Here is a 56,174-nt window from a genome sequence, read left to right on the forward strand (position 1 = left end):
TACCGTATCAACGGGGATTCTGTCTCTTTTTTATTGATAATGGAAATAATTGTTAATAAACCCGCAACATAAAAGTACATATAATACAAAAATCCCCCTATATACTTTTTATACAGGAGGAATTTCTTTTTATTATTCAGTTATTCCGCGAGAACGTCCTTCACTGGCTCCAGTGCGGCGAGAAGCTCTTCATCAACCTCCGGAAACGCTCTGGTCCAGTGCAGAAAACCGTGGATCATACCTTCTGCCCGGCGCAGGCTTACCTGCCCGCCAGCCTGGTCAATAGCTTTGGCGAATGCCTCTCCTTCATCACGAAGCACATCGTTTTCGGCAGTAACGATATGAGTAGGCGGAAGCTCCCCAAGTCGTTCAAAAACGAGCGGAGCGAGGTATGGATCCTCTTCATCTTCTCCGTCAGCATACTGTTCCATAAACCATTCCAGATCCCGGAGCGGCAGACCATATCCTCCGGCAAACATATCCACCGAAGGGAAATCATGCTCCCCGCTGACGCTTGGGTAAAAAAGAAGCAGTGAAGCCACCTTCGGGCCGTTTTCTTCCAGCGCGCGTATAGCAGTCACAGCTGCCAGGTTGCCACCCGCGCTGTCGCCGGCCAGAGCTGTCCTTTCCGCGTCCAGCTGGTGCGGCTCCGCATTTTCCATCAGCCATAGCAGCGCATTGTATGCATCCTCCGGCGCTGCCGGAAAAGGATGCTCGGGCGCAAGCCGGTAATCCACGCTCACGACTGCACAATCCGACTCTTTGGCGATGGCACGGCAAATGTGGTCGTGTGTCCCAATATTCCCAATCACAAATCCGCCGCCGTGATAGTAAACAATGGTCGGGTAGCGGTCCATCTCGGTATCAGGGTAATAAATCCGGAGCGGTATTTCCCCGTATTCTCCGGTAGTCATTATATCCCGGATACCTCCGGCTTCATCGACGTTAACGTGGGACGTAATAACGTCGATGCTGTCATTGAACTGGCCCCGGGCTTCTACCGGCGTCAGCTCGTGCATCTGCATCATGCTTTCCTGTTCTTCTAAAATTGCCTGCAGTTCTTCGTGCACAGCCATATTATCTGCCCCGCTTACTCGTCTGCTGCATGGATGGCGTGCTTTTCATTCAGTTCGTTGTAATCGAGCTGAAGCAGCTGCAGCCAATCCTGCACGTATTTTTTGGCATTATCCCGTTCGAACTGCTCCCATTCATTTTCGAGCCCGAATTCTTCCACCTGTTTTTCGAAAGATAAAAAACGGTCCTCTTGTTCCAGTGCTTTTTTCAGGGATTCCTCTTTATCATCCGGCTGCTTCGAGGCAAAGTCCTGCATCAGCCGTGTACTTTCTGCTTTCGTAATCGTCGGGATAGCTACAAGATTCGCGCTTTCCTCCGAACTCCAGGAAAGCGGCGTATCCTCTGATACTGTTTCGACAAATACCAGTCCGAGCTTTTTATCCAAAACGAACATAAACTCATCAAACTGCTGCAGGTATGCTTCTACTAAATCATCCATCAATGCCATATTATTCGTGCCCCTTTTTCTTGATTTCAATTCTTTCCGTTAATTTCGCTTTTACCTCCGGCCATTCCTCTTTTATAATGCTGTAAACAGCCGCATTGCGCACACGCCCATCCGGGAGCTTGCGCTCATTACGCAGAATGCCTTCTTCAAAAGCTCCCAGCTTCTGAATTGCTTTCCTGGCAGCTTTGTTCTGTTCATCTGTTTTAAACTGTACACGAACAACCCCCAGGGTTTCAAACGCATATGTGAGAAGTAAATATTTGCACTCCGTATTTACGCCGGTGGAACGGACCCTTTCACTGTAATACGTAGATCCAATCTCTGCTGTTTTCCGCTGCGGGGAAATATCGTAAAGCCTGGTCGATCCCACAATGGCGCCGTCTTTTTTCCGCTTCACAACAAACGGCACCGTATCTCCCTGCTGATACAGCTTCAAAGCTTCCTCGACGATCATTTTCATATCGTGTTTATTATGCATCTTTCTCGTCATGTATGTCCAATTGGAAGGCTCTGAGGCGATTTCAAACAATGAGTCTGCATGTTTTTCCTCCAGCAATTCCAAATCAAACTGCTCTCCTGTTAACCGCAATGTATTAGCTCCATTTCCTTTAATCGGATGTACTTATCATATCACTCCAGGCCTTAAGCCAAAAGTAAAAAGCAGCACCTCCCGGGATGCTGCTTACTGTGTTACTGCCCGGACAGCACTCTGCTTTTCAAAGCCCCGGTTCCGGAATGCTTTTTTCTCTTTCGGGGTAAAAGCATTGTATTCTTTAAGGAAAGCTTCATATTGTTTTAAAATTTCGGAGGCTTCTCCTTCAGCTTTCACTTCTCCAAATTCAAGCCATAGTATTTTGTTGCAGAATTCTTTCATCTGCGTCAGCGAATGGCTGACAAAAAACATCGTTTTCCCCCGCTGCTTAAATTCGTGCATTTTATCCAGGCATTTTTGCGCAAAGGCTTTATCCCCTACAGATAAAGCTTCATCTACAATAAAAATATCCGGATTTACAGTGATCGATATGGCAAAGCCAAGCCTTGACTTCATACCGCTCGAATACGACTTTACCGGCTGGTCAATGAACTGCTCAAGCTCGGAAAACTCGATAATATCCGGCTCCATTTCCCGGATTTTCCGTTTGGAAAACCCGAGCATCAAGCATTTCAGCTCGATATTTTCCCGTCCGGAAAGCTTTCCGTTCAGCCCCGTGGAAACAGAGATCATCGCAGCTTCCCCATTCGTCTTTACCGAGCCCTTCGTTGGCGGAATGGTGCCGGAAATAATATTGGAAAGAGTTGATTTCCCGGAACCATTGACTCCTACGAGTCCAATGATATCCCCTTTGTCTGCTTTAAACGAAACATTGTGCAGAGCGTAAAACTCTTCCCCGTAGCTTTTTGGCAGAAGCAGATCCTTCAGCCGTTCAGCATGCGTATCATACAGCTTATATTTTTTTGAAACATTTTTGACTACGACGGATTTTTTCATTTTTTCTCCCCCGTCTCTATCCTCATTGTGTGATTTATAAAACTATCCGCACTGCCGGTTTACAGAAAATCCACAAAATGCCGGCGGAAGCGCACATGCAATACAGCTCCAATACTGAAAAGCACAAAAACCAACGCCCAGAAATAAAGGGTGTAGCTGGCATTTGTAATGAAGTACCATTCCCCGTAAAAAAAGCTTGCCCGATACCCTTCCACCAGGTAGTACATCGGGTTGATTTTCATTACAGGAATCAGCCAGTCAGGCAGCCGGTTGTCCATCGGCCACAGTATCGGAGTTAAATACAAAAACACCCGGATGGAAGATTGAATAAATACTTGAAAATCCCGGACAATTACCGTAAGCGTAGAGGTGATCATGACCACGCTGAGCACAAGCAGAATAGCTGCCAGCAGAAAATACGGAATTTGAAGATAATACACGCTGATCGGATGCCCGGCAAACTGCATGTAAACAATCGTAATCGCAAGCAGCGCCAAATGTGGAAAGAGCCTTGAGATCACCACGTAGGCTGGAATAATGCTCGTCGGAAAGTTCATTTTGGAGATCATTTTTATCTTTGAAAAAATAGCTTTTGACCCGTTGGTTACCCCGGGCTGGATAAAAAACCACAGGATAATGCCCGCAAGCATCCAGGTCAGAAACGAAATGCCATCTACGTCGCTCCGCTGGCGGATCCCATAGCCAAAAGCAAACCAATAAATGGCAATAAACAGAAGCGGACTGATGATTTCCCAGAAGGAACCAAGGTAATTGCTTTTGTTTTTAATTTTTGTTTCATATACCGCCAGCCGGTTGATCAGCGGAATGCTCGTCCATAATTCTTTCGCTACGGTTCGTACTGCATTCATATTGTTTCCCTCTTTTATCCTCTGCCCAACTAATTAATTTGCGTTGAACACTTTTTCCACCACACGCTTGGCCGCATAGCCGTCTTCCCACTGATTGAACTGTTCTTCGAAATCGGCAACCTCTTTATGGTAACGTTCCCGAATCGTGTCGCTGTTTTTCACTTCTTCGATGATTTCTTCAGTGTTCATCACAAGCGGCCCCGGGGCTTCCTGCTCAAAGTCAAAATAGAACCCGCGCAGCTTATCCCGGTAGCTGTCGATGTCATACGTATAAAATATCATCGGGCGCTTTAAAATGCCATAATCAAACATCACAGAAGAATAATCTGTAATCAGCACATCGCTGACCACGTAAAGGTCCCGGATGTCCTCATACGCAGAAGCATCAATCGCAAAATCCTCGTACCCGGTAACATCCAGATGATCAGACACCAGGTAGTGCAGACGCAGAAGCAGTACGTATTCATCTCCGAGTTGTCTGCGCATTTCCTCTAGATCCATCGAAAGGGTAAATTTGTATTTCCCAATAAAATAGTATTCATTGTCCCGCCACGTTGGAGCATAAAGGATAACCTTTTTGTCTTCCGGAATACCAAGATTTTCTTTGACCTGCTCGACGTCTGAATGTGAATAATGATGAAGGTAGTCGTTTCTGGGGTAACCCGTTTCAAGCAGATTATGTCTGAATTCAAACGCCCTCCGGAAAATCTGGGCGGAATAAGGATTCGGGGCTACAAGATAGTCCCAGCGCCCGGCTTCATACAGGAAATTCCTTTTGTATTTTTCCGTCGTCGTGCCCGGCATCGTCACTTCATTCATATCTTTGGCGAGTTTTTTGAGAGGTGTGCCGTGCCACGTTTGAATGTACACCGTTTTGTCCGGCTTCGGAATCCATTTTGGCAGCCGGCTGTTAAATACCCAGTACCTGGCGCGCATTAAAACAATAAACCAGCGGAAAGAGAAGCGTTTGATTGTCTTCAGGCCCCGTTCATCAAAAAGCTCCTTATACCGGTGGTCAATGCTCCAGTAAAACCTCAGCTTGGGGTAATCCTGCTGCATTTGTTCATAAATCGCACGCGGGTTACAGCTGTACTGTTTGCCGAAAAAGCTTTCAAAAACAATAATGTTTTCATTTTTTGGAAGCTTCCCGAGCACCGATAGGACCGCTTTGTAGAAGTTTTTGCCGTTACGCAGCCTTTTAATTTTTTTCCATCGTTTCGTTACCCGCTTTTTCACATTTTTCCATGAGCGTTTAAATTTCTTTTTGTATTTTTTCGTCCATTTCTTTTTTGCCATTATCGTCCCTCAATTTTTTAAAAGTTCGTATTTTGGATGCTTTGCAGCGCATCTTGTTCCATTCTATCAAAAAAGAGCTTAACAAAAACGACAAACTTACAAAACAGGTTTAAGTTTTTGTAAATCATTGTTAATTTTGATGGCAACAAAAAAAGGGAGAGAACATCTCTCCCTCCCCGGCTGCTCAGGTTCTCCGCTTAGGCAGGCGAAGCCTCTTTGAGTGAAGATTAATAATTTACGAGCAGTAATTCTTTTTTGATTTTCGTCGTCGAGATGTCAGCAGTGCGCGGCAGATAAACTACTTCACAGTATGGGCGGAGGAAATCGAATTTTCCGTGCCAGTCATCACCCATCACAAAGGTCGTAATATCGTGATCGAGTACGTCGTCGATTTTCTGCTCCCAGTTTTCTTCCGGGATGACTTCATCTACATAGCGAACCGCTTCCAAAATCAGCTTACGCTGCTCATACGTGTAATATGCTTTTTTGGATTTCAAGTCATTGAATTCGTCTGTCGATATTGCTACCACCAAATAATCTCCAAGTTCTTTAGCTCTGCGAAGAAGATTAATGTGCCCCCAATGCAGCAAGTCGAACGTGCCGTAAGTCAATACTTTTTTCATAGTAATGCCCCCCTATATTCCGTTAATTTTACTCTGTATTTTATTCTTCTACACAAATAATTTTCTCAACAAATTCTTCATTAAAAATTTACATTTATCAACTTGACGCGTTAATTGTAACACATATACCCTGTCAAATATGTCGTCTAATCGTGGGAAGTGGGATGAACTTTCTATAAAACTATGTGACAACCGCGACAACCTTCACATCTTTTCACACATTTAAAGATATTTTAATATAGTTTATGGGCTGCTGCACGCCACAAAAAACGGAGCAGAATGGTTCTGCTCCGTCATCTGTTTTCTTCTTCAAGCTCTGCTGCAGCCTGGAAAATGCGCGCAGCATTCTGCTTATCTGAATGACTGAAAATCATTTCCCTGTTCTCGCTTACTGCTTTTTTTTCGATCCAGCCGCGCTTCAAATGACGCCGCAGGCTTTTCAGCAGTTCTTCCTCCGAATGCACAACATCTCCAAGAAAAGTCTCTTCAAGCGGACGGAGACTGCCTCCCTGGAAAAACCGTTTCGTATCGAAATGATAATAGATAACCGGCTTCTGCATATACGTAAAATCAAATGAGACGCTTGAGTAGTCTGTGATCATCAGCATACTTTCCTTTAACAGCTGCTGGACCGTTTTTTTACCCAGTTTGACTACTTCGATTTTATCACTGTTAATTTTATCGAAAGCGTCTGTGTACTGCTGCATCCGGTAGTGCGGATAAAACTGCAGCACCACGTCATTTTTCTCTAAAAACCGGTGCAGCCTCGGATTTTCCAGAAAGCTTTTGTACCGGCGGTAATATTCCGATTCCAAAAAGGTTTCCTTGGAATGCAGCCACTCCCGCCAGGTCGGAATAAAAATAATTTTCCGCTCCGCCGCCGGGCCCTCCAGGAGATTATCAAACCGTGAAAGTCCCGTCACCTGAACAGTCTCTTCATCATAGTGCATCTTTTTCATAACCATTTTCTTTTCACTTTTCGAGCTGACGCAAAACAAATGAAACGGATATTTATAGTATTCCCGGTTATATTCCACACGCTTTCGCCCAAGCACGCCGTGCTGCAGAAAGACCCGCAGGCCGTTCCGGTAGGATTCCATTAACGAGCCTTTAAACGGAAGAAAATATTCAATGTCATGCGAACCGAAAAAGGCTGTCGCCCGCAGACAAACGTCCACGTGCTCATCGCTTCCGATAATCAGAACGTTCCCAAGCTTTTCTACAGCTTCACGGTCCATGGAGTCTTTCTCAATCGCATAGTACACGTCCATTTCCGGGTGTACGGTCCGGCAGTACTTGAAAAAATGATACCCTGTATCCTGCGCCGTATCCGGACGTTCCCCGACAACCCACACTGCAGGCTTTTTCCCAGCCCTCTGCATTCTGGCATTTTCTTCCCGGAGCTTCAGGAAATGCTTACGTGGATACGTTGTCGTCTCTATTTTCACATTCCCGCGCGGCGTATAGGTTACATACCAGGAAACCGCCTGATCCCCCTCTTCAAGCACCCAGGAATGCAGGATTTCATCTTTATAATAGATAAAATCTTTTTTCCCAAGCTTTCGTTCGTGCATGAATTCTCCGGCATGCAGACGGATATGCATATCCAGCACAGCCCTATCACCGTGAAGCGAGCGGAAATCCTCGAAGGCCGCTTCTGCTTCAAATTGCACCCAGTTATCTTTCAGGTACTGGTTTTTGATGGCAAAGTGATGCTCGTCTTCCGTTTCCCGGTTTTTTATCACTACAGTAACCCGCTGTCTCGGCCGCAGGTTACGTGTCAGTGTTGTAAAACGGGCCTGCCCTTCAATAATAAATTTCCCGTTTTTCACCTTCATCGATGTAATATCCTTGGCAATGTCGATTTCATCTATGGAGAAGGCTACACGTTTACTTGTCGTCCGGTAAAACTGGTGGCGGTAAATTTTGTCCTGGTGGTACCATTCAAGCTTTGTATTTTTCACGAGGTTGCCGCTGTTGGAACGCAGCCGGTAATCAATCTCCTCTTCGTTTCTGGTAACACGCAGGTAAAGATCCGACCGCCCGAGCCGGTAGGGATGCTTTCCTCTCCCGGCTTCATTTTTAAATAAATCCGTCACTTCTCCGTGAAAAACGTATTGCGCCTGTTTGGAATGCAGCTTATACACATGCACCGGCACAGATGCTTCTTCATTAGTGTCTCTGTTTTTCCATACGAGCTCCCAGGCGTCCGGAGTGTAGCGGTTCCAGTAAATCGTGCCCCGGAAATGAATAGTTCCCTGTTCATAGCTTGCCCGGACCGTATACAGTTTGACGTTTTCTGTCTGAATCATAACCGAAGCCGAATAATTCTGGGTGCGGTACAGCCGGAAGCTGACCGCCCCTTTTTCATAATGAGGAGCATACCACTTGGATGCTTTCACCATATCCTTGGCCGGCATATGAAGACGATGCCGCCATAACGGCTTCTCACTGGCATCTGCGATATAAAAATCCCATACTCCTGTAAAATGACTTGAAGCCTCAAGCTTTACAGTCGACGACCACCATTTATCATTCTTCCATTCCACAGGGTAATAATATTTTTTCGGTTCTCCGCGCTTTTTCAGAATCAGTTGAAGCTTTGACGGCCAGCCGTTTGCTTCAAGCAGATGCTTTGAAGCTGTGCCGAGCAATACCCATCCTTGATCTACTGCTTCTACATCCATCAAATATGCAGGGAAGAGCTTCACTTTTTTTCCCGACGGCCTGGTAACTTTTAGTTCCAGGTTGTTAAATTTATTGATTACCGGTCTGAATAAACATCCTTTTTCGTTTACACTAATTGTCCCCTTCTGCAGCCAGGTCGTCCCGCTCCTTCCAGTTTTCAAACGATAACGAATTCCTTCCCGCCGGTTCGAAAGCACCGCATAGCCGACCGCTTTAAAAGGAATATCAGCCGCCAGTTTTTCAAGCAGTACGTAGGGCACATAGCCTTCAAACGTTGAAAAGCTCCGTCCGTTTCTCGTGTCAGACGTAAAAAAACGGAGCGGCACCCTGATCCGGTTTTCCCATTCCGCTCCTCCTGCCCATTCGATAAAAGAATATTCCTCTTCAATTCGCTTTGGCAGCCGGTCATCTCCAATTTCAATGCGGATTGTTATACCATGGTCGTCTCCAAGCCATTCCTTCGTCCGGCAGCTGTACTGTTTTTCCTTCCACGGGGACTCTCTTTTCTTCAGCTGCTGCACCGGTGTCCGGTAATGCGTTTTTATTGCTGGTGCCTTCATCTCGACGCTCTCCTCTGTTGTCAAACTCTTTTCACTATGTAAAATGCGGACGCTCTGAAGGGTCCGCATTACGTTTCATATTAGTATAGCATATGCGTATTAGTAGCTTCTATACGCGAATGGGCGCGTGTACGTTTCGGTCAGACGGGCTCTCCAGGCAAAATCATCCTCCGCATGATCATGGCGCCTTGGGATCCATTTTTTCCCGATAATCATCGTTTCCGGCCGGTCCTTTGTATACTGCTTCCATTCCGGTATATCTTCATGCCCGGGATCTCCTTCCCTGGCGAACCGAACCCAGGCGTCCTGCATCCTGCGGGTGAGCCCCGGGCTTTCATTTATGCCCAAAAGCATCCGGTTCCGGAGGGAAAACGCTGTTTTAACCGTATTAAACAAATACCCGAGCTCGAGTCCATGGCAGGCTTTCAGCCAGCGTGCTTCCATATTGAATCGGTATTGATACACTTTCCCTCCTGCCCGGGAATAAAGCTCGCTGAGTTCTGTGTGATATAAACGAAACGCCCGGTCTGTAAACATTTGCATAAAAATCTGCGAGCGGCTCCATTTAGGATATCTTTTCTTATAGTCATGATAAACAGCCATCGTTGTCTCTTCCGACATATGTTCGTATTTCCGAAGATAAAATAATACATACGTATCCACTGATTTTTTCTGGCGCAGCTCTGGAATCAGCAGCTTGAAAAAATGCATCTCATTGGCAGTGGAGCCGTGAAGGAGCTGCACCTCTCCTGCATTTTCCTGAATTGCCCGTTCTACATCAAATGGAATAATTTCTCCATCTGGTGTGGGGGCAAATATTCTGGAGCCGTTATACGGTCCGTTGGAGGTGAAGTTTTTGTTCACGAACGACACCGTAGTTTTTACAAGGCTTTCTGCCGGGATCGTGCAGATGTCATTCATGGAATGCAGGCCGAGCTTGTAAATAAGCTGATCCGAAATGTTCACCGCATCCTCCACCGAACGTGCAAGCCCGGTAATCACTCCGCTCTGGGCGATGACCTTCTGAAAAAGCCCACGGGCAGCAGGAGCAGCGAGCAGGGCCGTTACACTGATGCTGCCGGCTGACTCTCCAAAGATGGTGACGTTCTCCGGGTCTCCGCCAAAGCTTTCAATATTTTTCCGGACCCAGCGGAGTGCTTCCATCTGGTCGAGCAGGCCGAGGTTTTTCATATAGGCCTGTTCCGGTCCGCAAATGTTCTCTGCATCCAAAAAACCAAACATCCCCAGCCGGTAATTAATACTCACCACCACCACTTCTCCCCGGGAAGCCAACGATTTCCCGTCATACAACGCCTCCCGGTTCGATCCGCTGTTAAAGCCGCCGCCGTGAATAAACACCATCACCGGCCGGCGGTGCACTGGTTCTTCGTCCGGTCTCCAGATGTTTACATTCAGGCAGTCCTCCGATTCGGTACCCTTTCGGAGGCCTTCCACGGTCTGCGGGCAGGAGGGGCCATAATCCAGAGCACTGTACACTTCTGTGGATTCGCCCAAACGCTGCGGCTTTTTAAACCGCTCCGCCTCTGCGTATTTTATTCCGAGATACTCCTGAACATATTTGTATAAACGGCCTTCGTATATTCCTCCGGGTGCATGCAGCCGGACAGTACCTTTTGATTTTTTCATTTTATCCTCCATATATACAAAGCGTTATATTTATTTTTTAGTAAGAAAATATGTATATTTTAATTCTTCGTGATATTAGTCGACGGAACAATGGCCAGGTTACGTATAAGCAGCTACATATTTTTACAAATTTTTACTTATCGTTATGATATTCGTATTTGCAGCTACTCTTTTTACTATACAAATAATAAAAAAAACTGCAATACCCCAAAGTCGGGGACTGCAGTTTTCAGTTATCAGTTTTTAACATCGGGATTGCTGACTTCTGTATCACGTTTATTCATTACGTAAAGAACGCCGAAGACGATGAGGACCACAACACTGAATAACGCAAGCACCCCGTAGCCTTCCCCTAAAAATCCAGCCCTGTATACGAGAGAGCCAAAAACGCCGCCGAGCGCCGGCGCCGCTACCGGAATCCAGGCATACGGCCAGTTGGAATCCCGTTTCCCGGCGATCGGCAGCAGGGCGTGGGCAATACGCGGTCCCAGGTCCCTGGCCGGGTTGATGGCGTAGCCTGTGGTACCGCCGAGCGACAGCCCGATCGCCCCAACAAGAAAACCGACAATAAGCGGGTTCAGGCCTTCCGTGAACTCGTTTGCACCTATACTGTTTAATACGAGTAAAAATACAGCGGTCGCGATAAACTCACTCAAAAAGTTCGCAAACCGGTTCGGAATCGCCGGATCAGTTGAAAACGCCGCCAGCTTTACATCAGCATTCTCCGTTTCCTTCCAGTGCCCGAGAAAGTGCCAGTACACAACAGCTCCGCCGAGCCCTGCTCCTATAATTTGAGAAACGATATATCCGGGTACATCCGCCCACGGGAACGCTCCAATAGAAGCGAAGCCGAGAGTAACGGCTGGGTTTAAATGCGCACCGGAAAACTGCCCGACGGCGTAGACCCCCATCGCCACGGCGAACGCCCACCCGAGCGCTATAACAATCCATCCTCCTCCCTCTGCTTTCGATTTGTTTAAGTTGACGTTTGCGACCACACCGCCGCCAAAAATAATAAGTATCATCGTGCCAATGATTTCCGCCAAATATATCGACATTTTTCCAGCTCCCTTGTAAGCGTTTGTAATTGCAGACATAAGTATCGACAGCCGTTCCATTTTCTGGAAACGACTAAAAAACCGCACACTCCGCTCCATCTTGAGCATTTAGTGTGCGGCTTTCATTCGACTCAGCCCGATATATTAACTTAGAAAAACTGTAGCATGAAAAGAAAACGCTGTCAATTTGATTTGGAATACAGAGTTTCATTTAGCCTCTTTTTACTGGCTGGCTTCTTCCATAAATAAAGCGGCCGACCGAGCAATTAACGGTCAGCCGAATACGCCTTATTTATTTTTTATCCTTCGAATTATTTTTTCCGCCATTTGCCTGTTCGGCAGAATTTCTGCTTCCCTGCCATTGTTCCTTTTGGTCGGCTGTATTTCCGGTATCTTCACCTTCCATATCAGCGATGGAGGCGTCTTCTACTTTTTCCACCCGTCCTTCCTTTTCTTCCTCTTCTTCCTGATCACTTGTGTAGCCGGTCATTTCCGGATCATCGGATGGCGTCTGGGAAGTACTGTGTTCACTTACCGCTTCCCACGTATCTTCTTTATCAAAAGCGACATTTTCTTCCGTTTTTTCCTGCTCCGGTCCGGGGTTAACCACGTCTTCTTCCACGGGATGGTCCTGGGCAGGCTTATCGCTGCCGGCATGGTCTACACAGCGTGTCGTTTCCGGCACAATTTCAAGGCGTTCATACGGAATTTCTCTGCCGCAGACTTCGCACTTACCGTAATTTCCGTTTTCCATTGCCTCAAGGGCATGATCGATGTTTTCAAGCTGTTCCCGGGCCTGATTATTTAATGCTGCGTCTTTCTCCATTTCATGCAGCTCCGTACCCTGGTCGCCCGGGTGATTGCTGTATTCGGAAAGTTCACCGATGGTTTCTGTATTGTTATTAGCATTTCCTGTTTCTTCTGCTTCAATTTTTTCTTTATTTTCTTCTTTCATTTCCAAAAGCTGATTTTTTAATGTTTTTTCCTGTTCTGCCGTAATCATTTGTATCCCTCCAGTTTTGTCTACTACCTCTTTACCCATTTATCCTCTATATTGAAAATGCTTTTTTTCAAAAACGTTCATAATAAAATAAACCGTGATTGCTTAGCTTCTTTTCCCACGGTTCACTGATATATAAACACGGGCCCCCATAAAATATGTCAGCTGCTCCCATCTTCTGTTTTGACCATTCCGTAGACTGCCTGATTGACATAACCACCGGCAAGGCGCTCTGACTCCTTTAATGTCCCTTCCAGTTGAAATCCCAGCTTCTCCGGCACCGCCCTGCTTTTTATATTTCCTTCAGCGCAGCGGATTTCCACCCGGTGCAAATCCATTTCGTCGAAGGCATAGTTCGTAAAAGCTTCTACTGCCTGAGTCATGATGCCTTTTCCTTCGTATTCCTTCCCAAGCCAGTAGCCGAGGCCCGTTTTTTTATTTCCCCAGTCCACTTCGTGGTAGTTAATAACGCCGGCAAGGCTCCCCTCAACCCTTATACCTGCTCGAAAACCGCCTCCGGCTGCCGCCTGCTGGAGCATCCTATCAATGTTTTCAGCAGTATCCTGAACCGATTCGACATTGTCCACCCAGTTCATCCATTCTTTTAAGTGTTCACGATTTTCATCAATGAGAGCAAACAGTTCCCCTGCGTGCTCTTTTTGAAGCAGCAGCAGCTCCAGGCGCTCGTTAATTTTATACGCAAACATAGAATGTCTCCTTTTATTTCATTATCAGCATGTCCTGCTCGTCGAATTCCCAAAATTCTGCGTATGCCGCTTCCCAGAGGTGGCCATCCGGATCTTTAAAATACCCGCTGTAGCCTCCCCAAAAAACCCATTCCGGTGCTTTTACGATCCTGCCCCCGGCACCGGCTGCCAGTTTCATGACGCTATCCACTTCTTCGGCAGACTTCGCATTGTACGCAAGTGTGATCCCCGAAAAACTCTGGGCCGCTCCCTCCATTTCTTCTCCGGTTTCTTTTGCCAGTTCCTTTAATGAATACAGAGCAAGTTTAGTGCCTTTGTTATTAAAAAATACAATACCCGGGCCGTCTTCAGTCGAAGCAGCCTCAAAACCGAGTCCATCCCGGTAAAATTTTCTGGAAACAGCAATGTCCCTGACACCAAGTGTAATAAGGTTAATTCTATTCATAGCTTCGTCCTTCCTTATTGAGGTTCCACATTCAAAACTTCTTTAATTGTTATTTCGCCGGGTCTCCTCATTTTCCTTTTTCATTTCCCTCGAACCGCTGGGCAGGTCATTTCGGCGATGCGGCGCGTTTCGCCCTTCATTCAAAGGGGAACGGTCCATTACAACCAGACCTACTATAAGGAGGAAGAAAAATTATGAGTAAGACAATATTTATTACCGGTGCTGGCACCGGCCTTGGAAAAGGAACAGCGATTGGCCTGGCGAAAAAAGGCCACCGCGTGATTGCTGCAGTGGAGATAATGGCGCAGATTACAAGTCTCCGGGAGGAAGCAGAGGCAGCGGGTGCGGATCTCGAAGTGATTAAGCTCGACATTACCAACAAGCGGGATCAGCAGTTGATTGCGGACTATGACTATGATATTTTCGTTGCCAACGCAGCCATCGGTGAAGGCGGCCCAATAGCTGAAATACCGGTCGACCGCGTTCGCGAAATTTATGAAACCAATGTGTTCAGCACACTTGAGAATGCACAGATTGCTGCTAAAAAATTCGTAGAGAAAGGCGGCGGCAAAATAATCTTTCTCAGCTCTATCGTCGGTGTTGTGGCTATGCCATATTTGGCCCCATACGGTTCCACTAAACACGCCATCGAGTCCATCGCGAAATCTATGAAGGCAGAGCTTGAAGAATTCAATGTCCAGGTGGCCACCATTAACCCCGGCCCGTACGAAACTGGCTTTAATGACCGGATGTTTGAAGAAAAGTGGAAATGGTATGATCCGGAAAAAAACTTTACACCGGAAAAATCAATCAGCAGCATGGAGCAGATGCTCGACAGCCAGTTTGACCCTGACGATATGATTAACAAAATGGTAGAAGTCATCGAAGCAGACCATCACGCCTTCCGGACGGCTCATCCGCAGGATACGGAGGATCAGATGAAGCAGGAGGAAAAGCAGAACTGGGATGCCCGTATATAAAAAATAAACCGGCCGCGTGCCGGTTTATTTTACGTTCTGATCCATATGAAGAAATTTCATATCGGTGTCTATCTGCCCATACAAATACTGTTCGGAAAGGTCTTCCCCTTTCAGCCAGCAGGAGAAGTCAATTTCGTAGGGATCGCGGCTGCCTCCAAGCGCGAACCACGCTTTTTGCTCCTGCAGGAGGTAGCCGGCGGTATGAATCGTGCCAGCCCAGCTGTGATAATTATCCGAAAACACTCCGCCGCTGGTATTATTTAACAGCCGGTACGCCTCTTCTGCTGAAGGGCGTACCTGTTTTTTCTTTTCCATAACCTCCTGACGGGCTTTCGAATCCACTAAATAATGCCGGTTTTCTTTCGGCATTTTTTCAAAGTGATTCGTACAAGTTTGATCCTCCCTGGCGATAACTCCGCGCGGTGACGCTTCCACTACTTTGGAAACACCTTTCGTGTCCTGAATCACGTAGCTGAACGAGTGGCGGTGCGGAATTTCTTTCAGCATATCGACCGCCTCCTCTACCGATGCACACACCTCCAGGATTAAGCGGCCAATCATGGAGCAGATAAATCCGTCTCCCGGCTTTTTCCGGTGCATAAAATTATAGCCCATCGCAAGCTGTTTTTCGTTCATGCCGTCCATCCGGCCGGTTACCCGCTGCGAGGGGCCAATCATCGCATAGCCCTGATCCGCCGGCTGAAACAATGTGTACCTGCCCTCGTAGGTTTTTGGGTGATAGTCGTAATTGCGCACCAGGTAATCGTCTCCGGTCATAATAGAGCAGCCCGATTTAGGTATCTCAAGACGATAGCCGGAAAAATGCATAATGATTTTTTCCATGCTCCATTTCAAACCGTCCTGCAGCCCTTCAAGCTCCTCCCAGATACCCGGGGCCACTTTCATAAGCGCCTCTTTCGTTTCCGCTATATCCACCTGAAACCGCGGCTTTCGTATTTTCCATTGCTTATCCCGGTTTTCAACGGATAATGACCCGGCAAGAAGTTTTCCCTGGTATTTGCCAAATTCGTAATGAGTGCCGCGAAACTGTACCACGCTGCTGTATATCTCTTTCACATTGTCACCTTCATTAAAAGAAGCAGATTTATTCTTACAGTTGAAAACTTACATTTAAATATTCTTTAGTCAATAAAGATCTTCGCGTTTATTTTGCAAATAATTCAGTTCTCCCCGGGCTGTTTTTGTTTCATTTAAATTAATTTCTATAATCCCTAACTCTTCATTATGACCTGCCTTATACAATGATATCCCTTCCGGGCTTACGACCTGACTTTCGCCGAAAAAAATATTATCCACGTGCAGGCCTACTTTATTAGCTGCTGCCATAAATACATGGTTTTCCATCGCCCGAGCATGCAGATATGTATGCTGATACCGCTGATAAGGTGACATATTTGCTGCCAGTACAAATATGACCTCTGCGCCCTGTGAAGCTAAAAGCCTCGGCATTTCAGGGAACTCCATATCAAAGGTAATCAGCACTCCCGCTTTCCCTTCCGGCAATTTTATGATATCTGCTTTACTTCCTGGAGAAAAATAGACAGCTTCGTTCCGAAATAGATGTGTTTTTCTATAAACGTCCTCTATGGAACCTTCTTTATTTATAAAAACTGCCGAATTATACAATTTGTCATTCTTTTTTTCTGGAAAACCAGCCAATATTCCTATGGATGAGGAGAAAGCAGCTTCTCGTAGTTTCTTTATGCTTTCACCATCGGTCGTCTCAGCGAGGTCAAAAAGCTGGTCATCCATTACATAACCACTGAGAAATAATTCAGGAAAAATGAGATAGTCTACTGCCTTTTCTTCTGCTTCTTTAACCGTACTTAACATTCTTTTAAGGTTTATTTCTTTATTTAATAATTCGCATTTCAGTTGAGCCAGCCCTATGGTAATTGAACTTTTTCCCAACACCACACCTCCACCATCGCTTTTATTCTTTTTTGTATTTTTTGATTTTCTTCGAGACAGTAGACTGGTCTACTTCCAGAACTTCTGCTGTCTGGTATGTATTTTGAAATGTTTCATATACTTCCATAATTAATTTCTTTTCCGCCTTCTCTCTCACTTCTTTCAACGTCGGATACTTCTTTTTGGTCATGTCTTCTGTTTTTGTTTCAAATTCATTACTGGAGGGCTTCTCCCATTCTCCCGTATACATATCATTTGTAACAACAATACGTTCTATATAATTAGAAAGTTCTCTAATATTCCCCTGCCACTTATTTGAATATAAATCAGCCTGCATTTCTTCTGAAAAAATTACTTCGCGGCCGTATTTATGGTTAAACTTTGCTAAAAGCTGCACGGCTAAATCAAATATGTCTTCCTTCCTTTCCCTTAAAGGAGGAATGGTTATAGGCACCACATTAAGCCTGTAATATAAATCCTCACGAAACTCTTTACGCTCTACTAATTCTGCCAAAAGCTTATTCGTTGCTGCCATTACTCTCACATTAATTTTCTGTTCGCTTCTTCCGCCTAATCTTCTTATTTTATTTTCTTGAATAACTTCCAGTAATTTAGACTGCATACTATATGGAAGTTCAGCAATTTCATCCAAGAAAATAGTTCCATTATGAGCAGCTTCAAACAAACCTATTTTTCCATTTTTATCTCCACCTGTAAAAGCTCCTGCTTCATATCCAAATAATTCCGCTTCAATTAAACTCTCCGGAAGCGCTCCACAGTTAATTGTAACGAAGGGCTGGTCTTCCCTTTTGCTTTTCTCATGTATCAATTTAGCGACCGCACTTTTTCCAACACCTGACTCTCCCAGCAAAAGCACCGTAGAATCCACTTCCGATATATTATTAATAATGGTTAATATCCTTTTCATTGGCAGTGAATTAAAAATTAAAGATGAATTTTCTTCTCCTGCCGGAGAGGAGAAATTAGTAAAAATATATATATAATTTTTTTCAAATAACGTGCATTTGCGCACATATATTATTTCATTATTCACAGATTCCATCGTTTGATAAAGCTTTTTTCTCTGTAAGGATTGTCTGAAAAAGCTCCGCCACTCCAGAGAAAATAAATCACTGCCTTCTTTAAAATGGATAGGCAGTGAAGAATAAAGCATCGTTTCTTTTCCATGTATTTCAATAATGTTTTCATTTTCATCTGTCACTATAACTAACTGCTGGGGAAAGTTCACCGCCGGCCTCCTTTTGATGATTTTTTTCATCAAGATGATACAAATCATCGATTTTACAGTTCGTTGATGATTTTTAGCATCAATGAACTTATATTTTATTTTAAATTATCTGAATTATCAACCCTTTTAATGTTGGCATGGTTTTTGCATTGATATTTAAGTAGAAAGGATGGTGACTTATGCATATAGCATTAGCTCAAATAAAGCCTGTATTAACCAAAACAGAAAAAAATTTAAATTTATTAATATCTTCGCTGGAGGAAGCTAAACAAAAAGGGGCGGAGGTAGTTCTCTTTCCAGAAATGTCTCTAACCGGCTATTTACAAAATAAGAAAGACATCGAAAGCCTCTCTCTTTCTATGGATTCCCCTGCGATCCAAAAGCTTTGTCAGGCTTGTCGGAGGTTAGCCGTGGATGCAGTGTTTTCTTTTCCCGAAAAGGATTCAGAAAAGTATTTTATTACAGCAATATACGTTGATGGATCCGGTCAAATTCTTTCCAAGTACCGGAAAACTCATTTATTCGATGAAGAGAAAACTGCTTTCTCCCATGGTTCCGACTACCCCGTTTTCCCTACAACTTACGGCAAAGTCGGAATGATGATATGCTACGATCTCGAATTCCCTGAAACGGCCAGATTATTGCGTGCTAAAGGTGCTGAAATCATCTTAATACCAACAGCTAATATGAGTCCCTATGAAAAGCACCAGGATGTGTATTTGATGAGTCGGGCGATGGAAAACGAAATTCCTTTAGCAATATGCAATCAAATAGGAACAGATGATGATTTACACTTTTTCGGTCACAGCAAAGCCGTGGACCTAAATGGCGAAACTCTTGTGGAAGGCGGGGAAACAAGTGGAATATCAATTGGCAATATACCAATTAAAGCTGAACGGGACCCCAAACTTAACTACCTTAATAATATTAATAAAAATATCTATCAAAGCCTTGAAAAATATTTAAAATAAGGAAGGTGAACGTTAATGGCGGCAGGAGAATTAAAAAGAACGCTTACTCTTTATCAAGTTGTTTTATTCGGCCTCGCATACATGACCCCAATGATAGTGTTCGGCACGTACGGGGTTTTAGCAGATACGACCAACGGTTTTGTACCTTCCGCCTACCTGTTTGCTATGATCGCTATGCTCTTCACTGCTTACAGCTATGGTCGGATGGTAAAAGCTTTTCCTATTTCTGGTTCAGCTTACACTTATACAAGAAAGTCGATCAGCGCCCCCGTAGGTTTTATGGTCGGTTGGTCGGTTTTATTAGATTATTTATTTCTTCCTATGGTCATATGGCTGATTGGCGGCGTTTATTTAAATACTGCTTTCCCCTTCATTCCTGCCTGGGTATGGATTGTAGCTTTCATCGTAATTACAACTATTATTAATATAATTGGAATAACTACCACTACGAAGGTCAACTTACTTATGATGATCTTTCAGCTCTCAGTGGTTACCTTATTCGTTGTTCTTTGTATTGTGAATTTAGTCCAGGGTATGGGGACGGGCACAATATTTGCTTTAGAACCGTTATTTAACAGCGACGCTGAATTTCCTTTAATATTAGCAGGGGCCTCAATAGCCTGTTATTCATTTTTGGGATTTGATGCTGTTACTACACTTTCTGAAGAAACCATTAAACCTGAAAAAACTCTTCCTAAAGCTATCATATTAATTACATTAATTGGCGGCGGCATTTTTATCGCAGCTTCCTATTTCTTATATCTCGTGTATCCTGATTTCAGCCAAATCAACAATGCAGATTCAGCTGCTTTAGAAATTGCCTATCAAATTGGAGGTAACCTTTTCAGCGCTATTTTCTTGGCAGGGTTAATTTTAGCCCAATTTGCATCCGGGCTTTCCGCTCAGGCCAGTGGTTCCCGGCTGCTTTATGCGATGGGAAGAGACGGAGTACTGCCTAAAAAAATATTTGGCTTTATTAACCAACGCTCCCGCACACCAGTTTTAAATATAGTCATCGTGGGGATTGTAGGTCTCCTGGCGTTAGTGCTTGATATTACCACCTCTACTTCCTTTATAAATTTTGGAGCTTTCATTACGTTTACTTTTGTAAACGTATCGGTTATCGCTCATTACTTTATAAAAGAACAACGTCGAAGAGGCAAAGATCTTCTGTTGTTTCTTGTTATTCCACTAATCGGTGCTGCTTTTGATATTGCGTTATTTATAAACTTAGATCAAAATGCACTATTGTTAGGTACAATCTGGGCCACTGCAGGATTTATCTATTTAGTTTATTTAACTAGATTTTTCTCCAGGAAAACTCCTGACTTAACGATCGAATAGTATTTCACTTTTCAAAAAATCAGCAGCAGCCGATCGGCTGCTGCTGATTTTTAAGCTTAGCGATGCTTTTCCCGGTATTCCTGCTCGAGTATGCTCATCATTACAGCATGATAATACTGGTGGTCGTAGTAACGACACTCGCGCTTCATTCCTTCGTGCACAAATCCAAGCTTTTCATATACGTGAATCGCCCGGGTGTTAAACGAAAAAACTTCAAGTTCAATCCTATGGAAATTCAGCTTCCCGAACCCGTATTCAAGCATCAGCTTTGTTGCTTCAGTGCCGAAGCGCTGCCCGATATAGTCGTCAAATATAATCATTTGAAACCTCGCCTGCCGGCTCGCCGGTGTGTCGATATCAATAAACGAAGTATCCCCGATTAATTGATCATTTCCCTGCATGAAAATGCCGAGCCGGACGTCTGCATGGGCATCGGTACCTTCGATATAGCGCTCCACATCCTCCAGCGTATAAATATGGCTGGCGCCGGTAAACTGGCGGGCAATGTGATTATTATTAAACGCTTCGTACAACGCCGGTATTTCTTCTTTCGTGTAAGGACGCAGGTACAGCTGCTCTCCTTCAATTGCTTTTACTAATGGCTGCATATCTATCCCCCATTTATTCTCTATTATCCTGGTATACGATCATCGCGCTGAAATAAAAGAAGTTCATTGCAAACTGAATATCTGTTACTTCGATGCCTGCATCGTCCAGAAAGGCATTCACTTTCTTGTCGAGTCCTTTATCGCTTATGGCGTAAAACGTTTTTATCCTCACGTCTCTCCTCCTCAGCATTTCCTATTATCTATTGTACCAAAAGCAGGTATGATAAAAGGAGAACAGGAGGGAAAAATATGGAACGAATTTATTACGGTGAGCACTCTGAACAGTTCGGAGAACTTCGCCTGCCTGAGGGAGAAGGTCCTTTTCCTTTAGCAATAGTTATTCACGGAGGATTTTGGCGAACACCTTTTGGTCTCGATATTATTCAGGACGTGGCTGAGGATTTAACCCGGGAAGGCATTGCCACATGGAACATTGAATACCGTCGCGTTGGGCACGAGGGCGGTGGTTGGCCCGGAACGTTCAATGACGTTGGCAGGGCCGCTGATTACGTGCGCGAGCTCGCAGCCACCCGCCCCATTGACGTTCGACGAGTGTTTACCATTGGACATTCCGCAGGGGGACAGCTCGCCTTATGGCTCGCTGCCAGGCCATCCCTGCCCGCTACCAGCGAATTGTCCCACTTCGCTGACCCGCTATCCATATATGGAGCGGTAAGTCTCGCCGGGGTGCTTGATTTACATCTAATGCACGAGATACATGACTACCGCAACAAAATCACAAACGCCCAGGAACCATCGGACCCTGTCGCCGATCTGCTTGGCGGCTCCCCGGACGAATTTCCTGAACGCTATACTGAAACGTCGCCGTTTGACCTGATCCCTATCGATGTCCCACAGATAATCGTGCACGGAGCGCTCGACGTGAACGTGCCGGTAGGCATCAGCGCGCAGTACCATCAGGCGGCCAAAATCGGCTACCGGTCCATCCGGTATCTCGAACTCCCGGATGCAGAGCATTTTATGCTTACCGATATCCAGACCGATGCGTGGAGCCTGATTAAAGAAGAAATCCATGAGATGCTTTCTCTATAAAAAAACCGCGAAAATAATTTACTAATATTTTCGCGGTTTTTTATAATGCTTCACTGTACCTTTTCAGCCCTTTCAGTATATCCTTAGCAAGCTTATTCGTCAGCGGACGTACGAGCGCCCCAAGCACCCGGCCAAAACGGTGGTTTTGACGGGATTCGTACGTCTGGACGACTTCGGTCCATGCCGATCGCTCTTTTAATTCATAGGTAATGACTATATGCATTTGCTGGAGAGTCAATTCATAGCTGAATAACTCCGGCTCCTTCACACTTAGATTTCTCCCTTCAGATACGTAGACGGAGCGCCCAGCTTTCTGGGTCTGAGTAAATAACGCACCTTCCTTTTCAGGTGAATGCTCATATGTAATGTCGATAATTTCTGGACTCCACTCTGCCCGCTTCTCTGGATCCGTTAAACAATCATATACTGTCTTCCTGGATGCTTTTATCATGATTTCATGCTTCATCTTATCCCTCCCTGTGCTTTGGCTACTAAAAAAACCGGCAGAAGGGCCGGTTTTATTGAGACTGCAGATGAAAACCAATATGTTCAAGCGCAGATTCCAGATTTCTTGAGATGTGGATATTCATTTTTAAAATTTCATTGTTGCTTAATTCATGCTGGGCGATCGCCGGAGATATTCCGGTCAGTAAAATGTTAACTCCCATTAGCTTCAGGGCATGAATGACATTAATAAACACGTGCGGAAACTCACCATCCACGATCACAAGCCCTGACAAATCAATCACAAGGTGCTCAATTTTTTGGTCTGCCGCGTACTCCAGAACGGTACGGGTAATAATTTCAGCCCGTTTTTCATCAATAATTCCCTGAACCGGAAGAATCGAAATACCTTTTCTGACCGGAATAATCGGCACGTTTAAAAATCCGAGGTTGTACTGGGTGTGGTCGAGCTCGATAATATGTGCAAGCACCTCTCCCATGGCTTTTAAGTAGTCCACATCCTCCTGGCTGAATATTTTTTCCTCGGGATCCATAACACACAGCGTGCCGAATACATTGCCGTTCAGATCGGTCAGCGTGACACCGAGGAATCCTTTCATCTGCAGCTGGGAGGTTACCTCCAATTCTCTTGTCATCACATCTTTTGTCAGGTCTTCTGTACAGAGTGCGTCTTCCTCGTTCATAATAATTTTCCTGCAGTACGTATCACTGTATTCTACCGAATAGCCTTCGGGAATAATTTCTTCTTTTTTATTAAACGTGCTGATGACAGTCATTTCATTGTTGCCGCGCTTTGTAATATACGCTGTATTCACATCAAGCTGGTCGGCTATTAAATCAAACATTTTCTGCGAAACAGATTTGAGTGACGGGAATTCAGTCGAATCCAGACTATATTCTTTTTGCAATTTATGTTCCTCCACATTTAGATTGATTGAGGGGATGATTTGTACATTAGAATTATTATAATACGTTTCCCCTTTCTAAACAATACATGTGTCTTTAGTACGATATATTTATGTACTAATTATGTAATTCATCACAAAGATAAATTATCAAACAAAAAAGCCAGGGAAGATCCCTGACTTATTCATTATACGCACGAACCATATAGAGGGCGTTGTCCACATACCCATGCTCTGAAGCGTGCGGGCGGTCATCACCGTCACCGTAGCCGTAATCAAGCATCCGGTTCCGATTCAGGCACAGCTTCACCATGGTCGGCTGAAAAAGATTAAAAAGCTCAAAGCGTCCATTCAGCTCCGGAAAGCATTTTTCGTACGCTTCCATTGTTTCCACAGCCATTTTCCAGAATATACTTTCTGTAAGTAAGTTCTTCCGGTCGAGCAGATCCGCCAGATAGCGGAAGTGGCAGATGAACAACCCGGTGAAAATGAACTGCACAAGTCCTTCTGGCGGCTCGCACCGAAGAACCTGCTTTAACTCCTCTGGAAGCTCCTCGAGCTCCGGCAGCTGCTGATCGCTCACATTCACATCATCCACAAAGTCTTTCATGATCAGCCGCTGCGGGGCATAGTTCTTTAATACAACAATTGTATTCTGCCCGTGAGGAGAAAAAACGGTGCCGTATTTATACATGTAGTGCAGCAGCGGAGGGAGCAGGGAATCAAACAGCTGCTTTATCCACGCTTTCGTACTTAACCCTGAACGTTCCACATACTCCTGAACCAACAGCTTTCCATTCGCATCTTCGTGCAAAAGAGCCGCCAGCGTTACTGGCTTTTCTTCATCCTCCACTGCCGTATAAATACTTTCTCTCCAGACAGCACCCAGCATCTCTGTATACTGGTACGGCACTCCCTGCAGATGATGAAACCCGGGATGCGGCACATCGATTGTTTCTGTTTCCCCGAGCAGCCCCACCTCACACGTATCCCGCAGAAAAGGGTCTTCGTCCTTGATGGCTTGAATCCATTTGGTCACCTCTGGTGCCACTTTTGTCCGCTCGCTTGGCAGCCCCCGGTAAACGAGTGTATTTAAAATACTTAGCGGAAGCTTCACATGTTTTTTTGTTTTATGCTCTGTGTTGACGAACGTACGAATCGATTGCTGCGGAAGGTACGCATCTTTTGAATACGCCAGAGGAATAATCCACCCTCTGGCAATATACTCAGCGTAGAGCGTTACGATGTAATTGTCCCACTGCCAGTCATGCACCGGCATGTAATAATAGTCATCCGGTTCTTCCCCGGCACGGCTTATTAGACTGCTAAAATAATTGCGCTCGGTTTCATCCAGCTCCTGCTCTATTAACTGGCGGTAACCATCAGAATGCAGGGTCTGAAACGAAGCAGCTTCCCTGTGGACCGCTATCCAGAATAAATGGACTTTCTGCTTATGTTCAGGGGCATAAGAAAGATAATCCTGAAAGCTGAAGCCAATTCGGCCTTTATTATATGTGATCCACGGATGGCCGTTCATTTCTCCTTCGAGCAGCAGATAATCCATGTCTGCAAGCTCGGCAGCCGTCGTCCTTTTGTCCAGCAAATAGCAGTCTGCTGTCAGGGTATGATAATATTCTTTCAGCAAATGCCCCGCTGTTTCACTCGAAATTGGAGCTGTTTGCTGTAGTTCAAGCAGAAAAGCGTCCGCCCGGACCGGCGCTTCTGATTTCCCTTCTTTTTTCACTATGCTTTCCGGATACACGTGGACACTGTCAAAAAACCGCTTGCGCGCCGAAAATGCATAAACTGCCTGAGCTGTTTTCACTTGAAGCTTCTGCAGCTCTCCCTCTTCGGTAACCTCTGCGTCGATAATACCCTCGTACAGGAATTCCTGAAGCATTTTAGCCGTTAACCGCCGGTTCGCCTCCTCCCAGTGCAGCTGTTGGACAGATTCCGCGGACTCCGCCGTATATGAATTCATCTGCTTCCTTCCTTTCTTTTAATATTATGGCGCTCAGCTTCATACGATAGCCCCGGCCGTTTTTCTCTTAAACTGCTGAAAGACATTTTCAGACCGGACGGGGTAAACTTCCCGGTTTGCGATTTGATTAATAATAACCGCGTTCCGGTGCGCTCCAAGCCCGAGGTCCGGCGCTCCAACACCATGCGTGTGCATCTCGCCGTTTTGAATAAAAACATAGCGGTTCTGCTCAGCCTGCACTGCACGGTACTTTTCATCAATTTGCATCCGCCCGTATTCATCACGCTGCAGATAAGCTTCGATTCCTCTTAGAAATGGCTGAGGGGATGGCTGGTAGCCTGTCGCAGCGATCAGTGCTTCTGTTTCTTCTGTATACTCTGTGCCGTAGTTAATCTCCTTCAAAAACAGTTTTATATCGCCAGCCGGCGTACTACCCATACTCGTAAGTTCCGTATTTGCCTGAAGAACTATATCCTGGCTTTCCCCTCCAATTGTCTGCTCATACAGCTCGTCATATACGGCCGCAATCGTATCAGCGCTGATCCCTTTATACAGCAGATCCTGCTTCTCGAGCAGCTGCTCCTTTGTGTAAGGGTCAAGGTGGTAAAAATAACTAGTATAATCCGGCGAAAAATGTTCAAGTCCGAGCTTGGAATATTCCATCGGGAAAAACCCCGATGACCTCGTATACCAGCGGAGGCTGTATCCATATTCCGGCCGTTTCTTTAACAGATCGAGAAAAACTTCAGCGGCGCTCTGACCAGAGCCTGCCACTGTGATGCTCTGCTTTTGGAGCAGTTCCTTCCGGCGGTAACGGTAGTCTGCAGAGTGGCAAACATCTCTTCCGTTTTCCATCCATGAGGGAAGCGCCGGCTTCGTACCGGTACCCATTACCACATGCCGGGAATGGAAGCACCTACTTTTCCCTGTGCCAGTATTTTCTGTTTCTACTTTATACAGCCCGTTCTCCTTCAAAAATTCCACCTCGACAACCCGCTGCCCAAACCGGCAGGAGGAAAGCTTTTCAGCTGCCCACCGGCAGTAGTCATTGTATTCGCGGCGCGGAATATGAAATTTCTCATAGAAATAAAAATGATATAATCTTTCCTTTTCCTGCAAGTAATTTAAAAAGGAATAAGGACTCTTTGGATCAGCCAGCGTGACCAAATCCGCAAGAAATGGAACCTGAAGGCTGGTGCCTTCGAGCAGCATACCGCCGTGCCATTCAAATCTATCGTTTTCATCCAAAAATAGACCCTTCACTTCCGGTACATTTTCCACAAGTGCCGCCATCCCCAGGTTAAACGGTCCAATTCCTACCCCTAATACATCGTATATTTCCTCAGCCATCGCGGTCTCCTCCTTCATATGTCCCGCGGGTGCAGACCATTAAAAGTCCACGTTTGTCAGGCAGATCCACCGGCTTTACAGGCTCAAATCCCGCTTTTTTAAACACATGAATCATTTTGCCGTTGGTAATATCAGGCTCAGCGATCACCCGATTTGTTCCAGGATGGTCAAACTGCATCGAAAGCATAGCTTCTAAAAGCGGCAAGGCAAGTCCCCTACCTGTTTCTTCAGGTGGCCCAATTAAAAGGTGAACGCCCTGATCCTCCGGCTCCGCCTCGTAATAGGAACCAATTATGTCGTCTGCTGCCCAATACACCTCCCAGTAGCTGATCGGGCGGCCATCAAGCTCCCCGACATATAGCGATTGATGATTATCCGCCAGTGCCTTTCGAAGATGCGCTTGATAGCTGCTTTTACTTATATTCAGCTGCCAGAATGGTACGACATGCGCCTCGTGCATCCACCCGTGCAGAAGATCCAGATCAGATTGTTCATCCACCTCACGAAACTGAAGACGTTCATCCAGTTCTTCTCCCGGATCCCGGCTAAAAATATGGTAATTAGATTGCCTCGTTTTCATGCTGCATGCACTCCTTTGCAGTCAGTGGATTTGAAATATGAATATAGACAGACTGTTCGGCAAGGGACCCCACCAATTCGTCCATGTCGAAAAAGCGGGTCAGCAGATTGCCCTTGGACGGGATGCTTTTGTATTCAAGAAGACTTTGGGTCAGGCGGGAACGGCCGAATGCTTTTTCTGCATCTTCAAGCTCCTCTCGGAGTATTTGCAGCAGTTCCGCTTCTTCAATCAGGCCTGAAGCTCCGAAGCCGTTAATCAGCCCAAACAAATGGTTGATGAAGAAGTAATAGCGGAAGCGTTCATCTGCAATATCATCTGCGCATACAGTGTCGCTTGAAGCATTCAGCTCCGGCACATACTTTTTCAAGTGCGCTTCCTTTGAGTGGGCAAAATAGTAGCCCTGATTGTCCCGGTAATAAAACACTTTCGGATAGCCGCCGGTAAAACGAACGACAGAATTCTGCTGGTGGGCTTCAAGCGCAATGCCGTGAGTCATATACAGCCAGAGCATAGGATGCAGGGATATTGATAAGTACCGCCGGAACCAGTCCCTGCTTACTTCGGCAGTGCTCCGGTTTTCCGCCCGGGCAAGACCTCGAATCATGTTGCTGAGCATACTGCCTTCCCCGTATGCATCGTGGACAAGCCCTGCGGCCAGTGACACCTGGTCATCCATATTTTCCTGAAACGGATTGCGCCGGATAATCGTTTCCAGGCCTGTTTCTTCTTCACCTTTAAGTGTGATATATGCTGGATCACGTATAATTTCAAACTCCGGGAAAAACTGTGCTGCATCTTTTCCAATCCGGCTCTTCATCAGCTTTTCCACTTCTATACCGCGCGCCAGTTCTTTTTTTTGATTCGCACGCAGTGAATTAGTAACCTTCACCGGAATTGAAACCTTAAACATATACGGTGACTGCTCGTGATAGAGGGTCCGGATCGAGGAAGTCGCTGTGAAGCTTCGGCCTGCCGGGCCAAGATAATCTAATTCTCCGTGTTCCATTTTCCGTTGAATCGACTCCTCTCGGAGCATAGCTTCTGCCTGAAGCGGATGTACCGGCAGCAGGGCATATCCATCATCCAGACGGCAGTAGTGTTTTTTAAATAATTCCTCTGTCTCCGGGGCATTTTGAAGATCTTTTTTTACGATATCTGCCGCTTTTTCTTCTTCCATCGAGGCTTCCTCTACCTGTGCTGACGGAGCCCGGAAAAAATGTAGCTGAAAACGTCCTTTTGTTTCCGGGGAATACAGTTCAGTTTCCTCCTTACGTTCCATACCCTGCCGGCTTTTAGGGGTCGGGTGCAGCAGGTGCCCGAGTAAAAGGCTCTGCTCTGAATCAATATAGCGGGAGATAACTTCTCCTTTATCCTCCCTGCGTGCTTCTAAAAACAGCTCTATGAGTTCAAAGCTTTGCAGTACGCGCTGCATCATTTCTTCCTGCCCTCCCTTATTAGCGTATGCAAGCGAAAGTTCCTTCAAAAGCAAAGCCCCGGTGGTCAGCACATCCAGTTCAACTAGAGAACTGCTTTCGTTGGTTCTATAATAAAGTGGAAAACGGAAAAGATGACGATGTGTCAGGGACCGGTATTTAACCGGGAGTATCAGCTCTATCTCCTGATGAGAAAGCTCCACACGGCATTCCTTCTCTCCCCAGGCACCGCTTCCGGTCTCGCGCAAATAACAATTAAGAAGGCTCTGCATCGAAGCCTCTGCTGCTGTTTGTTTAGTATTCACTTCTTCTGCCCCTTTCGTATGACTTCAATTTCCCGGCCCATTTCAATCACGGCCTGAATCACGTGATCAATATCCTCCTCTTCCGTTAAAGGATTGATCAGCGTGCACTTTAAAAACTGCCTGCCATCTACTTTCGTTTTGGCAATGACTGCTTCACCTGAAGCATACAACCGCTGCTGAATTTCTTTATTGACCTCGTCTTCTTCCCTTTCTTCAAAGGAGCTTTCTGTACAGTATTTAAACACTACTGCATTCATTTCTGGTTTCATTACCAGATACAGGTTCGGCTCATCGTTAATTTTTTCCGCGAGACGCCCCGCCTGTCTTAAGCCCTTCCCGATCATTTCCGCCCATTTTTCCGTGCCCAGGGTCCGCAGCGTCATCAATATTTTAAGTGCATCAAAGCGCCGGGTCGTCTGCATTGAATAGTCCACGAGGTTAGTAAAGCCCTCCTCGCTGTCGTCTTCTGGGTTCAAATAATCCGCCCTGTGTCTGATAAAACGAAAAGTGTCCTGGCTCCTAACCAAAAAAGCCCCGCAGCTGACTGGCTGATAGAATAATTTGTGAAAATCCACCGCCAGGGAATCTGCTTTATGCACCCCGTCGAGCTTTACAGCCTGATTGCTGCTGAGCGCCAAAGCTCCGCCGAAGGCGGCGTCCACATGCATCCATAAATTTTCTTTGTCTGCTGTACGTCGAATCTCCTGGAGCGGGTCAATGCTTCCAAAATCAGTAGTGCCGGCCGTAGCCACTACGGCAATGGGATGGTCACCGGACTCCCTTGCCTCCTGAATGAAGGCTTCAAGCTTACCGGCGTTCATTTTTTTGTGCTCATCTGTCGGCACCCCTACTACTGACCGCTCTCCGAGGCCAAGCTGAACAGCCGATTTTTTGATGGTGAAGTGCGCCTCCTCTGAACAAAAAATCTTGAATCTGGATGCTTCCGAAGGAAGACCATCGACTTTCACATCATGTGACAACTCCCGGGCGCAGTATTGGTCTCTTGCAAGCAGCAGCCCCATAAAATTCGACTGAGTCCCTCCAGTCGTAAATGTTCCCGCAGCGGTTTGAGGCAGCTGATACAATTCACACAGCCAGTTCACCACCTCTGTCTCTACTGTTGTCGCTGCCGGGCTTTGATCCCAGGAATCCATCGATTGATTTAGAGCGCTCACGATCAAATCTGCACACACCCCGGATAAAAGCGGCGGGCAGTGCAGATGTGCCATCGCATGAGGATGGCTGATGTTTAAGGAGCGTTTCATAATATGCTCCATTACTTCGTCAAGCACACTGTCAAAAGTATGTTCATGCTCTATGCCGTGAAAGAATTGTTTTACCTGCGGTTCTTCTTCTGCGGCCACAGGACTTTCATTTTCATTAAAAAAATTCGCTATATAGGCAGAAGTCTGGGTTAACATTTCGAGCGTTCTTTGCTTATCACCGATGTTTGTTAGAAATTCATTATCAAATGCGGTGTGCGACTCTTCCTTTACAACCGGCATACCGTCTCCTCCATGATCTATTTTTTATAGATAATGAAAATCATTATCAATTAATCCGAAAAAATAAAAGCTCTGTTTCAAGCTGTTAATTACTATGTACACACTAATTGAAAATGATTATCAAAGTCAACAACTGCTGTGGAATTGATACAAAGGTTGGTATCGACCCGTTGAACGGTTTAGGTCTATTACCCTTTCTCCCGTCCAAATCGTGACTTAATATTCACCTGCTTTTAAGAGCTCACGTCGTTAGTTTAAAAACACCCCTATGAGGTAATAAGCCGTGTATCAACAACTATCATCAGGAGGTGCAGCAATTGCTCGTACGCACAAAAGATTTTCAGGCATTTTGGATCTCAGCCACCGATGAAGAAGCAATCGGCTCCATTTCCGACGTCTATTTCGATTCCAGAGGCGAATGGAAGGTACGGTTTCTCGTCGCTGATACCCGCACGTGGTTTGTGGGAGGAAAGGTTCTGCTCAGCCCCCAGCTGATCAGCCGTCTCGACCTTGCCGGCCAGGCCATTCAGATGAATGCCTCGAAAGACCAGATTAAAGACAGTCCGAAGCCGGATGAACACGAACCTATTTCCCGTTCCTACGAAGCTTCTGTTTTAAATTATTACAACTTAGAGCCTTACTGGATTCCAACAGCCGGAAGTACCGGAACCGGACCGGTTATGCCTGTAGGCGGCCCGTTCGCCCCTAACGATGATGACGATAATAATGCACGTCCCGCTCATGACACTGCCGTTACCGGTGCGGAAGAAAACGAAATGGAAGCTGCCCGGAACAAAGAAGACTACTACCTGCAGAGTACGAAGGATCTTCGCGGCTATGATGTCGATGCAGGCGGTGAAAGTATCGGCACGATCTCTGACGTGGTTTTTGACACAAACGACTGGAGCGTTCAGTTCATCGAGGTTGATACTGCCGGTGCACTGTCAAGTGACCACTCTCTCGTTCCAGTGGAATGGTTTAATCAGTTCAGTGCCATGGACGAAAGTGCCACCACCAGTGTGAGCCGCGAAGCGGTGGAAAATTCACCTGATTACGAAGCATCTATGACATTAACCGATGATTACGGTGAAGAAATCCGCCGTCACTTCGGCAGCCCCTCGAATAGATAGATGAAAGTTGTCCGCTGTTTTAAAGCAGCGGGCTTTTTATATCTGCCGAATCCGGAACCGCTGTAATATGTTAAAATAAATAAACTAATAATCCTTCAAACAGCTCAGGAGTGGACTACCTATGGATAAAAAAGATATTGCCGACCTTCGCAGGCAGTTAAAAACAGACAATGATCTACTCACGATTTCCGACATCTTTAACGTTTACATAATGAAAGAAACGACCGATATTTATCACCATCAGAGTCAGCCGTTCGAAATGCTCGACAGCGACCAGCAGGAGCTGTTTATGGCCAATTTTAAAAAAGTTCTCACCGGGCAGCTGGATGAAAAATTATTCGAGCTGAAATTTCAGCAGGACGTTGAAGATTCCAGCCAGCTCATTCTCCACAAAGGTCTTTTAAGCCGTAATGTTGAAGACTGGAAGGAACAGATGCTTCGCATGACCGAAAAAATGATTGAAGACCACCCGTATGAAAAAGACACCGTAATCACCTTTATCCGTGCCGATTATTTAAAACCGGCAAAACAGCGGAATGAGGAAGCAGAAACGAGCGACCGCGATGCAGTATATTCCAATTCCTTTATTCTCTGCAGCATCAATAAGACAGAAGAGCCGAAAAAAGAAATGCAGTTTGATTACATTGAGAAGGAATTCAAATACAAGGTCGAGGCCGATCCGGTCATTGATCTTAAACATCCGTTGGCCGGCTTTTTGTTTCCCGCGATGACGGAAGGGGCCGCTGACGTCAATCATGTACTCTATGCAGCTTCAAAGCCCAACGAACCCGACTACCGGTTTATCGAGGATGTGCTGAACGGCGAAGAGATCGTCACCGCCAAAGAAAACAAAACAGTATTTGAGGATATAGTAAGAGACGTGGTCGGCGACCAGATGAACCCCACCACACTTGCGAACGTCTACGGCGAAATTCACCGGGTCGTCGAAGAAAATGAAGAGGATACCCCGCCGACGCTCGACTATAAAGATGTCGAACGGGTGCTCCAGCAGAGCGGTGAGCAGGTGGAGACCGACAAAGTAAAAACAGCGTTTCAGCGGGTGACCGATAACGAAACCTATGAGCTGAAAGCAAGCAGCATCGTGCCGAAATACAATTCCAAATCCATTAAAATCAACACGAAAATCGCCAATATTGCGATCAGCCCGCAGGACCTCGAATACGTAAGACAGGTCAACTATCAGGGAAAACGCTGTATTATGATTGAGATTGAAGAGGACGCAGAGATCGAAGGCTTTAAAATGCTGCCGGAGGCTTTTGGCGAAGATACTCAGTAATAAAACAAGGAAGGCCCCGGGCGGGACCTTCCTTGTTTTTTAATATACAGCTGGGCCGGCGGCTTTTTTTTGCATACTCCCTCTTACTTTCGCACTAATTTTGTGGCCACTTCCACATGCGTTGTCTGCGGGAACATATCCACCGGCTGGGCTTCTACGACCTCGTATCCGCCTTCCACGAGATGTTTTAAATCCCGGGCAAGTGTCGCCGGGTTACAGGAAACGTATACGATACGTTCGGGATCTACCTCGAGCATCGTATCAAGCAGCTGTTCGTCACAGCCCTTCCGCGGCGGATCCACAACAACGACGTCCGGGCGCAGCCCGTTTGCTTTCACCCACCACGGCATCACTTCCTCTGCTTTTCCTGTCGCAAAGGTTACGTTATCAAAATGATTCAGCTGGGCGTTTCGCTTAGCGTCACTCACGGCCTGAGGAACTACCTCCACGCCGTACACTTCACGCGCTTTTTCTGCAAGAAACAGCGAGATGGTTCCGATGCCGCAGTAGGCATCAATAACCGTTTCATAACCGCGCAGATCTGCGTACTCCAGCGCTTTATCATACAGTGTTTTTGTCTGGACCGGGTTTACCTGGTAAAAGGAGCGCGCGGAAATCGCAAATTTCACATCGCCAATGTGGTCGTAAATATAGTCTTCGCCCCACAGCGTTTTTGTCCGGTCGCCAAAAATGACGTTGGTTCGTTTCGTATTCACGTTTTGAACGATGCTTGCGGTATCCTTTACTTCATCACGCACAGCTTCGATAAAAGCCTGCTCCTCCGGTATTTTTTTACCGTTTGTAATGAGGACAATCATCAGCTGGCTGGTGGTAGGTGCATAACGCGTCACGACGTGGCGGAGAAAGCCTCGTCCGCTTTCTTCATCATAGGCGCTCATGCCAAATCGGTCGGCGATCTCTTTCACCTGCTGGACGGCAGCGTCGTTTTCCTTCTGCTGAATGATACACTCATCCATGTCAATAATGTTGTGCGTCCGCTTTTGGTAAAATCCTGCTTTTAACTGGCCGTCCTCTTTTACCCCAATCGGCACCTGGGCCTTGTTGCGGTAGCGCCACGGATCCTCCATCCCGATCGTATCGTGGACCACTGTTTCGTCGAGGCCGCCAATCCGTTCAAACGCATTCTTCACCTGCTTATGCTTATAGCGGAGCTGGGCATCGTAGGTCATATGCTGCAGCTGGCAGCCTCCGCATTTCACATAAATCGGGCACGGCGCTTCCGTTCGTTCGCTGCTTTCTTCAAGAACAGTAATAAGCTTGCCAAAGCCGTAGCCTTTTTTTGTTTTAATAATCTTTGCCTGAATACGCTCACCGGGCAGGGCATACGGGATAAACAGCGCATACCCGTCGATTCTTCCGACCCCGTGACCTTCGTGAGTTAAATCCTCGATCGTCGTCTCTATTAATTCATTTTTTTCTACCGGGGCTTCCGGCTTATTTTGCTTGCTCATTATTTCGTTCCTTCCGTTCATTCTAGTCTGTCAAAAAAATTGTAACACAGGAGTGGTTTGGCGTCCGTCTGTTCGCACGCTATAATATAGGAATACTATAAGCAAATGAAAAAGAACGGAGAGATACATATGGACATCCGTCTGATTGAACCATCGGATGCGAACGTTCACCTGGCGTTCAGTCAGCAGCTCGATAATGAAACATCTTATATGCTGATGGAGCCAGGAGAGCGAAAGCCAACAGCCGAGCAGCATCAGCATATGGTGAACGAGTTTATCATGAAGGATCATCTTGTGCTTTTTATTGCGGAAGATGCAGGTGTGGTGGTTGGCCACGCGATGGGCGTCGGCGGCAGCACCATCCGCAACTGCCTGACCGCCTCTGTCGTTATAGGGATCCTGCCCGCTTATCACCGCCTGGGTCTTGGAAGACGGCTCCTTGAGCATATCGAAGCATGGGCCGGAAAGCGCGGGCTTCACCGTCTGGAGCTGACCGTAATAGAAGAAAATACCGGGGCGCGTGTACTCTATGAACGCTTCGGCTTTCAGATTGAAGGCGTTAAACAGGACTCGCTTTTCGCCCACGGGACATACGTCAATGAAATTATGATGGCTAAGCTGCTGTAGAAAGGAGCACCAACCTTGCGCATTTCATTTGAAGCAATTTATGAGCTGATTCTTGCCGCTCTCTTAATATTTTCCTTGACGGTAGACCTGCCGCCTGACCAATCCAGGGCGCTTGATATATTTATTTATGTTTTATTTGTAATTGATTTCAGCGTCCGCTTTTTTGCGAGCGACAACAAGTGGCAGTACATTAAAAGCAATCCGCTTGAGCTGATCGCCATTTTGCCGCTAGGGGAAATCTTCCGGGCTGCCCGCCTCATCCGTCTGCTGAAAATTCTGCGTCTGATCGTGCTGTTCAGCCGCCGGCATTCCCTGCTTGATGTCTTTTTCTCCAAATATCAGGTGGACCGGGCAGTGATCATTGTCGGCGTACTGCTGTTTGCGGCCAGTCTTTCCATGCGCTGGATTGAACCGGACTTTCATACATACGAGGAAGCGCTCTGGTGGGCGGTGGTGACAACCACCACAGTCGGCTACGGTGATTTTTATCCGGTAACGACTGCCGGCCGGATTATTGCAAGCATCCTGATGATCGTCGGCATCGGACTGATCGGCATTGTTACCGGTACTGTAGCTGCCTTTTTCTCTCATGATCACCGTACGCTTCCGCCGGAAGCCCGGCACGTGCAGGAAACGCTGAACCGCTATCCGGAGCTTACAGCAAAAGAGATGGATGATATGATCGCTTCGCTTGAAAAGTGGAAGGAACGCTACAAAAAAGAGGAAGATCAATCATCGTAATTGTCTTCCTCTTCCACGCCCACCACCTGGCTGCGGCGTTCAAGCAGCACCACGTCGCGCCAGCGTCCCTGCATTTTGCCGATACGCTCCCGTACACCTACCTCTCGGAAGCCTTTACGCCGGTGAATACGCAGGCTATAGTCATTTTCAGGAAAAATGCCGGCCTGCAGCATCCAGTAGCCTTCTGCTTCCGCTTTTTCAATTAATGCTTCCAGAAGCGTTCCACCCACACCACGGCCGCGTTCATCCTGGTGAATATAGACACTCGTTTCGCCTACGCCTTCATATACTTCCCGGCCGGAAACCGGGGCGAGCGCTGCCCAGCCGATTACTTTTTCAGTTGTAGTGTCGATAGCAACGAGACGGCAGGCCAGATCGTGCGTCGCTGACCAAAGCTCCCATGACGGCGCCTCCGTTTCAAATGTCGCATGCTCACTCATAATTCCCATTTCGTATATGTCCCGGACTTCAGGCCAATGCTCCTTTTGCATTCTCGCTATGTAATAGTCCACGTGCATCTACCCCTTATCCTGCTTTTTTTCCTAGAATAACATACCTGTTTTTCTTTTGTTTATTTCAGCGTCCGCCTGCAAATTGTTTACAATTTAATGAACAAAGGAATACCTTTCACGTAACCTGTCTCTCTGCCGCAGGGAATTATACTTATGAAAAGGACGTGTTCGCATGAAGTACCGTCGATTAGGGAACTCCGGCGTAAAAGTAAGTGAAATAGGCCTTGGCAGCTGGCTTACCTACGGCTCCTCCGTGGAGGACCAGACTGCTGGTAACATTATTCACCATGCGTATGAAAACGGCATTAATTTCTTTGACACGGCGAACGTCTACAATAAAGGAGAAGCGGAAAAGGTCGTAGGCAAAGCTTTAAGCTCCTACAACCGGGACAGCTACGTGCTGGCTTCGAAGGTGTATTTTCCAATGGGAGACGGTCCGAACGACCGCGGACTCTCCCGCAAGCACATTATGGAGCAGTGCGATGCCAGCCTGCAGCGGCTCGGTACGGATTACATGGATCTGTATCAATGCCACCGCTATGATCCCGATACCCCGCTGGAGGAAACGCTGATGGCGCTTGATGACCTTGTGCGCCAGGGTAAAATTTTGTACTACGGCTTCAGCGAATGGTCCGGTGCCCAGATCAGCGATGCGGCACATATTGCTGATAAACGAAATCTTCACCGGCCGGTATCGAACCAGCCCATCTACAATATGCTCGTACGCTATATTGAAAAAGAGGTCCTTCCGATCAGCGAACGTGAAGGGCTCGGACAGGTCGTCTTTTCCCCGCTTGCTCAGGGCATTTTAACCGGCAAATACCGTCCGGGCGAGCAGCCTCCGTCCGACAGCCGTGCTGCCAATTCAGATATTAATTTCGCTATGGAACGCTTTATGGATGACCGGATTCTCGAAAACGTCGTAAAACTGGAGAATTTAGCCCGTAACGAGCTCGGCGTTAAGCTTTCCCAGCTCGCCCTCGCCTGGATTCTCCGAAAACCTGGCGTAAGCTCTACCATTGTTGGAGCGAGCCGTCCCGAACAGCTCGAAGAAAATTTAAAAGCTGCAGAGCTTGAACTTCCGGACAATCTGCTCGATGAAATCGACAGCACCCTTCAGGAAATCGAAGATGTGACCTCCAGGCTTCATTAAACACTATCCCGCCGGAGCCGGCGGGATTATTTTTATATTCAGAACTTCTATATTTTCATTATTTTTAAATGGTGCTATAATGAACTTGTGTAAGCGTTTCCAATTTTTCTCTAAAACGAAGGAGGATTTTGCATGAGATACGATGCACCAAACACCCCCGAAAGCCTCGTACATTTTAAAAACAAATACGATAACTTTATTGGAGGCGAATACAGAGCGCCGGCCCAGGGCGAATATTTTGATAACGTCAGTCCGGTTACCGGTACCGTTTTCTGTCAGATTGCCCGTTCAACGAAAGAGGACGTTGATGCGGCAGTGGCAGCAGCCAATAAAGCAAAAGAAGCGTGGGGCAAAACGTCCACGACCGAACGCTCCAATATTTTAAATAAAATGGCGAACCGGATGGAAGAAAACCTTGAAATGCTGGCCGTTGCCGAAACATGGGAAAACGGCAAAGCTGTCAGGGAAACACTGAATGCTGATATCCCTCTTGCCATCGATCATCTTCGCTACTTCGCAGGCGTTATTCGTGCCCAGGAAGGAACAATCGGCCAGATCGACGATGACACTGTAGCATATCATTTCCATGAGCCGCTCGGCGTTGTCGGCCAGATTATTCCGTGGAATTTCCCGATTCTTATGGGGATCTGGAAGATCGCTCCTGCGCTTGCTGCCGGCAACTGCATCGTTCTCAAACCGGCTGAACAGACACCAGCGTCGATTTACAAGGTGCTTGAGCTCGTTGAAGACCTTCTGCCGCCAGGCGTTCTGAACGTAGTGAGCGGCTTCGGGGTTGAAGCCGGCAAACCGCTTGCCCAGCACGAAGGCATTGATAAAGTGGCATTCACCGGGGAAACGACGACCGGACGACTGATTATGCAGTACGCTTCGGAAAATATAATTCCGGTAACGCTCGAGCTTGGCGGCAAATCACCGAATATTTTCTTTGAAGACGTAATGGCCGAGGACGATTCTTATCTCGACAAAGCAATCGAAGGCTTCGTCATGTTCGCCTTGAACCAGGGGGAAGTGTGCACGTGTCCATCCCGTGCTCTCATTCAGGAATCCATTTACGATAAATTTATTGAACGGGCTATTGAACGCGTTAAAGCCATCAACGTCGGTCATCCGCTCGACACCGACACGATGATGGGCGCCCAGGCTTCCAAGGAACAGCTCGATAAAATCCTTTCCTACCTGGATATTGGGAAACAGGAGGGTGCAGAGGTTCTGGTCGGCGGTGAAGCAGCCCAGGTCGACGATGAAGACCGTTCACAGGGATATTATGTGCAGCCGACCGTATTTAAAGGCCATAACAAAATGCGCGTGTTCCAGGAAGAAATCTTCGGACCTGTGCTGAGTGTGACTACCTTTAAAACGAAGGAAGAAGCGATGGAAATCGCCAACGATACGCTGTACGGACTTGGGGCCGGCGTCTGGTCGCGTGATATGAACACCGCATACCGGTTCGGACGCGCGATCCAGGCTGGCCGTGTATGGACGAACTGCTTCCATGACTATCCGGCGCATGCTGCGTTCGGCGGCTATAAAAAATCAGGTATTGGCCGGGAGAACCACAAAATGATGCTCGACCATTACCAGCAGACGAAAAACCTTCTGGTCAGCTACAGCGAACAGCCGAAAGGATTCTTTTAAGCGGCCGGAAGCATTAAAAAGGAGGATGTCTCATGGCAGTAGAGCGTGTAACCGCTACTGACGCTGCCCTTGAACTAATCAACAGATTGACAAAACGGCACGGTCCGTTAATGTTTCACCAATCCGGCGGCTGCTGCGACGGCAGCGCCCCGATGTGCTACCCGGAAGGTGACTTTAAAACGGGCAACAGTGATATGTATATGGGAGATATCGGCGGGGCACCGTTTTATATGTCGAAGGATCAATTTGAATACTGGAAGCACACACAGCTGATTATTGATGTTGTCGACGGCCGGGGTGGGATGTTTTCTCTAGAAGGACCGGAGGGTAAACGGTTTTTAACCCGCTCCCGGGTATTTTCCGAAGAAGAACGCACAGAGCTCGAACACAATTCTACTGTTTAAACATTCAGGCATTCTGCATTTGCGCAGAATGCCTGTTTTCTGTCCGGTGTGCCTATTGTCATTTTAGGTATTTCTTATTATTCTATAATTAACAAAGAAATAAGCACCGTTTGAGGGCGCGCTACAGTAAAGGATGAAGGCCTATGCATCATTCATCAACATCACCGTTCAGACCCTTCCCCACCCTGGAAACGTCAAGGCTCCGGCTTCGGGCCCTTCGTTATTCAGATCTTGAAGATATTTACGAATACGCCTCCAATCCGCTGGTCTCCCGCAACGTTTTGTGGGACACCCACAGAAGCCGCGGGGAAACAAAAGATTTTCTGGATATCACGATGAATTCCTATAAATACGGCGACCGGGCGCCATTTGGCATCGAACGCAAGGACTCCGGCAAAGTAATCGGCACCATCGATTTTGTGCATTGGGACCGGGGCCATGCCGCCGGGGAAATTGGCTACACGCTCGCCCCGGATCATTGGAATCAGGGGTTCGGATCGGAAGCGGCACGGGAAATTATCCGCTTCGGCTTTGAAGATATGGGCCTGCATCGGATTGAAGCCCGGTGTTTCACCGAAAATACAGCCTCTGCCAAGGTGATGGAAAAGGTTGGCATGGTGCATGAAGGCACACTGCGCCGCTCACTGTTGATTCAGGGGGTACGGCGGGATGTGATGATTTACGCTATTTTAAAAACAGAATGGAAAAGCTATTAAAAAAACAGCCGGCAATGCGGCTGTTTTTTATGGGCAGAACAGTTCGATATGCTGGTACAAATTTTCAAACGTCGCCGGCAGATGGCCGCCGTATTCCCCGTCAAGATTCAGCTGCATGTCTTCTTTTGCCTCAATACGAAGCTGTTTTGCTTTAAAATATTTAATTTTGGGATTTTCCAGATGCCTCCCGCGCAGAGCCTGGCGCAGCAGCTGGCTGAATTCAAACATCGTCATTTTCTGTACGATAAGCACATCAAAATAACCGTCGTTGTATTCTGCCTGTGGTAGAAGTTTTTCAAAACCACCGACGGAGTTAGTGTTGGATACGAGAAACATTGTAATTTCTTCCTCGAGAAGCTTTCCATCGTATTCAACAGTCGTCATCTGCGGGTGCAGAGACCAGAATTTCTCAAATCCTTTAATGAAATAGGCGGCCTGCCCCAGCGCCGTTTTCAGCCCCTTCGGAGTGTCATAGGTGAGCTCCGTCAGCTTCCCCCCCGCAGCAATATTAATAAAGTACGAGCCATTCGCCTTTCCTACATCAATGCCCTGGGTGCGCCCGCGCACAAATACGTCGCAGACCTCTTTGATTTCTTTTCCCTGCAGTCCAAGGGCCCGGGCAAAATCATTCGTCGTTCCGGCCGGAATAAGTCCTACTTTGGGGCGCCATTCCTGTTCAGCGATTCCATTAATGACCTCAAAAATCGTTCCGTCCCCGCCTGCGGCAATTACGGCTTCGAACCCATCCTGTGAAGCGCGCCGTGCCTCATCCCGGGCGTCACCCTCTCCCCGGGTCATAAAGGCTGATGTTTCGTAACCTGCCTGCTCCATCCGGTCTAATATATAAGGCACCTGCCGCTCCATCTGCTCTCTTCCAGACGTTGGATTGTAGATTACTCTCGCTCGTTTTCGCATATTATAACCCCTATTACATCGAAGATTTCAATTCATTTGGCTAATATATAAAAGAACTATCTTTGTCCGTCATTGTTACATGCATTACTAATTAATTGTATACTATTGTTAATTCATTAAACAGTAGCGGCTGTGGGGTCGATATTTTTTGGCTTAAACTTGGAATATTGCGCAAAGGTAGCCCTTTGAAATCGCAGGTAATTTTCTTCTATAAAATCATAAAACATCTTTTGCCCTTTATCTTTCAAGATAAACATAGCTTTTTCCATAGACCGTAAAGCGTTCGCATATTCGCCCATATAAAATAAAGCTACACCCTTTTGGTAATAAAGTTCACCTAACAGATACACTGATTCTATGTCGTATATATACTTTACCCCTTCATTTGCGACCTTCAGGCTTTTTTCAAACTGCATGGCTTTGGAGTATACAATGCACAAATTCATATAAATTTTTGTTTTGGAAGTATCCCATTGCGCTACGGGAAGTTTTGTATAAAGAGCAAGAGCCTCATTAAAATAATAAATGGCGTCTTTATACTCGTTCATATCCATATATACTGTACCAATATTTATATATATACCAATATCTTCTTCTGTGATGCTTAAAGAACCTGTATCCACATCCAGGGCTAACTGTAATAATTCCAGAGATTCTTCTTTTTCAAGTGTTAATTTAGAGTGACAGGCAGCTCTTTTCCATAACAAAAACTTAAGATGGACAGGCTTTCGAAATAGTGGATTTTTTAATTCCTGTCTAATGATTTTCATTGCTTCTTCTAATTCATATATACGTACCAGTTTATCAATTTTATCCTTAGTTTCCTGTATATAGTTAAATCGGGGAGCTTCGTGATCTTCAAAAAAATAGTTGATCTTCACTCCTAATTTTATTGCCATTTGATGGAGGATATCTGCGGTCGGCTGCATTTCCCCCCGCTCAATTTTGGAAACAGCTCTTTGAGAACAAATATTTTCAGCCAGTTCTCTTTGACTTACTTCGTAGTACTGTCTTAAATCTTTTAATTTTTTCCCAACATTTGAATCTTCCATACAACCACCTTTTAAGAACTATAGTTCTAATCACTTTAGATTTTACCACAATTCTAGAGCTTTGCCCTAATTATTGGGCAATGAATGCATTAGAAGCCCAAAGATATTTATATTCGTATATGTCATAATGCATATAGAAAATAATTACAGAGTTTCTTGTAGGAGGGTTGTTTTCAGTGAAAGCTAATTTAATTAAATTGACTGTAGCTATAGGGTTAGTAACAACGGCTGGTGCTGCTGGCGATTTCCAGTTACTAGTTAACTTGCCGGGAATAATGTAATTATTTTTAAATAATTGTAAACCGTCACCCTCGACACACGTTTCACACCATTAACCAAGCTTACCCCTGTTATATTTTTTGTATCCCTTGCAGTTTAGCTGGCAGGGGATTCTTTTTTTACTTATTAACTGACCATTTATCGGCATTGGAGGAGCGGCCATGCATCCGGATCAACATATTGCTTACTTTGTAGATCAATTTTTGTACCAGCTGGATCATGCAGATGATCCAGCCGAGCTCTGCCAGCTCCGCGATCAGGTGTTTGAACAAGTCGCCCTTATTGGTGCCCGTCTCCCTTATATTGAAATGATGGGTACACTCTGGCACAAACACCCCGCCACCCTTAAGGAAGCACTCGAGGAAGAGCCTGTTTGTTATGGTCTTTTAATTGATACGTTTCAGCACGTTTCTCCGAATCAGTTTGTGTATATGCGCTGGCGGCTGTACGAATGGGCCAGGCTTTCTGCGTGAACAGAAAATGGGTTATATTCGGCAAAATATCGGGAAAATACTCTCCACCTATAGTTTACGGAGGGGATAAAAAATGGCTGAGTTTACCGTGGATTCCCAAATATACCTTCGTCCGTTTAAAGATAAGGACGCTGCCGATTATCTGCAGCTGGTGGATGATAATCGTTCATACCTGCGCCATTGGCTGCCCTGGGTGGATAAAACACGTGAGCTGCGCGATGTACTCCGTTTTTTTGAACACCGGGCTAAACTTGCCCGCCGCGGCACCTCCTACACGTTTGGTATCTGGTACGAAGGCAGGCTCGCCGGGGCGATCAGCTTCAACCACGTGTACCGGCTCACCCGGCGCACTGTCATTGGCTACTGGCTCGCCGCCCCCTTTCAGGGAAGAGGCATTATGACCCGGGCGGTACAGACATTGACTGATTATGCCTTTCGGGATATTCATCTCCGGCGTGTGGATATTTGTGTCGCTCCAAATAACCGTCCCAGTCGTTCAATTCCGGAGCGGCTCGGCTTTGAAAAATATAAATATGTGCGCAATGCCGAATGGCTGTACGACCATTATGTCGATCACGTTGTCTATACGATGCGTTCGCGCTTCTGGCTTCCAGCTATTCTCGGGCCCGGAATGGAGCATACAAAAACCCCGCAGGTTTAAATCTGCGGGGTTTTCTGTTTAGCGCTGTTCCATGCCTTCAAGAATTAAAGAGTTTACCATCTGCGGATTGGCTTTCCCTTTCGTTTCCTTCATCACCTGGCCGACTAAGAAGCCGAGCGCTTTGTCTTTTCCATTTTTGTAGTCTTCAATCGACTGCGGATTGTTATCCAATATGCCGTCAACTACCTGCTTCAGCTCTCCTTCATCAGAGATCTGCATAAGCCCTTTATCTTTTACGATCTGTTCCGGATCGCCGCCCTGCTCCATTACATCTGCAAAAACCTGCTTGGCAATTTTGCTTGAAATGGTGCCTTTTTCAATGAGTTCAATCAGCTTGGCAAGCGACTCCGGCGTGAGAGCCGTCTCGTCGATATCCATATCGTTGTTGTTTAGATACCCGCTTATCTCGCCCATCAGCCAGTTGGCTGTAAGCTTGCTGTCCGCTCCGGCATCAACAGTTTCCTGGAAAAAGTCTGCGATGGCCTTGGACTGCACCAATACTGATGCATCGTATTCGGAAAGACCGAAGTCCTCGATATAACGCTTCTTCCGTGCGTCGGGAAGTTCAGGAATTGATGACATGATTCGTGATTTCCAGTCTTCGTCGATATAGTACGTGACCAGATCCGGTTCCGGGAAGTAACGGTAATCATCCGAGCCTTCTTTGATACGCATCAGAATTGTTTCTTTTTTCGCGTCATCCCACCTGCGCGTTTCCTGCAGTACTTCCCCGCCAGAAAGCAGTTCTTTTTCCTGACGTTCTTCTTCAAATGCCAGTCCTTTTTGCACATTCGTAAATGAGTTCAGGTTCTTCAGCTCAGTTTTCGTGCCAAATTCCTCCTGCCCTGCCGGACGGATGGAAATGTTCGCATCACAACGGAGCGATCCTTCTTCCATTTTGCAGTCGGAAACGTCGGTATACTGCAGAATCGCTTTTAATTTTTCCAAATAAGCGTAGCCTTCCTCCGGCGTCGTAATATCCGGCTCTGACACAATTTCAATCAGAGGTGTGCCAACACGGTTAAAGTCAACCAGAGAGTGGCCGCCGTCTTCGTCGTGCGTGAGCTTTCCGGCATCTTCTTCCATGTGAATACGGGTAATACCGATACGCTTCGGTCCGTTTTCTTCTGTTTCAATGTCAATCCACCCGTTTTCTCCGATTGGCTGGTCAAACTGGGAAATTTGATAAGCTTTCGGATTGTCGGGATAAAAGTAGTTTTTACGGTCGAATTTCGTTTCCCCGGCGATATCGCAATTTAATGCAAGCGCTGCTTTCATGGCATAGTTGACCGCCTGCTCATTCAAAACCGGCAGCACCCCCGGATGGCCCAGGCAGACCGGGCACGTATGCGTATTCGGAGGAGCACCAAATTCGGTTGAGCAGTTGCAGAAAATCTTTGTATTTGTTTTTAACTCTGCATGGACTTCGAGTCCAATGATTGTTTCAAAGTTCATGGTCCTGGTTCCTCCCCTATAATTCCGGTCTGGCTTTATGGTGTTCAGTTGCCTGTTCAAAGGCGTGGGCAACTGTATAGATCGTTTCTTCAGCAAACGGCTTGGCTATAATCTGCAGGCCAACCGGCATATTGTCCGAGAAGCCGCACGGCACAGAAATCGCCGGAATACCAGCCAGGTTTACCGGAATGGTTAGAATGTCGTTGGCGTACATCGTGAGCGGATCATCAAGCTGCTCCCCGAGTTTAAATGCAGTTGTCGGAGCTGTCGGCCCGACGATAACATCATAGTCGGCAAATACTTTTTCGAAGTCCCGTCGGATGAGTGTACGTACCTGCTGGGCCTTCTTGTAGTACGCATCATAATAACCGGCGCTCAAAGCAAAGGTTCCAAGCATAATCCGGCGCTTCACTTCTTCGCCGAAGCCTTTGCTGCGGGTTTCTTTGTACATTTCCACCAGGTCCTTCGCGTTTTCATCGCGAACGCCGTAGCGGACACCGTCAAAGCGGGCCAGGTTGGCTGAAGCCTCTGAAGAAGCAATTAAATAGTACGCAGCGACTGCGTATTTTGAATGCGGAAGGGAGACTTCCTCCCATACTGCTCCCTGTTCTTCGAGGACTTTCAAAGCTTCAAGCACACGCTCTTTAACGCCTTCATCCACCCCTTCCCCGATGTATTCGGACGGCACGCCAATTTTCAGGCCTTTGACGTCCCTGCCGAGTGCCTCCAGATAATTTGGCACCTGCACATCTGCGGAGGTCGAATCATTTTCCGAATGACCGGCAATCTGCTGCAGTACGTAAGCATTATCTTCAACCGAACGGGTAAGCGGTCCGATCTGATCTAGGGAAGAAGCAAAAGCAACAAGACCGTAACGAGATACGCGTCCGTAGGTAGGCTTCAAGCCGACAACTCCGCAATAGGAAGCAGGCTGGCGGATGGATCCTCCTGTATCAGAGCCTAACGAAAACAGCACTTCGCCGGCTGCCACAGAGGCTGCTGAGCCGCCGCTCGAACCGCCCGGAACGTAATCGGTGTTCCACGGGTTTCTCGTTTCCTGCACGCCGGAGTTTTCCGTCGAGGACCCCATGGCGAATTCGTCCATGTTCAGTTTCCCGACGGTGACCGTTTCTGCTTCTCCGAGTTTATCCATCACGGTCGCATTATGAACCGGATCAAAGTTTGCAAGCAGCTGACTTGCGCAGGTGGTCCGAAGGTCCTCGGTGATAATATTGTCTTTAATACCTGCCGGCATGCCAAACAAAAACGGCACCTCGCCACCGTTTTGAATAAGCTTGTCGAGCTTTTCAGCCTGCTCGAGTGCCCGTTCTTCATTTAACGTTAAAAACGCTTTTACGTCTGTATCTACTTCACGGATACGGGCAAATGAAGCTTCCACCAGTTCGGTGACAGTTACTTCCTGGTTTTTTATCTTCGTATGTAACGATGCTACACTTTCTTCCAAAATGGACATACGTTATCTCCCTTCTTTTACTCCAGCACGGATGGTACTTTCACCTGGCCGTCTTTTTGGTCCGGCGCATTTTTTAATGCTTCCTCCCGGTCAAGCGATGGTTGAATGGTATCTTCACGCAGTACGTTGTGAATATCCAATACGTGGGATGTCGGCTCCACGTCAGTCGTATCGAGTTCATCAAGCTGTTCAGCAAATCCAATGATCGCATCAAGCTCTTCGGTCAGTTTTTCCAAATCCTCATCAGAAACGGAAAGTCGTGCGAGATGGGCCACGTGCTCCACATCTTCTTTTGAAATATGAGCCATCAGTTTTTCCTCCTTTGAATGCTTCTATCGTTCTTCTGTTGGGACAATACTCTGATCATATCAAAGAAAAAGGAAAGCGGGCAACTGTGCCCACTTCCCGCGCTCACAAATTACTCATTGTATACGTGAACGTACATATCTTCTCCCGGTTCATTCGTAATTAACGCTTCCTGACCGGAGGAGGAATTAATATTCACTTCCACTTCAAGACCGTTTGGAAAAATGTCTTCTGTCTTATCCGCCACGTGCTGGGTGAAGGCAATAATTTCTGTTTTACTGTAAAATTGAATTGGAATATCAATCGTCAGGCTGTCGAGTTCACCATTAACGTAATGACCTTCTCCAACTACACCGACTGTATTGTCAAAAAAGCTGTTCACTTCATTACTAAACTCATCGAACATTTCGGAATCAGAACGGTTATTTTCTTCTGCTTCCGAAGACGGGAACAAATAGTTTGATTCATTTAATTCATTCCAGTTTCCGGGCTCCTGTCCCGGGTCAGCCATACCGGTTGCAATAAACGTTCCCGGCACGCTCGAGTCTCTCGGTGCCTCCTGGAAGACGGTAAACATGATCGGCACTTCTTCAATCTGGTCTGCATTATCGCGTTCGTCGTTTCGCAGGCGCTGGGTAATTTCCTCTGCAATACGCTGCGCGTCCTCAAGAGCGTTTTCTTCACTGATGGACTCTTCAAGCCACGGTCCGTATGTACCGTCTTCATATTCCTCGCGGAAGTAATATGTTTCATTCATCGACAGCCCAATGACAATACCGCCAAGTTCAAGGCCGTCGCTTCCCTCTTCCATGTAGTTATGTTCAAGCAGGTTGGACATTGTTCTCGGTTCACCGCGTTCGCGCTCCTCAAACTCGTCTCCTTCACTCCCGGCAAGCGGCGGATTCAGTCCTCTCGGCCTTGTCGTTGGTTCCCCGTCGCCTTCTTCGCCTTCCCGCAGCAGCCAGTTATTTAACTCACTGCGTTCAATGACCTGGCCTTCCCGGAAATAGTAGTTATCCTGACTGAACTCTTCCGAAGCAAGCTCCTGCATGCCTATTTCCATCCGCTCCAGATCAAAGCGGTTATAAACAATGGAATTACTGAGCCCCCGGGATTCCCCTGTGACGTACTGGCCATCGTCAGTGAGCACCGCCCGGTAGTACTCATCCAGACTTGGAATGCCGGCGCTCAGCGACAGTTCTTCCTCTGATTCCGGCTGAGAGTTCTCTGATTCTGATTCACCCCCGCCAAACAACCCGCATCCTGATAATGCAAACACGGAAGCAGCTATAACAAGGCCGGCTCTTTTCCGCATAATATCATTTCCTCCATTCCCGGCGTTTCCTTCCAGATATTTTTCCTCTTTTGTGCATCCAGAGGCTTACATTTTTTTCTTTCCCATCTCTATCTTAGAAGGTATGCCCGAGTGAAACAAGCTACTTTTATCTTCTTTTTATTCACTTGTTTGCTCAATTAACTGCTGTTCGTCCCAGACGGTCACGTCCAGTTCTCTCGCTTTTTCCAATTTAGAGCCGGCTTCTTCTCCTGCCACCACGATATCCGTATTGCTGCTGACGCTGCCGGTAACCTTTCCACCCAGCGCCTCAATACGTTCCTTGGCGTCCTTGCGGGTTAATTCCTGCAGCTTGCCGGTAAGAACGACCGTTTTACCGCTGAACACTGTATCTGTTGCCTGTTCAGATTTCCGCGGGCCTTTATATTCCATATTCAGCCCGAGCCGGCGCAGCTCGCCGAGCAATACCGAAACGTTTTCCTGTTCAAAATAACTGACAATGGAATCTGCTACCTTCTCACCAATATCATAAATGGCAAGAAGCTGGTCTTTATCTGCCTGTTCAAGTGCCTCCATCGTACCGAATTCTTCCGCCAGCGTCCGGGCCGCTTTGGAGCCGACAAACCGGATGCCAAGGCCGAACAGTAAGCGTTCCAGTGAATTTTCCTTGGACGCTTCAATCGCTCTCAAAAGATTATCAACGGATTTTTCTCCCATGCGTTCAAGCTCAAGCAGTTCATTCCGGTCGAGCTTATAAATGTCTTCAATCCCAGAGACTAATTGATGCGAAAACAGCTGCTGAATCACTTTTTCTCCGAGGCCATCGATATTCATCGCCCCCCGGGAGACAAAATGAATCAACGCTTCCTGCAGCTGTGCCGGGCAGTTTGGATTCATGCAGCGAAGAGCCACTTCCTCTTCGAGACGTACAAGCTCTGTCCCGCAGGAGGGGCATTCTGTGGGCATTTCAAATTCCCTTTCATTTCCTTCGCGGAGCTCGGTTAGCACCCGCACGACCTCCGGAATAATATCTCCGGCTTTTTTAACGACAATCTGGTCTCCGAGTTTGATTCCCTTTTCCCGTATCAGATCTTCATTATGAAGCGAAGCCCGCTGCACTGTCGTTCCTGCCACCTGAACCGGCGTCAGCTTCGCCGTTGGGGTCACTACGCCGGTACGTCCAACGCTTAAAATAATATCCTCGAGCGTCGTCACCTTTTCTTCTGCCGGAAATTTATAGGCCGTCGCCCAGCGTGGACTTTTTGCTGTAAAGCCCAGGTCCTCCCGTTGGCCTAGATCGTCCACCTTGATAACGATGCCATCGATTTCATAGGAGAGCCCGTTGCGGTTTTCCGTCCAGTAGTCTACAAATTCCAGTACTTCTTCAATGGTTCGGCATTTTTTCGTTTCCGGGTTCACTTTGAATCCGAGCTGATCCATAAAATCAAGCGATTCGGCGTGCGTATTCACATCCAGCTCATCATCGTTGCCGGCACCATACAGAAAAATATCCAGGTTTCGCTTGGCCGCAATTTTCGGGTCAAGCTGCCTGAGGGAGCCCGCAGCTGCGTTACGCGGGTTGGCAAACGGCTCTTCTCCATTCTTTTCCTTGTCTTCATTCAGACTGAGAAACGAGCGCTCCGGCATAAACACTTCTCCGCGCACTTCAATATCCACTGCTTCTTCAAGACGCAGAGGGATCGCCCGGACCGTTTTCAGGTTATGGGTAATATCCTCTCCGGTTGTGCCGTCGCCCCGGGTCGCCCCGAGCACAAAGCGTCCATCCTCATAGGAAAGCGATACGGCCAGGCCGTCTATTTTCAGCTCGCACACGTATTCCACATTGTCACCGGTCACCTGGCGCACCCGCCTGTCAAAGTCACGCACATCCTGTTCGTTGAAGGCATTTCCGAGGCTCAGCATCGGAATCCGGTGCTGCACCTTGCGAAAGCCTTCCAGGGGCGCTCCTCCAACCCGGACCGTCGGAGAATCGGGAGCCTGCAGATCCGGGAAATCATTTTCAAGCTGGATCAGCTCCTGCAGCCGTTCATCGTATTCAGCATCCGGCACGATTGGATTATCTTTAACATAGTAATAATAGCCGTATTTATCCAACAGCTCACGGAGTTGTTCTACACGTTCTTCTGCTTGCTTTCTCTCCATCGGCTTCGTCCTTTCTACGCTTTTTCAATTGGGGCAAACGTGGCCATCAGCCGCTTGACACCTTCGCTCGGAAAAGCAATATCGAGTTCCATGTCGTTGCCTTCACCTCGTACGCTGACAACGGTGCCGGTTCCCCATTTTTTGTGCTTAGCCTTGTCGCCAATATTCCAGGAAAGGTCACTGCCGCCGCTTGGCGTCGGTGCTTTGCTTTCCCGGGGAGCGGCCGTTGCAGCCTGGCGTTTGCGCTCAAACGGGGAAGCCGTTTTTCCACTCGCAGGAGCCTGCTGCTTTTCTTCACGCCCGGAAATCAGCTCCTGTGGGAGCTCCTGAATGAACCGCGACATTGGGTTTGCCTGCGTTCGTCCGTACTGCATCCGCATGGAAGCGTGGGTCAGGTGAAGCTCCTGCTCGGCCCGGGTCATTCCAACGTAGGCGAGCCTGCGCTCCTCTTCCATCTCTTCGGGCTCAAACAGTGAGCGATTGTGCGGGAAGATTCCTTCTTCCATCCCAATAAGAAATACGGTCGGGAATTCCAGTCCCTTGGCGGAGTGCAGGGTCATCATAGCTACCTTGTCCCGCACGTCGGTGTCATCATTTTCATTTAGGTCAGCCACAAGTGCCAGATCCGTTAAAAAGGAAATTAACGATTTGTCCTCACTCCGTTTTTCAAACTCCTGGGCGACTGTCATAAATTCTTCGAGGTTCTCGAGGCGGCTCTGTGACTCCAGCGAGCGTTCATTTTTCAATGCTTCCCGGTAGCCGGTTTTCTCCAGGAGCTCTTCGACCAGTTCGGTGACCGAAAGGTAGTCCTGCATCTGCATCCAATGCTTCATCTGCTCGGCAAAGGACTGCAGCTTTTTGACCGGCCCGGCGCCAAGACCAATCTGATCGGCCTCCTGCAGCGCATGGATGAGGGAAATATCCTGACTCGCAGCATACTTTGTCACCTTTTCCATCGTGGAAGCTCCGATGCCTCTTTTAGGCACATTTACAATCCTCCCGAGGCTGATGTCGTCATCCGGATTTGCCACCGTCCGCAGATAGCCAAGCAGATCCTTGATTTCTTTCCGGTCGTAGAACTTGGTGCCGCCGATCATATTGTACTCGACGCCTGATTTTACAAACATTTCCTCAATCACACGGGACTGCGCGTTTGTCCGGTATAAAACGGCAATATCACCGTGGCGTATATCCTTCTTTCTCGTAATTTCTTTGATTTTATCCACTACGTAATACGCTTCGTCGCGTTCGTTGGAGGCCTGAAAATAGTAGATATTTTCCCCATCCGGATTCGACGTCCAAAGCGTTTTTTCTTTACGCCCGGCATTGTTTTTAATCACTTCATTTGCCGCGCGCAGAATCGTTTTCGTCGACCGGTAGTTCTGTTCGAGGAAAATCGTAACTGCTTCCGAATAGTCCCGCTCAAAGGAAAGGATATTTTGTATATCCGCCCCGCGCCATTTGTAGATGGACTGGTCTGAATCCCCTACAACGCAGAGGTTGTGGCGCTTTGCTGCGAGCATATTCACGAGCATGTACTGCGCCCGGTTGGTATCCTGGTATTCGTCCACATGAATGTACTGGAATTTCCGCTGATAAAACTGCAGCACCTCCGGCACGTCTTCAAACAGCTGGATCGTTTTCATGATCAGATCGTCAAAGTCAAGGGCGTGGTTGTTCCGGAGCCGCCGCTGGTACTCTTTATACACATCCCCTGCAATTTCTTCGAACGGCCCTTCTGCTCTTTCTGCAAACTGCTTCGGTGTTTCAAGCACATTTTTATTGGACGAAATCATGCCAAGGATCGCCCGTGGTTCAAACTTTTTCGAGTCGATATTCTGATCCTTTAAGATTTGCTTGATAACAGACAGTTGGTCGCTTGAATCCAGTATCGAAAAGTTCCGGTTATAGCCGATCCGGTCGATATCCCGGCGGAGAATGCGGACGCACATCGAGTGAAAGGTTGACATCCAAATATCCTCGGCCACCGGTCCGACGAGTTTGCCGACACGCTCCTTCATTTCTTTGGCAGCTTTATTTGTAAAAGTAATCGCAAGAATTGCATAGGGCGGGATCATTTTTTCTCTAATTAAGTAAGCAATCCGGTGGGTCAACACCCGGGTTTTTCCGCTTCCTGCCCCGGCCATAACCAGAAGCGGACCTTCTGTGTGCTGCACCGCTTGTTTCTGCGGCTCGTTCATTCCGGATAACATGCGCTCAATGATTTGTCGCTGCATGATGCCACCGCCTTTCATAAGTATTAAGGAACATACGTTCCTGTTTTAGTATACCGAATATTTTTGATTCACGCTACGGCCTGACCGCTTTGACGGTCTGCACTGCTCTCTTTACATCCTCATACACAATATCTCCGACTACGATGGTATCTGCGTAAGCAGCCATTTCCGCTGCCTGCTCTTTCGAACGGATACCGCCGCCGTAAAAGAGCCTTGCTTCGTGTAATGCTTCCCGTGCTTTCTGAACCATTCGCACGTCGCCATATGTGCCGCTGTATTCTATATAAAAAATCGGAAGATGAAACAGCCGGTCCGCCATCGCGGCATATGCTTCAATATCTTCGTCCGTCTGTTCCGTCCTGGCCTTTGTTAATGCTGCTGCCTTGGCATCCGGATTTAAAATACAGTATCCTTCCGCGAGTACTTCCTCCTGCTCGAGCGCGGGGCCCATTTCCTTCAGTGCCTGCTGATGCAGCCCAGTAATCCAGCGGGCATCTCCTGCGTTTAACACCGTCGGCACGAGGTAGCAGTCAAAGCCGGGGGTCACCGCTTCTATATTTGAGATTTCAAGCGCACAGGCAACTGGAAACCGACGCACCCGGGCCAGAAGATTCAATGTATTATCAAGGGTAACCCCGTCGCTTCCTCCCACAATGACCGCATCTGTTCCCGACTCACATATTTTTTCTAAATTCTCGTCGCTGATCGCTTTCGCCGGATCCAGCTTAAAGACATGTTTCCATTCTGAATATGATAACATCCTGACGTACTCCCTTTATGCAAATAGATAAGCCCAGACAGGCTCCGATTTGAAGCTGCTAAGATCTGAAACGGCCAAACCTTCCGGGCCTTTCCGCTTTTCGTTCCTCAGTCTTTCATTATACCAAATCCACCGCTGTTCCTAAATAAACTTATTCCGTTTCCCCCGCAAAAAAACTCCCATCCGGCAGTCCGGCGGGAGTTTTATACGCGTCTGTCTGTACGCTCTATTGTGAGTCCTGTTCCTGTTTTTCATCATGCACACGGTCGAGAGTCATTTGATAACTGTCGTTTCCATAATTCAGGCACCGTTTCACTCTTGATATGGTTGCGGTGCTTGCACCGGTTTCCAGTTCAATTTTGTGATACGTATATCCGTGCTGAAGCATTCTTGCTACTTCAAGCCGCTGGGCAAGTGATTGAATTTCATTAATCGTGCATAGATCGTCAAAAAATTCATAGCACTCATCGATATTTTTTAACGAAAGGATCGCCTGAAAGAGCTGATCGAGCTCTTTCCCCCTTAATTTGTCAATCTGCAACACACTACACTCCTTTTTGGCTACGTGACAGACGAAGGTATTTATTCATAAAGCGACGCGCAAAACAGTTTCATCCAGGCTGAAACTAGCTGATATCAGTACCTACTTTTACAGTTTAACGCATAATGGCAGGAAAGAGTACCATTTTTTTATGAACGTCATATATACCTTTTTGCGTAACCCTGATATACGGGAGATGAGTCGCTGCAAAAAATAAGAGAGAATAAACCGGATCCTCATGCGGATAGCCCCGGGTTTTCAGCGCGGCTACCATTTTTTCATGCTCAACAATAACCTCTTCCATCGGCTTCGAGGACATCAGGCCGAAAATATCCAGGGAAATATGCTCCACCACTTCCCCTTCCTCGACGAGAAAAATCCCGCCTTTATTTTTGATGAGTTCTTCGGCTGCTTTTTGCATATCTTCCTTATGCTTGCCGATCATAATAATATCACCATTGTTATTAAAGGAGGACGCGAATCCGTCCACCTTGGTTGCAAACCCTTTTAAGATCGTATTAACGCGCCATTTTCCGTACCGGTCAATGACCATGAAAAAGGACTCGTCGTGGGTTTTCCACAGCTCATCATTGTTTGCTTCAATGCCGATATGGTAAGGCTTTAAAATAACGGAATTCATCAGCTCGATTCCCATCGGCATCGAAAAGTGAAAGTCGCTGTCCTTTAATTCCCAGTCAATTTCAAGCGGGGTCACCCCGTACTTTTCCCATTCGAAGGGCTTTTTCGGATACAGGTTCGTTTCATTCCTGTATACCCACTGGCCTTTAGCAAGCACGGCTTCAGGCCTAGGATCGCGTTTATCCGATAAAATATTCAGATGGGCAAGCCGCCCCGGGGCAATCATGCCGATCAAATTATCGAGACCCAGGTGAACCGCCGCATTATACGAGCCCATTTCATACGCATCGATTTCGGGCACGCCCTTGTCCAGGCAGATTTGAATGGTCCGGTCAATAACACCTTCTTTATAAAAGGCCGGGGTGGACCCGTCAGTATTCAGCGTAAAACGGCGAAAGTCCGTGATTCCGGCCTCAAGCAGCCCTTCGATCATGTCCGGAAGGTCCGGCCGGATCGAAGAGTAGCGCAACGATGTGACGAGACCTGCGTCCAGCCGGCGAAGCGCTTCCTCTGCTGTCATCGCTTCATGCTCGCCATCCACGCCGAGCAGTGCCATCTGCGTAATCGTCGATACCGAGGAGCCCGGAAGGTGTCCTTCAATCGGCTTATTCAGTTCCTTCGTGTATTGCATCCAGTGCAGGATCGTATCGTTACCCGTCATCACTTTAGGCCACGAGGTCAGCTCTCCCCCCTGGACGACGAGCGGATGCTCCAGCCAGTCCTTCATGTTCGACGGCGAAAACCACCGGTCTTCTTCCTCCAGCTCTGTCTGGGAATCGTACCGGGCCCACCAGAACATGGACGTAGGAAGCTCCCCAAGATCTTCAATGGCAGAAAGCGCCTGGTATTTCTCCATATTTAAAAACAAAAACAAATTATCGTTCACAAGTGTAGTCGTTCCACGCACGGACGCGTACTCCGCCAGTGTCTGCGGGCTGTACAGCTGGAATGGGTGAGCGTGTGGTTCAATATAACCCGGCACCACCCATTTTTCGCTGCAGTCGACGATTTCCGATCCGTCTGTTTTCTCCGGCCATTCAGGCCCGGCGTACATAATGCGGTCGTCATATATCCATATGTGCCCGCGGCTCCAGCTTTTGCGGGCACTATTTAAGTATGTTGCATCTTTTAAAATAATAGAGGGAGCTGTTTCTCCCCTCATCACGGAAAGATGGTCTCTCAATGTTGATTTGCTCCAATGATACAGCTTATTTGCCATCCAAACATCTCTCCTCCTGCACACAGTTCGTTGCTCGATTTCATTTTCCCTATCATATCACAAATGTAAACGCTTTTTTATACTTTCAGGTGACAATTTTGAAACGTTTTCCTTTTTTACAACTGTTTTCATGATTTCACAAAAATAGTGAAACAGTTTCAGTTAATTGTCAGAATTCACTTAAAATATTAGGAAATTTTATTAAAAAACCGATAAAACTGTACTAATATTTTTATCCTGCTCATTGTAACAGAATCCTTTGCCCGGGAGAAAGAAAATGACAGGAAATATAACATAAATTTCATATTTGCTTTGCAAAGTTCATAAAAAAACTGTTTCTGCTGACGGCAGAAACAGTTTTCAGGCTGTCGAGAAAGTCTCCTTTCTCGACAGTTTTTTTGTAGGCAAGCGCCCCGAAGGGTCGTATACTAAA

The 56,174-nt window shown here is 46.9% G+C and carries 52 protein-coding genes; 14 read left to right on the forward strand and 38 right to left on the reverse strand.

Features of this window, described 5'->3' with window-relative positions; all coding sequences use genetic code 11:
- Positions 1 to 140: 140 nt before the first annotated feature.
- The 13 genes from ACTRXG_RS13095 to ACTRXG_RS13155 all read right to left on the reverse strand — a co-directional run bounded on the left by ACTRXG_RS13095 (position 141) and on the right by ACTRXG_RS13155 (position 13,904).
- Complete coding sequence (locus ACTRXG_RS13095; protein ID WP_474263709.1) at positions 141 to 1,076, reverse strand: alpha/beta hydrolase; 936 nt, start codon at positions 1,074 to 1,076, stop codon at positions 141 to 143.
- Between the two features lie 14 nt (positions 1,077 to 1,090).
- Positions 1,091 to 1,522 (reverse strand): UPF0158 family protein, encoded by a 432-nt coding sequence (locus tag ACTRXG_RS13100; protein WP_022793658.1) that lies wholly within the window; start codon positions 1,520 to 1,522, stop codon positions 1,091 to 1,093.
- Between the two features lies 1 nt (position 1,523).
- Complete coding sequence (locus ACTRXG_RS13105; RefSeq protein ID WP_474263711.1) at positions 1,524 to 2,111, reverse strand: GNAT family N-acetyltransferase; 588 nt, start codon at positions 2,109 to 2,111, stop codon at positions 1,524 to 1,526.
- A 93-nt stretch (positions 2,112 to 2,204) separates the two neighbouring features.
- Positions 2,205 to 3,011, reverse strand: coding sequence for a teichoic acids export ABC transporter ATP-binding subunit TagH (gene tagH / locus ACTRXG_RS13110; protein WP_322526046.1), 807 nt, complete (start codon positions 3,009 to 3,011; stop codon positions 2,205 to 2,207).
- A gap of 59 nt (positions 3,012 to 3,070) precedes the next feature.
- Positions 3,071 to 3,880 (reverse strand): ABC transporter permease, encoded by an 810-nt coding sequence (locus ACTRXG_RS13115; protein WP_462864959.1) that lies wholly within the window; start codon positions 3,878 to 3,880, stop codon positions 3,071 to 3,073.
- 33 nt (positions 3,881 to 3,913) lie between these two features.
- The gene (locus ACTRXG_RS13120) at positions 3,914 to 5,176 is read right to left on the reverse strand and encodes a CDP-glycerol glycerophosphotransferase family protein (protein ID WP_474263713.1); all 1,263 of its coding nucleotides are present in this window, start codon (positions 5,174 to 5,176) and stop codon (positions 3,914 to 3,916) included.
- Between the two features lie 227 nt (positions 5,177 to 5,403).
- Positions 5,404 to 5,799, reverse strand: coding sequence for a glycerol-3-phosphate cytidylyltransferase (tagD, locus tag ACTRXG_RS13125; RefSeq protein ID WP_022793663.1), 396 nt, complete (start codon positions 5,797 to 5,799; stop codon positions 5,404 to 5,406).
- A 293-nt stretch (positions 5,800 to 6,092) separates the two neighbouring features.
- A complete protein-coding gene (locus tag ACTRXG_RS13130) occupies positions 6,093 to 9,047 on the reverse strand; it encodes a CDP-glycerol glycerophosphotransferase family protein (protein WP_474285358.1) in 2,955 nt (984 codons plus the stop codon).
- A gap of 99 nt (positions 9,048 to 9,146) precedes the next feature.
- Positions 9,147 to 10,694, reverse strand: coding sequence for a carboxylesterase/lipase family protein (locus ACTRXG_RS13135; protein ID WP_474285359.1), 1,548 nt, complete (start codon positions 10,692 to 10,694; stop codon positions 9,147 to 9,149).
- Between the two features lie 236 nt (positions 10,695 to 10,930).
- Entirely contained in the window at positions 10,931 to 11,752 is an 822-nt protein-coding gene (locus tag ACTRXG_RS13140) for an MIP/aquaporin family protein (RefSeq protein ID WP_474285360.1), read from the reverse strand.
- Positions 11,753 to 12,044: 292 nt separating this feature from the next.
- Positions 12,045 to 12,755, reverse strand: coding sequence for a TraR/DksA C4-type zinc finger protein (locus ACTRXG_RS13145; RefSeq protein WP_474285361.1), 711 nt, complete (start codon positions 12,753 to 12,755; stop codon positions 12,045 to 12,047).
- Between the two features lie 158 nt (positions 12,756 to 12,913).
- Positions 12,914 to 13,459, reverse strand: coding sequence for a GNAT family N-acetyltransferase (locus ACTRXG_RS13150; protein ID WP_474285362.1), 546 nt, complete (start codon positions 13,457 to 13,459; stop codon positions 12,914 to 12,916).
- Positions 13,460 to 13,472: 13 nt separating this feature from the next.
- Entirely contained in the window at positions 13,473 to 13,904 is a 432-nt protein-coding gene (locus ACTRXG_RS13155) for a VOC family protein (protein WP_474285364.1), read from the reverse strand.
- Between the two features lie 194 nt (positions 13,905 to 14,098).
- On the opposite strand from ACTRXG_RS13155, the gene ACTRXG_RS13160 reads away from it, so the two are divergent.
- Complete coding sequence (locus ACTRXG_RS13160) at positions 14,099 to 14,884, forward strand: SDR family oxidoreductase (RefSeq protein ID WP_474285365.1); 786 nt, start codon at positions 14,099 to 14,101, stop codon at positions 14,882 to 14,884.
- 24 nt (positions 14,885 to 14,908) lie between these two features.
- Here ACTRXG_RS13160 and ACTRXG_RS13165 read toward each other — a convergent pair whose 3' ends face one another.
- The 3 genes from ACTRXG_RS13165 to ACTRXG_RS13175 form a co-directional block, all read right to left on the reverse strand.
- On the reverse strand, positions 14,909 to 15,961 hold the full coding sequence (locus tag ACTRXG_RS13165; RefSeq protein ID WP_474285367.1) for a C45 family autoproteolytic acyltransferase/hydolase: 1,053 nt from the start codon (positions 15,959 to 15,961) through the stop codon (positions 14,909 to 14,911).
- 69 nt (positions 15,962 to 16,030) lie between these two features.
- Positions 16,031 to 16,816: a carbon-nitrogen hydrolase family protein gene (locus tag ACTRXG_RS13170; protein ID WP_474285368.1), complete on the reverse strand. Its 786-nt coding sequence runs from the start codon at positions 16,814 to 16,816 to the stop codon at positions 16,031 to 16,033.
- 22 nt (positions 16,817 to 16,838) lie between these two features.
- Positions 16,839 to 18,065 (reverse strand): sigma-54 interaction domain-containing protein, encoded by a 1,227-nt coding sequence (locus ACTRXG_RS13175; RefSeq protein WP_474285370.1) that lies wholly within the window; start codon positions 18,063 to 18,065, stop codon positions 16,839 to 16,841.
- 179 nt (positions 18,066 to 18,244) lie between these two features.
- Here ACTRXG_RS13175 and ACTRXG_RS13180 point away from each other — a divergent pair, with 179 nt between their 5' ends.
- Both ACTRXG_RS13180 and ACTRXG_RS13185 read left to right on the forward strand, forming a co-directional pair.
- Entirely contained in the window at positions 18,245 to 19,036 is a 792-nt protein-coding gene (locus tag ACTRXG_RS13180; protein WP_474285372.1) for a carbon-nitrogen hydrolase family protein, read from the forward strand.
- Between the two features lie 15 nt (positions 19,037 to 19,051).
- Positions 19,052 to 20,380 (forward strand): APC family permease, encoded by a 1,329-nt coding sequence (locus ACTRXG_RS13185; RefSeq protein ID WP_474281721.1) that lies wholly within the window; start codon positions 19,052 to 19,054, stop codon positions 20,378 to 20,380.
- A 56-nt stretch (positions 20,381 to 20,436) separates the two neighbouring features.
- On the opposite strand, the gene ACTRXG_RS13190 is transcribed toward ACTRXG_RS13185, so the two are convergent.
- Positions 20,437 to 20,988: a GNAT family N-acetyltransferase gene (locus tag ACTRXG_RS13190; protein ID WP_474263739.1), complete on the reverse strand. Its 552-nt coding sequence runs from the start codon at positions 20,986 to 20,988 to the stop codon at positions 20,437 to 20,439.
- Positions 20,989 to 21,001: 13 nt separating this feature from the next.
- A complete protein-coding gene (locus tag ACTRXG_RS13195) occupies positions 21,002 to 21,160 on the reverse strand; it encodes a hypothetical protein (protein WP_322526058.1) in 159 nt (52 codons plus the stop codon).
- Positions 21,161 to 21,237: 77 nt separating this feature from the next.
- Between ACTRXG_RS13195 and ACTRXG_RS13200 the strand changes: the two genes are divergently transcribed.
- A complete protein-coding gene (locus ACTRXG_RS13200) occupies positions 21,238 to 22,041 on the forward strand; it encodes an alpha/beta hydrolase family protein (RefSeq protein ID WP_474285374.1) in 804 nt (267 codons plus the stop codon).
- Positions 22,042 to 22,081: 40 nt separating this feature from the next.
- Here ACTRXG_RS13200 and ACTRXG_RS13205 read toward each other — a convergent pair whose 3' ends face one another.
- The 7 genes from ACTRXG_RS13205 to ACTRXG_RS13235 all read right to left on the reverse strand — a co-directional run bounded on the left by ACTRXG_RS13205 (position 22,082) and on the right by ACTRXG_RS13235 (position 30,565).
- Positions 22,082 to 22,507 carry an SRPBCC family protein gene (locus ACTRXG_RS13205; RefSeq protein WP_474285375.1) on the reverse strand — a complete coding sequence of 142 codons (426 nt, stop codon included), beginning with the start codon at positions 22,505 to 22,507 and terminating at the stop codon, positions 22,082 to 22,084.
- Between the two features lie 52 nt (positions 22,508 to 22,559).
- Positions 22,560 to 23,414: an STAS domain-containing protein gene (locus ACTRXG_RS13210; protein ID WP_474285377.1), complete on the reverse strand. Its 855-nt coding sequence runs from the start codon at positions 23,412 to 23,414 to the stop codon at positions 22,560 to 22,562.
- A gap of 178 nt (positions 23,415 to 23,592) precedes the next feature.
- Positions 23,593 to 25,392, reverse strand: a complete 1,800-nt coding sequence (locus tag ACTRXG_RS13215; protein WP_474285379.1) for an IucA/IucC family protein — start codon at positions 25,390 to 25,392, stop codon at positions 23,593 to 23,595.
- A gap of 39 nt (positions 25,393 to 25,431) precedes the next feature.
- Positions 25,432 to 26,742 (reverse strand): lysine N(6)-hydroxylase/L-ornithine N(5)-oxygenase family protein, encoded by a 1,311-nt coding sequence (locus ACTRXG_RS13220; RefSeq protein WP_474285381.1) that lies wholly within the window; start codon positions 26,740 to 26,742, stop codon positions 25,432 to 25,434.
- Positions 26,735 to 27,322, reverse strand: coding sequence for a GNAT family N-acetyltransferase (locus tag ACTRXG_RS13225; RefSeq protein WP_474285382.1), 588 nt, complete (start codon positions 27,320 to 27,322; stop codon positions 26,735 to 26,737). Before ACTRXG_RS13225 ends, ACTRXG_RS13220 begins: the two co-directional genes overlap by 8 nt.
- Entirely contained in the window at positions 27,303 to 29,060 is a 1,758-nt protein-coding gene (locus ACTRXG_RS13230; protein WP_474285384.1) for an IucA/IucC family protein, read from the reverse strand. Before ACTRXG_RS13230 ends, ACTRXG_RS13225 begins: the two co-directional genes overlap by 20 nt.
- Entirely contained in the window at positions 29,057 to 30,565 is a 1,509-nt protein-coding gene (locus ACTRXG_RS13235) for a pyridoxal phosphate-dependent decarboxylase family protein (protein ID WP_474285386.1), read from the reverse strand. The genes ACTRXG_RS13230 and ACTRXG_RS13235 overlap by 4 nt, the downstream gene beginning before the upstream one ends.
- Before the next feature lie 317 nt (positions 30,566 to 30,882).
- Between ACTRXG_RS13235 and ACTRXG_RS13240 the strand changes: the two genes are divergently transcribed.
- Complete coding sequence (locus tag ACTRXG_RS13240) at positions 30,883 to 31,695, forward strand: PRC-barrel domain-containing protein (protein ID WP_474262438.1); 813 nt, start codon at positions 30,883 to 30,885, stop codon at positions 31,693 to 31,695.
- Between the two features lie 121 nt (positions 31,696 to 31,816).
- The gene (locus tag ACTRXG_RS13245; RefSeq protein WP_474285387.1) at positions 31,817 to 32,992 is read left to right on the forward strand and encodes a DUF4317 domain-containing protein; all 1,176 of its coding nucleotides are present in this window, start codon (positions 31,817 to 31,819) and stop codon (positions 32,990 to 32,992) included.
- An 83-nt stretch (positions 32,993 to 33,075) separates the two neighbouring features.
- On the opposite strand, the gene rlmD is transcribed toward ACTRXG_RS13245, so the two are convergent.
- Positions 33,076 to 34,464, reverse strand: coding sequence for a 23S rRNA (uracil(1939)-C(5))-methyltransferase RlmD (gene rlmD, locus ACTRXG_RS13250; protein ID WP_474285389.1), 1,389 nt, complete (start codon positions 34,462 to 34,464; stop codon positions 33,076 to 33,078).
- 105 nt (positions 34,465 to 34,569) lie between these two features.
- Between rlmD and ACTRXG_RS13255 the strand changes: the two genes are divergently transcribed.
- The gene (locus ACTRXG_RS13255) at positions 34,570 to 35,091 is read left to right on the forward strand and encodes an N-acetyltransferase family protein (protein WP_474285390.1); all 522 of its coding nucleotides are present in this window, start codon (positions 34,570 to 34,572) and stop codon (positions 35,089 to 35,091) included.
- A 15-nt stretch (positions 35,092 to 35,106) separates the two neighbouring features.
- On the forward strand, positions 35,107 to 35,832 hold the full coding sequence (locus tag ACTRXG_RS13260) for a potassium channel family protein (protein ID WP_474285393.1): 726 nt from the start codon (positions 35,107 to 35,109) through the stop codon (positions 35,830 to 35,832).
- Here ACTRXG_RS13260 and ACTRXG_RS13265 read toward each other — a convergent pair.
- On the reverse strand, positions 35,820 to 36,344 hold the full coding sequence (locus tag ACTRXG_RS13265) for an N-acetyltransferase family protein (protein ID WP_474262443.1): 525 nt from the start codon (positions 36,342 to 36,344) through the stop codon (positions 35,820 to 35,822). The genes ACTRXG_RS13260 and ACTRXG_RS13265 overlap by 13 nt on opposite strands.
- 172 nt (positions 36,345 to 36,516) lie before the next feature.
- Between ACTRXG_RS13265 and ACTRXG_RS13270 the strand changes: the two genes are divergently transcribed.
- The 4 genes from ACTRXG_RS13270 (at position 36,517) to ACTRXG_RS13285 (ending at position 40,273) form a co-directional block, all read left to right on the forward strand.
- Positions 36,517 to 37,497, forward strand: a complete 981-nt coding sequence (locus ACTRXG_RS13270) for an aldo/keto reductase family protein (protein ID WP_474278767.1) — start codon at positions 36,517 to 36,519, stop codon at positions 37,495 to 37,497.
- 132 nt (positions 37,498 to 37,629) lie between these two features.
- Positions 37,630 to 39,153, forward strand: a complete 1,524-nt coding sequence (gene exaC / locus ACTRXG_RS13275) for an acetaldehyde dehydrogenase ExaC (RefSeq protein ID WP_474262445.1) — start codon at positions 37,630 to 37,632, stop codon at positions 39,151 to 39,153.
- Positions 39,154 to 39,185: 32 nt separating this feature from the next.
- On the forward strand, positions 39,186 to 39,557 hold the full coding sequence (locus ACTRXG_RS13280) for a DUF779 domain-containing protein (RefSeq protein WP_474278769.1): 372 nt from the start codon (positions 39,186 to 39,188) through the stop codon (positions 39,555 to 39,557).
- 143 nt (positions 39,558 to 39,700) lie between these two features.
- Entirely contained in the window at positions 39,701 to 40,273 is a 573-nt protein-coding gene (locus tag ACTRXG_RS13285) for a GNAT family N-acetyltransferase (RefSeq protein ID WP_474262447.1), read from the forward strand.
- 27 nt (positions 40,274 to 40,300) lie between these two features.
- On the opposite strand, the gene ACTRXG_RS13290 is transcribed toward ACTRXG_RS13285, so the two are convergent.
- Together ACTRXG_RS13290 and ACTRXG_RS13295 are read right to left on the reverse strand one after the other, a co-directional pair.
- Positions 40,301 to 41,188, reverse strand: a complete 888-nt coding sequence (locus ACTRXG_RS13290) for a diacylglycerol kinase (RefSeq protein ID WP_474285395.1) — start codon at positions 41,186 to 41,188, stop codon at positions 40,301 to 40,303.
- A gap of 116 nt (positions 41,189 to 41,304) precedes the next feature.
- Positions 41,305 to 42,240, reverse strand: a complete 936-nt coding sequence (locus ACTRXG_RS13295; protein WP_474285396.1) for a tetratricopeptide repeat protein — start codon at positions 42,238 to 42,240, stop codon at positions 41,305 to 41,307.
- 440 nt (positions 42,241 to 42,680) lie between these two features.
- Here ACTRXG_RS13295 and ACTRXG_RS13300 point away from each other — a divergent pair, with 440 nt between their 5' ends.
- Positions 42,681 to 42,992, forward strand: a complete 312-nt coding sequence (locus ACTRXG_RS13300) for a hypothetical protein (protein ID WP_474285397.1) — start codon at positions 42,681 to 42,683, stop codon at positions 42,990 to 42,992.
- A gap of 73 nt (positions 42,993 to 43,065) precedes the next feature.
- On the forward strand, positions 43,066 to 43,653 hold the full coding sequence (locus tag ACTRXG_RS13305; RefSeq protein WP_474262451.1) for a GNAT family N-acetyltransferase: 588 nt from the start codon (positions 43,066 to 43,068) through the stop codon (positions 43,651 to 43,653).
- An 18-nt stretch (positions 43,654 to 43,671) separates the two neighbouring features.
- Here the strand turns inward: ACTRXG_RS13305 and gatB are convergent, their stop codons facing one another.
- The 9 genes from gatB to ACTRXG_RS13350 all read right to left on the reverse strand — a co-directional run bounded on the left by gatB (position 43,672) and on the right by ACTRXG_RS13350 (position 55,741).
- Positions 43,672 to 45,108 carry an Asp-tRNA(Asn)/Glu-tRNA(Gln) amidotransferase subunit GatB gene (gene gatB, locus ACTRXG_RS13310; RefSeq protein WP_474285398.1) on the reverse strand — a complete coding sequence of 479 codons (1,437 nt, stop codon included), beginning with the start codon at positions 45,106 to 45,108 and terminating at the stop codon, positions 43,672 to 43,674.
- Between the two features lie 16 nt (positions 45,109 to 45,124).
- Positions 45,125 to 46,582 (reverse strand): Asp-tRNA(Asn)/Glu-tRNA(Gln) amidotransferase subunit GatA, encoded by a 1,458-nt coding sequence (gene gatA / locus ACTRXG_RS13315; RefSeq protein WP_474281751.1) that lies wholly within the window; start codon positions 46,580 to 46,582, stop codon positions 45,125 to 45,127.
- A 17-nt stretch (positions 46,583 to 46,599) separates the two neighbouring features.
- The gene (gatC, locus tag ACTRXG_RS13320) at positions 46,600 to 46,890 is read right to left on the reverse strand and encodes an Asp-tRNA(Asn)/Glu-tRNA(Gln) amidotransferase subunit GatC (protein WP_091615876.1); all 291 of its coding nucleotides are present in this window, start codon (positions 46,888 to 46,890) and stop codon (positions 46,600 to 46,602) included.
- 110 nt (positions 46,891 to 47,000) lie between these two features.
- Entirely contained in the window at positions 47,001 to 48,203 is a 1,203-nt protein-coding gene (locus ACTRXG_RS13325) for a CamS family sex pheromone protein (protein ID WP_474262454.1), read from the reverse strand.
- Positions 48,204 to 48,341: 138 nt separating this feature from the next.
- Complete coding sequence (gene ligA / locus ACTRXG_RS13330; RefSeq protein ID WP_474285400.1) at positions 48,342 to 50,345, reverse strand: NAD-dependent DNA ligase LigA; 2,004 nt, start codon at positions 50,343 to 50,345, stop codon at positions 48,342 to 48,344.
- A 14-nt stretch (positions 50,346 to 50,359) separates the two neighbouring features.
- Positions 50,360 to 52,582: a DNA helicase PcrA gene (gene pcrA, locus ACTRXG_RS13335; protein ID WP_474285402.1), complete on the reverse strand. Its 2,223-nt coding sequence runs from the start codon at positions 52,580 to 52,582 to the stop codon at positions 50,360 to 50,362.
- Between the two features lie 73 nt (positions 52,583 to 52,655).
- On the reverse strand, positions 52,656 to 53,342 hold the full coding sequence (gene pcrB / locus ACTRXG_RS13340) for a heptaprenylglyceryl phosphate synthase (protein WP_474285403.1): 687 nt from the start codon (positions 53,340 to 53,342) through the stop codon (positions 52,656 to 52,658).
- Between the two features lie 226 nt (positions 53,343 to 53,568).
- Positions 53,569 to 53,883, reverse strand: a complete 315-nt coding sequence (locus ACTRXG_RS13345; protein ID WP_022793704.1) for a YerC/YecD family TrpR-related protein — start codon at positions 53,881 to 53,883, stop codon at positions 53,569 to 53,571.
- A gap of 115 nt (positions 53,884 to 53,998) precedes the next feature.
- Entirely contained in the window at positions 53,999 to 55,741 is a 1,743-nt protein-coding gene (locus ACTRXG_RS13350) for an adenine deaminase C-terminal domain-containing protein (RefSeq protein ID WP_474285404.1), read from the reverse strand.
- Positions 55,742 to 56,174 lie beyond the last annotated feature (433 nt).

The organism is Marinococcus sp. LNSP9103-4 (assembly GCF_056034345.1).

Coding starts and splice junctions, on each gene's coding strand:
- gatC (WP_091615876.1), bottom strand. CDS start 46,890: ATGGCTCATATTTCAAAAGAAGATGTGGAGCACGTGGCCCATCTCGCA.
- ACTRXG_RS13155 (WP_474285364.1), bottom strand. CDS start 13,904: ATGAATAGAATTAACCTTATTACACTTGGTGTCAGGGACATTGCTGTT.
- ACTRXG_RS13095 (WP_474263709.1), bottom strand. CDS start 1,076: ATGGCTGTGCACGAAGAACTGCAGGCAATTTTAGAAGAACAGGAAAGC.
- ACTRXG_RS13290 (WP_474285395.1), bottom strand. CDS start 41,188: ATGCGAAAACGAGCGAGAGTAATCTACAATCCAACGTCTGGAAGAGAG.
- pcrB (WP_474285403.1), bottom strand. CDS start 53,342: ATGTTATCATATTCAGAATGGAAACATGTCTTTAAGCTGGATCCGGCG.
- ACTRXG_RS13245 (WP_474285387.1), top strand. CDS start 31,817: ATGGATAAAAAAGATATTGCCGACCTTCGCAGGCAGTTAAAAACAGAC.
- ACTRXG_RS13305 (WP_474262451.1), top strand. CDS start 43,066: ATGGCTGAGTTTACCGTGGATTCCCAAATATACCTTCGTCCGTTTAAA.
- ACTRXG_RS13220 (WP_474285381.1), bottom strand. CDS start 26,742: ATGGCTGAGGAAATATACGATGTATTAGGGGTAGGAATTGGACCGTTT.
- ACTRXG_RS13190 (WP_474263739.1), bottom strand. CDS start 20,988: ATGCAGCCATTAGTAAAAGCAATTGAAGGAGAGCAGCTGTACCTGCGT.
- ACTRXG_RS13235 (WP_474285386.1), bottom strand. CDS start 30,565: ATGCCGGTTGTAAAGGAAGAGTCGCACACCGCATTTGATAATGAATTT.
- tagH (WP_322526046.1), bottom strand. CDS start 3,011: ATGAAAAAATCCGTCGTAGTCAAAAATGTTTCAAAAAAATATAAGCTG.
- ligA (WP_474285400.1), bottom strand. CDS start 50,345: ATGGAGAGAAAGCAAGCAGAAGAACGTGTAGAACAACTCCGTGAGCTG.
- gatA (WP_474281751.1), bottom strand. CDS start 46,582: ATGTCCATTTTGGAAGAAAGTGTAGCATCGTTACATACGAAGATAAAA.
- ACTRXG_RS13350 (WP_474285404.1), bottom strand. CDS start 55,741: ATGGCAAATAAGCTGTATCATTGGAGCAAATCAACATTGAGAGACCAT.
- ACTRXG_RS13150 (WP_474285362.1), bottom strand. CDS start 13,459: ATGTTTGCGTATAAAATTAACGAGCGCCTGGAGCTGCTGCTGCTTCAA.
- ACTRXG_RS13205 (WP_474285375.1), bottom strand. CDS start 22,507: ATGAAGCATGAAATCATGATAAAAGCATCCAGGAAGACAGTATATGAT.
- ACTRXG_RS13100 (WP_022793658.1), bottom strand. CDS start 1,522: ATGGCATTGATGGATGATTTAGTAGAAGCATACCTGCAGCAGTTTGAT.
- ACTRXG_RS13180 (WP_474285372.1), top strand. CDS start 18,245: ATGCATATAGCATTAGCTCAAATAAAGCCTGTATTAACCAAAACAGAA.
- ACTRXG_RS13160 (WP_474285365.1), top strand. CDS start 14,099: ATGAGTAAGACAATATTTATTACCGGTGCTGGCACCGGCCTTGGAAAA.
- ACTRXG_RS13145 (WP_474285361.1), bottom strand. CDS start 12,755: ATGATTACGGCAGAACAGGAAAAAACATTAAAAAATCAGCTTTTGGAA.
- ACTRXG_RS13280 (WP_474278769.1), top strand. CDS start 39,186: ATGGCAGTAGAGCGTGTAACCGCTACTGACGCTGCCCTTGAACTAATC.
- ACTRXG_RS13270 (WP_474278767.1), top strand. CDS start 36,517: ATGAAGTACCGTCGATTAGGGAACTCCGGCGTAAAAGTAAGTGAAATA.
- ACTRXG_RS13185 (WP_474281721.1), top strand. CDS start 19,052: ATGGCGGCAGGAGAATTAAAAAGAACGCTTACTCTTTATCAAGTTGTT.
- ACTRXG_RS13135 (WP_474285359.1), bottom strand. CDS start 10,694: ATGAAAAAATCAAAAGGTACTGTCCGGCTGCATGCACCCGGAGGAATA.
- ACTRXG_RS13200 (WP_474285374.1), top strand. CDS start 21,238: ATGGAACGAATTTATTACGGTGAGCACTCTGAACAGTTCGGAGAACTT.
- ACTRXG_RS13130 (WP_474285358.1), bottom strand. CDS start 9,047: ATGAAGGCACCAGCAATAAAAACGCATTACCGGACACCGGTGCAGCAG.
- ACTRXG_RS13140 (WP_474285360.1), bottom strand. CDS start 11,752: ATGTCGATATATTTGGCGGAAATCATTGGCACGATGATACTTATTATT.
- ACTRXG_RS13285 (WP_474262447.1), top strand. CDS start 39,701: ATGCATCATTCATCAACATCACCGTTCAGACCCTTCCCCACCCTGGAA.
- tagD (WP_022793663.1), bottom strand. CDS start 5,799: ATGAAAAAAGTATTGACTTACGGCACGTTCGACTTGCTGCATTGGGGG.
- pcrA (WP_474285402.1), bottom strand. CDS start 52,582: ATGCAGCGACAAATCATTGAGCGCATGTTATCCGGAATGAACGAGCCG.
- ACTRXG_RS13115 (WP_462864959.1), bottom strand. CDS start 3,880: ATGAATGCAGTACGAACCGTAGCGAAAGAATTATGGACGAGCATTCCG.
- exaC (WP_474262445.1), top strand. CDS start 37,630: ATGAGATACGATGCACCAAACACCCCCGAAAGCCTCGTACATTTTAAA.
- ACTRXG_RS13120 (WP_474263713.1), bottom strand. CDS start 5,176: ATGGCAAAAAAGAAATGGACGAAAAAATACAAAAAGAAATTTAAACGC.
- gatB (WP_474285398.1), bottom strand. CDS start 45,108: ATGAACTTTGAAACAATCATTGGACTCGAAGTCCATGCAGAGTTAAAA.
- ACTRXG_RS13295 (WP_474285396.1), bottom strand. CDS start 42,240: ATGGAAGATTCAAATGTTGGGAAAAAATTAAAAGATTTAAGACAGTAC.
- ACTRXG_RS13255 (WP_474285390.1), top strand. CDS start 34,570: ATGAAAAAGAACGGAGAGATACATATGGACATCCGTCTGATTGAACCA.
- ACTRXG_RS13325 (WP_474262454.1), bottom strand. CDS start 48,203: ATGCGGAAAAGAGCCGGCCTTGTTATAGCTGCTTCCGTGTTTGCATTA.
- rlmD (WP_474285389.1), bottom strand. CDS start 34,464: ATGAGCAAGCAAAATAAGCCGGAAGCCCCGGTAGAAAAAAATGAATTA.
- ACTRXG_RS13225 (WP_474285382.1), bottom strand. CDS start 27,322: ATGAAAACGAGGCAATCTAATTACCATATTTTTAGCCGGGATCCGGGA.
- ACTRXG_RS13300 (WP_474285397.1), top strand. CDS start 42,681: ATGCATCCGGATCAACATATTGCTTACTTTGTAGATCAATTTTTGTAC.
- ACTRXG_RS13215 (WP_474285379.1), bottom strand. CDS start 25,392: ATGAATTCATATACGGCGGAGTCCGCGGAATCTGTCCAACAGCTGCAC.